The sequence below is a fragment of the Serratia sp. ASV30 genome (assembly GCF_016428815.1).
Lineage (GTDB): Bacteria > Pseudomonadota > Gammaproteobacteria > Enterobacterales > Enterobacteriaceae > Chania > Chania fonticola_C.
Map to the genome: position 1 here is coordinate 1 of NZ_JAELTL010000043.1, position 47,910 is coordinate 47,910.

A 47,910-nucleotide genomic window follows, 5' to 3' on the forward strand; every position below is an offset into this window, starting at 1 on the left:
GTTCGTTACCGGAATGTTTCTCGGTAACGCGGGAGGTGCATATTACGCTTTCCCGCTGAAGAGTCAACCTTTTTCTCTTACGAGACGCGGTGTTTTCACCGGGTTGCTTCTTCCTGGCTGGGCGACTTGTTCGTCGTTGTTCCCGGTCAGTGGAGGCGCATTATAGGGAGTTCTCAGAAGGGCGCAACCCCTAAATTCAAAAAACTTTTCAAGCGCGGCTTTTTTCGGCAAAACGCTGCACAAGGCAGCATTTCTATCACTTTTCGTACTGGATGCGGCTGAATTCCTGGGAAAAACGGTCCACCTGCTGCCAATCTGTATATTCCACTTCTTTACTGGTATCCGTCTCTCCGCCGGTCATTTTCATGATAAAGCGGATCATGACGCGATCGAACCAGCGATAACGCGGATAACGCAGCGCGCCAGCGAACACGGCGCACTGCTTTGGCTGCCAAGGTGATGACAATAAGAACTTGCGGGTGTAGGCGTTGGTTTGCGGCGAACGCTTTTCCGGTTTGCGTGCCGTCAGGTTAACCGCGAAAAACGCGCTAGGCATCTGATTCAGCTGATCAGCGTGGCGCTTCACAAATCGGTGTAATGCCGTATTGAAATGCCCGTAACGTATCGACGCCCCTATAAGTACCTGTTGGTACTGCTCAAGCTCGATATGCTCTGCCTGCTGCAGATCGATAACGTCGCAGTTCAGGGTATCCTGCAACTGGTTAGCTATATAAGCAGCAATAGAATGCGTTTGTCCGTCACGGCTCGAATAGAGAATCAGTGCCTTCATGGCGTTACTCCTCGTAGATACATTTACTCACGCCAGAAAGTCGGTGTGAAGAGAACCAGCAGCGTAAACACTTCCAAACGGCCAAACAGCATGGTCAACACCAGTACCCACTTTGCCGGTGGCGGCATGGTGGTAAAGTTATCGGCGACAACGCCGAGGCCAGGCCCCAGGTTATTCAGCGTAGCCGTTACCGCGGCAAAGGCCGAGAATTCGTCCACGCCGGTGGCGATAATGGCCAGCATGCTGACGATAAATACCAATGCATAGGCGGAGAAGAATCCCCACACCGCTTCAAGAATACGCTCCGGCAACGCGCGGTTGCCTAATTTGATGGTGTAAACCGCATTTGGGTGCACCAGTCGCTTCAACTCACGCGACCCTTGCAGATACAGCAGCAGGATGCGAATCACTTTCAAGCCACCACCCGTTGAACCCGCGCAGCCACCGATAAAGGCAGAGCAGAGCAGGAGCATTGGCAGGAACAGTGGCCATTTGGCGATGCTGTCGGTGGTAAACCCTGCGGTGGTGGCCATCGACACCACTTGGAAGAACGCCTGATTGAGCGTTTCCAGGCCGCTTTTATATATACCGTGCCACCACAGAACCACTGTACACACCGCCACCAGCGTGAACTGTACGGCGATAAACATGCGAAACTCCGGATCGCGCCAGTACACTTTCAAACTGCGTCCGCTGAGCAAGGCAAAGTGAAGGCCGTAGTTACAACCGGAGATCAGCAGGAACACCGCGATAATGGTGTTGATGGTCGGGCTGGCGAAGTAACCCACGCTGGCATCATGCGTTGAGAAACCTCCAATAGCGATAGTTGAGAAGCTATGGCCGATAGCGTCGAACACCGACATGCCGGCGCCCCATAACGCCAACGCACAGGCCACCGTCAGCAGCACATAGATCAGCCATAGGGTTTTAGCCGTTTCGGCAATACGCGGACGCATTTTGTTATCTTTCAACGGACCCGGCATTTCTGCCCGGTATAGCTGCATGCCCCCGACGCCGAGGATAGGCAGTATGGCGACAGCCAGCACGATGATCCCCATCCCCCCCATCCATTGCAGCATCTGGCGGTAGAATAAGATGGCTTTAGGCAAGGAGTCTAACCCTACCAGGGTGGTGGCACCGGTGGTGGTTAAACCCGAGAAGGATTCGAAAAAGGCGTCTGTCAGGGAAAGATTGGGCCGCTCGGAAAACAGGAAAGGTAATGCCCCCACGCTGCCCAGTACGGTCCAGAACAACACCACAATCAGGAAGCCTTCACGCGGCTTTAATTCGTGCTTTTGCTTACGGTTTGGCCACCACAGCATCAAGCCAATGGTCACGGCTACAAAGAAGGTCTGGCTGAATGCCCGCCCCGCTCCGTCGCGGTATATCAATGCCACCAGGCCAGGAATAAACATTGTCCCGGAAAACAGGATAACCAGCAGGCCCACAATACGGGTTATGGCGCGAAAATGCATTTCAGCACGATCCTTAACAATTCAGTTGGTGGGAATTATTGCGATATAGGGACTAATTGCAAACTTCCACGGCTGAGATCGCGTAATTTATTCCCGAATGCCTCAGTACCCGTGGCCGGTAGCGCCAGATGTAACACCACGGCAGCACCGTAATCCCCATGCACAATCCGCCCTTCACTAAGCTGTAGCAAATTTTCTACCATTGCCAGCTGAGCATAGTCGCACTGCAAAGTATATTCGAGCTGCGGGACTTTATAGCTGACAACCAGCTGCTTGAGCGCCTGTTGTACGCCGCTACCGTAAGCCCGCACCAGACCACCGGTACCCAGTTTGATCCCGCCATAGTAGCGAACTACCACTGCGGTTATTTCACCGATCCCACTGCCCATTAGCTGGCTCAGGATGGGCTTGCCCGCAGTGCCGGAGGGTTCACCGTCATCGGAGAACCCCAACTGCTGCGAATCATTCGGTGCACCAGCAACAAAAGCCCAGCAATGGTGCCGGGCCGTTGGATGCTCGTCACGAATCTGCTGGATAAAGGCTTTGGCCGCCTCGACCCCACAGGTGGGTGCCAGCAGGGTGATGAAACGGCTTTTCTTTATCTCTTCACTGACGCTGATGACAGCGCCAGGAATGGGGTAAGGCTGCATCAGGCCAGGTTCAGATCGCGCGTCATATTCTCAATACGCTTTTCGTGGATCACGATATTGTCCTCAATGCGGATACCGCCGTAAGGTTTCAACGCATCGATACGATCCCAGGCAAAGTGTTTACTGAACTCGCCACTACGCCAAGGAGCCAACAGGGACTCAATGAAATACAGGCCCGGCTCAATGGTCAGCACCATGCCTGGTTGCATGACACGGGTGCAGCGCAGGAAGGGATATTTTGCAGGTGCTGCCAGATGAGTACCATTTTCATCCTGCATAAACCCGGCGGCATCATGTACCTGCAAACCAAGCGGGTGGCCTAAGCCGTGCGGCAGGAACGGACAGGTGATGCCTTGTTCGACCATCGCCTCTTCGCTGATGCCCGTTACCAGCTTATGATTTTTCAACAGTTTGGCGATGCGTTGATGCATCTGTACATGGTAATCCGTGTAGCGCACCCCGGCTTTCATGGTATCTATCAGCGCAAGCTGTTCACTGTTGAGATCTTTCACCAGATGGGCGAATGCATTGTCGCTCTGAGCCGCATAGGTGCGAGTCAGGTCGGCAGCGTAGCCGTTATATTCTGCCCCCGCATCGATCAGGAAGCTGCGGGATTCGTCCGGAGGTTGATGATCCAGCTTGGTGTAATGCAGCACCGCCGCATGCTCATTCAGGGCCACGATATTATCGTAAGGCACGTCCGTATCACGATGGCCAGTGGCGGTCAGATAGGCCAGGTTGATATCGAACTCGCTCATACCGGACTGGAAGGCTTCATGAGCGGCACGGTGCCCCATCACGGCCGTTTTCTGCGCTTCGCGCATGCAGGCCAGCTCATAGCCGGTTTTGATCGAGCGGCGGAAATCGAGGAAATTCAACACCGCTTGCGGGTTGATGTGCTCGGCCGCAATGCCAAGAGAGAGGGCCCGCTGTTGTGCATAGCCAATATAGCCTACACGCTCACGCTGCTGTGGCAGTTGGCTGGCGATATCATCGGCATTGGTCAGCGGCAACAGTTCAATGGATTTGGTCCAGAAGCTGTTGGGTAGCGGTTCAACGCTATGCCAGTAATCCACCGGGGAATAGAACCACAGCTTTGGTTTGTTAACGCCGTCCACCCACAACCAGCAGTTCGGCACCGACGTTACCGGCACCCACGCCTTGAAGTTGGCGTTCACTTTAAACGGGTAGCTGTGGTCGTCCAGAAAGACCCGTTGCAGCTCGCCTGAATGGATTAGCAATGCATCCAGATTGTTGCGCTCTAATACTTCACGAGCTCGTTGTTGCAGTGTTGCCAGGTGGTCGTTATACAAAGAAGCCAGCGTTTCCATCACAGTACCCTTATGCCCTCAGAACGGAATGAGCCATCTTAACACACTGATCCCACGCTCCAACCCCATCTCCTCTTGCATGAGGTGTGCTTCGCAAACCGCTGCAAACAGATTACATCCCTGGGCGATATGGCCGCTACGCGCCAAAGTTTCGCGCCCAAGGGTGAAAAATAACTTGATTTGGTATCAATCAATTAGCCATTTCCCCTGTGATCCGGTTTGCAAATATGCAATCTATTATTTGCAATTTATTAACATAAAAACCACACTCCTCATCATCTGGTCATACCAGATCATCTGCGCTGATTCAGGAGATCGACATGCTCTACCAAGGCGAAACATTACAAGTACACTGGCTCGACAACGGCATCGCCGAGTTGGTGTTCAACGCACCAGGCCCGATCAACAAGCTGGATACCAGCACCGTTGCCAGCCTGGGTGCCGCACTCGAGGTGCTGGAACAGCAAACCGAGTTGAAAGGGCTGCTGCTGCGCTCTGCCAAATCCGCATTCATCGTGGGTGCCGACATCACCGAGTTCCTCTCGCTGTTTGCCGCACCGGCCGAAAAGCTGCATGAATGGCTGGTGTTTGCCAATACCATCTTTAACCGGCTGGAAGATTTACCGGTGCCAACCATTTCCGCCATTAACGGATACGCGTTAGGCGGCGGCTGCGAATGTATCCTGGCGACCGATTTCCGTATCGCCTCTCCAGACGCACGCATCGGCCTGCCGGAAACCAAACTGGGCATCATGCCAGGATTCGGGGGTTCAGTACGTCTGCCACGCCTGCTCGGTAACGACAGCGCGCTGGAAATCATTGCCGCCGGGAAAGATATCGGTGCAAAAGACGCACTGAAAGTCGGCCTGGTCGATGCCGTGGTCGCACCGGAGAAGCTGGTGGAAGCCGCGCTGAAAGTGCTGCAACAGGCGATCGACGGCCAACTCGACTGGCGTGGTTACCGTCAGCCAAAGCTGGAGCCGCTGAAGCTAAGCCCAATCGAAGCGGCAATGAGTTTCACCACGGCCAAAGGCATGGTGATGCAAACCGCAGGTATTCATTATCCTGCGCCGATGACCGCAGTAAAAACCATCGAAGCCGCCGCCAGGCTTGGCCGTGACGAAGCGTTGAAACTGGAAACCGCCAGCTTTGTGCCTTTGGCCCGCTCTAACGAAGCGCGCGCCCTGGTGGGCATTTTCCTCAACGATCAGTTTGTGAAAGGCCAGGCGAAAAAACTGGCCAGAAACGTTGAAGCTCCGAAACAGGCTGCCGTGCTGGGTGCAGGAATTATGGGGGGCGGTATCGCCTACCAATCCGCGCTGAAAGGTGTGCCGGTGATCATGAAGGACATCAGCGACAAATCCCTGGCTCTCGGCATGAATGAAGCGGCCAAGCTGCTGAATAAACAGCTGGAGCGCGGCAAGTTGGATGGCCTGAAGATGGCACAGGTGCTGTCAACCATCCAGCCAACGCTGGACTATGCCGGTATCGAACGCGCCCAACTGATTGTTGAGGCCGTAGTTGAAAATCCTAAGGTAAAAGCGGCGGTGTTGTCTGAAGTGGAAGCCCTGATCGGCGAAGATACCGTACTGGCCTCCAACACCTCAACCATCCCGATCAATCACCTGGCAAAATCGTTGAAGCGCCCGCAAAACTTCTGCGGTATGCATTTCTTCAACCCGGTGCACCGCATGCCGCTGGTTGAGATAATCCGCGGTGAACACACCAGCGACAGCACTATCGCCGCCGTGGTGGCCTACGCCACCCGCATGGGCAAAACGCCGATCGTGGTCAATGATTGCCCTGGGTTCTTCGTTAACCGAGTGCTGTTCCCGTATTTTGCCGGGTTTAGTCAGTTGCTGCGCGACGGCGCCGACTTCCGTCAGATCGACAAAGTGATGGAGAAACAGTTCGGCTGGCCGATGGGCCCGGCGTATCTGTTGGATGTGGTCGGTATTGATACCGCGCACCACGCCCAGGCGGTGATGGCCAACGGTTTCCCTGAACGCATGAGTAAAAATTACCGCGATGCGATCGACGTGATGTTCGATAACCAACGCTTCGGCCAGAAAAACCAGCTGGGCTTCTACCGCTACAGCCAGGATAGCAAAGGCAAGCCGCGTAAAGATAACGACGAGCAAACCGACACTCTGCTGGCAACCGTGAGCGCGTCGGCCCAGACCTTCAGCAGTGAAGAGATCATCGCTCGCATGATGATCCCGATGATCAACGAAGTGGTACGCTGCCTGGAAGAAGGCATTGTGGCCAGCCCGGCAGAAGCGGATATGGCATTGGTTTACGGCATCGGCTTCCCGCCGTTCCACGGTGGCGCATTCCGCTATCTGGATACGCTCGGCACCGCCAATTACGTCGAGATGGCCCAGCGTTACGCTAACCTGGGGGCACTGTATCAGGTGCCAGCCGGTCTGCGTGCCAAGGCGGAACGTAATGAAAGCTACTACCCGGTGGCGACAGCAGCGCTGTCTGATATCTCCACTGGCCAACCGGCATGAGGTTATAAAGATGGAAAACGTAGTTATTGTTGATGCCGTACGTACGCCAATGGGCCGCTCAAAAGGCGGCGCTTTCCGCCAGGTACGTGCGGAAGATCTTTCCGCACATCTGATGCGTGCCGTGTTGAGCCGTAACCCGGCGCTGAATGCCGCTGAGATTGATGACATTTACTGGGGCTGCGTGCAGCAGACGCTGGAACAAGGCTTCAACATCGCCCGTAACGCCGCACTGTTGGCTGAGATCCCACATAGCGTGCCAGCGGTAACGGTAAACCGCCTGTGTGGTTCTTCCATGCAGGCCTTGCACGACGCAGCCCGCGCAATCATGGTAGGTGACGCTCAGGTCAGCCTGATCGGCGGAGTGGAACATATGGGCCACGTCCCGATGAACCACGGCGTAGACTTCCATCCTGGCCTGAGCCGCACCGTGGCAAAAGCGGCCGGAATGATGGGCCTGACCGCAGAAATGCTGGCCAAAATGCATAATATCAGCCGCGAAATGCAGGATGAATTTGCAGCCCGCTCCCACCAACGAGCCCATGCCGCTACGTTGGCTGGCTATTTCAAAAACGAAATTATCCCCACCACTGGCCATGACGCCGACGGCGTACTGACGCGTTACGATTATGATGAAGTGATCCGCCCGGAAACCACCGTTGCCAGCCTGGCAGCATTGCGCCCGGCGTTTGACCCGGTCAACGGCACCGTCACCGCAGGCACCTCTTCCGCACTGTCTGACGGCGCTTCCGCCATGTTGATCATGAGCGAATCCCGCGCCAAGGCACTCGGCCTGAAGGCGCGTGCCCGCATCCGCTCAATGGCGGTGGTGGGATGCGATCCTTCGATCATGGGCTATGGTCCGGTGCCTGCCAGCATACTCGCGCTTAAACGCGCCGGTCTGAGCGTACAGGATATCGATCTGTTTGAATTGAATGAGGCTTTTGCCGCCCAGTCGCTGCCCTGCATTAAAGATCTGGGGCTGCTGGAAAGCATGGACGACAAGATCAACCTTAACGGCGGTGCGATTGCCCTGGGCCACCCATTAGGCTGCTCCGGCTCCCGCATCTCTACCACCCTGCTGAATAATATGGAACGCCGTGACGTGCAGTTTGGTCTGGCCACCATGTGTATCGGCCTGGGCCAGGGGATCGCCACGGTATTTGAACGCGTTTAGCTGTGTCTGATTGGATGTCCCAAAAGGGCATCCCAAAGGTTTTGTTGCCGTACTTCCCGCCTGTCAGGGGCGGGTTTTTTTATGCCTGGAATTCGGCACCAATAAAAACGGGGCGGCACCTGGCCACCCCGTCTTTACTGCTGCACGTACAATCAGATGAACGCGAAAGCATCGCCAAACATGTGCGCTTCCAGCGCGCCACGCTCGGCGCAGAAACGCTCACGGGCAATTTTCGCCATCTCGAAACGACCTGCGATATAGATATCATGCTCCGCCAGCGAGCCAAAATCCTGCAACACGGCGCTCAGCACCGTACCACTGCGGCCACGCCAGTCGTCTTCCGGCTGTTCAACAACCGGAATAACCTTCAGATTTGGGTATTGCAGTGAAATCGCTTCCAGTTCGTTGAGATCATACAGATGCTTCAGCTCACGCCCACCCCAGTAGATAGAGATATCGCGATTGGGTTGCTGTTCCAGCGCGGTCAGTAAAATCGAGCGCGCGTAAGAGAACCCGGTACCACCGGCAATCAACACCAGCGGGCGCTCGCCCTCTTCACGCAGCCAGGCTTCACCATGCGGAATATCCACGGTGATGGCCTGCTCTTTCAGCACCCGATCCATCACCGCCATGGCATACAGGTTCAGTTCAGAAGCACCAATATGCAGCTCGATATAATCTTGCTGTGCTGGCGTCGAGGCCACAGAGAACGGGCGTTTATCACGCTCATCCATCACTACCATCAGGTATTGACCTGCTTTGAACGAAAACGGTGCCTCTGGCACCAAACGTACCCGATAAACGGTATCGGTAATGGCCTCTACGGAGGTCACTTTACAGCTCAGGATTGTCATGCGTTCCTCTGTCGGGTCATCACTGGCGCTAAAGCGTCGGTTCTCGGTCACTGAATATGGCGAGCTCATCCCAGATGTCATCGATGCGCGCACGCACCTTCTCATCCATCTTGATCGGACGGCCCCACTCTCGTTGGGTTTCTCCCGGCCATTTATTGGTGGCATCCAGGCCCATTTTCGATCCCAACCCGGAAATCGGCGAGGCGAAGTCCAGATAATCAATCGGCGTATTCTCCACTAAAACGGTATCCCTTGCCGGATCCATTCGGGTGGTTATCGCCCAAATCACATCATTCCAGTCACGCGCATTCACGTCGTCATCGCAAACGATGACAAACTTGGTATACATAAATTGGCGCAGGAAAGACCAGACCCCCATCATTACGCGTTTGGCGTGTCCTGCGTACTGTTTTTTGATGGTCACCACCGCCAGGCGATAGGAACACCCTTCCGGCGGCAGGTAGAAATCGACGATTTCTGGAAACTGTTTTTGCAGGATCGGCACAAACACTTCGTTCAGCGCCACTCCCATCACCGCAGGTTCATCCGGCGGGCGGCCGGTATAGGTCGAGTGATAAATCGCGTTGCGACGCTGGGTAATATGGGTCACGGTAAAGACGGGGAAATGATCGATCTCGTTATAGTAACCGGTGTGATCGCCATACGGGCCTTCCGGCGCCAGTTCCCCTTGCTCGATATAGCCTTCCAGCACGATTTCCGCACTGGCAGGAACTTCGAGATCGCAGGACAGACATTTTACCACTTCAGTCTTGTTGCCGCGCAACAGCCCGGCAAAGGCATATTCAGACAAGTTATCCGGCACCGGTGTCACCGCGCCCAAAATGGTGGCAGGATCGGCCCCCAGCGCAACGGCGACCGGGAAACGTTCACCAGGATGTTCCTGACACCACTCCTGATAATCCAGCGCGCCGCCACGGTGCGAGAGCCAGCGCATAATCAGCTTGTTCTTGCCCAACACCTGCTGGCGATAGATCCCCAGATTCTGGCGCTCTTTGTGAGGACCACGGGTAACCGTCAGCCCCCAGGTGACCAGCGGGGCGGCATCTTCCGGCCAGCAGTGCATCACCGGGATACGGCCGAGATCGACATCTTCCCCTTGCCACACCTGTTCCTGGCACGGGGCAGAGCCCAGCACCTTGGTCGGCATATTCAGCACTTGTTTGAACTTGGGGACCTTGTCGAACAGATCGCGAAAGCCCTTCGGTGGCTCTGGCTCTTTGAGGAACGCCAACAGCTTGCCCACTTCGCGCAGCGCACTGACGTCTTCCTGCCCCATCCCCATCGCCACCCGCTTGGGCGTGCCGAACAGGTTACAGAGCACCGGCATATCGTAGCCTTTCGGGTTTTCGAACAGCAACGCCGGGCCGCCCGCTCGCAGCGTACGATCGGCAATTTCTGTCATTTCCAGATAGGGATCAATCGGCTGGCTGATGCGTTTTAGTTCCCCTCTCTTTTCCAGCAACGAGAGGAAATCGCGTAGGTCACGGTATTTCATGCAAGCCATTACACCATTGATTTATAGAAGATTTAAACGATGAACCCTGAAAATCTCAAGGTGGCTCGACGTTTAATTAACTGGCTGATTTTAAGGCGTTTCACAGCAAAGGGATAGATTAACAAATTCTAGCCAATCTGCCCACATTAGCGCTACTGGTTTGAGTTGTCATCACAATGCTGAATCTGTAGGGGCGCCGCATGCTGCGCCCCTTCGGTTTAACAATGGCAGATGAACGGCACCAGAGAGCGCAATACCAAAGTGTCCTGATACTCCTGTATCTCTACCCCGTGGCGGAACACCTTGAAGCCCTGCTCCCTGGCGCTGAAGTAGCGCAGATCGTTGCCGCAGACGTGCAGCAGGCTGCCTTCACGCAGTGCGACAACCGACTCGCTCGGATTAACTGCACAGAACTCTGCCAGGCGCTCATCACGGGTTTCACCCATGTGGCCGCTGATATGGGCATCAATATAGTGTGGGTTGATCTGTAGCGGGAACAGCCCCAGCGCAGGCAACACGACGCTGTTGCGCACCGGCATATCATTGGTGGTACGGATGCTCGGCGTCGCCACGTTGCAGCCAGCGCTCCACCCCACATAGGGTACTTCACGCTCACGCACCGCACGCTGGATTGGCACAATCAGGCCATTTTCATGCAGCATCTGGTTCAGCATCCAGGTATTGCCGCCGCTGACCAAAATACACTCGGCCTGCGCGATCGCTTCTGCCGGAGACTCGGCATGATGGATGCTGGTGACCTTGATACCCAACGTCTGCGACAGTTCACCCGCACGCTGGTCGTAATCACCGCGGATCATGGCATAAGGAATAAATACGGCTGACGTGATGTTACGGCGTTCAATCATGGCCAACAGCTGGCTCTTGGCATAACCGAGCAGTTCGGCCTCGCCGGAAAGCTTGCCGTTACTTAGCAAAAATAGCTCCATGTCTCTCCCTCAGTGCAAGAATAATAAAGACGTCACGTTGAGTGTCAGACGTACCCACCAATATTGTGACAGTCACAAATTTTGAATCTATGGTTATACCTGAACCAGGCAAAAAAATGTGTGACTTTATGCCGGCTACCGTGGATTGCCGCAAATCATGGCAACAAGATGAACGCTTGCGTCACTAGGTATCCGTAGTGGCTTTTGGTATGCTTAACGGCTGACAGAAAGGCATGTGAAACTATGGAATCTTGGTATTTACTTTATTGTAAGCGCGGCCAGCTCTTACGGGCCCAGGAACACCTGGTAAGGCAAGCCGTCAACTGCCTGAGCCCAATTATTACGTTGGAGAAAATCGTGCGTGGCAAACGTACCGCCGTTAGCGAACCGCTGTTTCCCAACTACCTGTTTGTTGAATTCGATCCGGAACGTATTCACACCACCACGATCAGCGCAACCCGTGGTGTCAGCCACTTTGTGCGATTTGGAGCCTTACCGACCCAGATACCTTTACAGGTTATCGAAGAACTCCAGACACATAGCGAAGAATACTATGTAGATCCAGAGACCCCGCAACCGGGCGATAAGGTGCTGATCACCGATGGCGTGTTTGAGGGCCTACATGCGATCTACACCGAACCCGACGGTGAAGCCCGCTCGATGCTGCTGCTGAATCTGATCAACAAGCAGATTAATCAGAGCATCGATAACCGGCAGTTCCAGAAACTTTAATGCAAACAGGCACCCATGGGTGCCTGTTTTGTCTGCTACCGATTAACGGCGCATCGCATCATCATGCAGCCACTGGGCAACACGCTTGGCGAAGTAGGTCAGCACACCATCAGCCCCGGCACGCTTAAAGCACAGCAAGGATTCCATCACCGCCGGTTGCTCCTGCAGCCAGCCGTTCTGGATCGCCGCCATATGCATCGCATATTCGCCCGATACCTGATAGGCGAAGGTCGGCACCCCGAAGGTATCTTTGACACGGCGCACCACGTCCAGATATGGCATCCCCGGTTTCACCATCACCATATCCGCGCCTTCCTGCAGATCCTGAGCAATCTCTTGCAGGGCTTCGTCGCCGTTGGCCGGATCCATCTGATAGGTTTTCTTGTTGCCGCCTTTCAGGTTACCGGTGGAGCCGAGCGCATCACGGAACGGGCCGTAATAGCATGAGGCATATTTGGCGGAATACGCCATGATCTGGGTATTAACCAGGCCTTGCAGCTCCAGTTGATCGCGGATCGCGCCAATGCGGCCATCCATCATATCGCTGGGAGCCACGATTTCGGCACCGGCTTCAGCATGAGATAGCGCCTGGCGAACCAGAATTTCTTTGCTGATATCGTTGATCACGTAGCCATGCTCGTCGATCACCCCGTCCTGCCCATGGGTCGTATACGGGTCGAGCGCCACATCGGTCAGGATCCCCAGCTCCGGCACGGCATCTTTCAGCGCACGCACGGTGCGCTGCACCAAACCATCCGGGTTGTAGGCTTCCTCAGCATGCAGCGACTTCAGGCCAGGCTCAATCACCGGGAACAGAGAGATCACCGGTACGCCGAGTTTGGCAATGGCTTCCGCCTCTTTGATCAGCAGATCGATGCTCATGCGCGATACGCCAGGCATCGAGGAAACGGCTTCCTGACGGTTGCTACCTTCCATGACAAACACCGGGTAGATCAGGTCATTGACCGTTACCTGATTCTCGGCGACCAAACGGCGGCTGAAGTCATGACGGCGCACACGGCGCATACGGCGACCAGGGAAGGTGCCCGGAAATGCATAGCTCATAATTTTCTCCTAACTCAGACCAGCCGGAATAACCGGCGAGCGTTCTCATCAGTTTTCTGGCCCAGCCACGCGGGATCTTCTTCGCGCCAGGTTGCAACCTGCCGAATGATATGGGGCAGAAAACAGGGTTCGTTGCGGCGAGATGCAGGTTTCGGGTGTAAATCCCGGGGCAACAAATAGGGGGCATCGGTTTCAAGCAGCAGACGATCGGCCGGGATTTGGGGTAACAAGGCACGCAGTTCCAGACCCCGGCGCTCATCACAAACCCAACCGGTGATACCGATCGACAACCCCAGCGCCAGACAGTCCTGTAACTCTTCGGCGCTGCCGGTGAAGCAATGCACAACTGCGGCGGGCAGTTTATCCAACCAGGGAGTCAGCAGTGCAACAAAACGTGCGTGTGCGTCCCGGCAATGCAGGAAGACCGGCATATTGAGCTCGGCGGCCAATGCCAGTTGAGCGTTGAAAGCCAGTTCCTGCTGTACCGGGGTGGAAAAATTACGGTTAAAATCCAGCCCACACTCGCCAATGGCGGCCACGAAGGGCTGCGATGCCAACTGGTGAATATGCTGCGCAACCTCATCGTTCCAACTACTGGCATCATGCGGATGCACGCCCGCCGTAGACCAGCAATAGCCTCTATGCGCACGGGCCAGTTCGCTGGCCGCCTCGCTTTGCTGTGCGTTGGTGCCGGTGATCAGCATCCCCGTCACGCCGGCGGTTTTGGCTCGCTCAACCACCTGTGTGGCATCTTTGGCAAATTGGGAGCTGGTAAGGTTGACGCCAATATCAAACATGGTTTTTTCCAAAGCAAAAGCCGCCCGATGGGCGGCTTAGGGACAGACGAGTATCAGGAGGCTGGTGGCTCTTCGCCTTCCTCTTCTTCCTCTACCGGCTTGCGCCGCTTCCCTACATAGAAGCGGGCGAAGAACACGCCAACCTCAAACAGCAGGTACATCGGGATCGCCAACAGGGTTTGCGAGAACACGTCCGGCGGCGTCAACAGCATACCGACCACGAAAGCACCGACCAACACATACGGGCGTTTCTTACGCAGGTCTTCTGGCGTAGTGACACCGCTCCAGCACAGCAGAATAATGGCAACCGGCACTTCAAAAGCCACGCCGAACGCCATAAACAGCGCCATGACAAAACTCAGGTAGTTGCTGATATCGGTCGCAATCGTGACGCCGATGGGTGCAGTTTTGGCAAAAAAGCCAAAGGCCAACGGGAACACAACAAAGTAGGCAAACGCCATCCCCAGATAGAACAACAGGCTGCTGGAAACCAGCAACGGCATCATCAGGCGGCGTTCATGCTGGTACAACGCAGGAGCGATAAAGGCCCAGACCTGATAGAGAATGAAAGGCGCGGCAACGATCACCGAAACCATCATCGTCAACTTGATCGGAGCAAAGAACGGTGAAGCCACGTCGGTGGCGATCATGCTCGCCCCGGCAGGCAACTGCTCGATCAGCGGTGCAGAAACGATCTGATAAATATCGTTAGCGAAAAACACCAACACGATAAAGATCGCCAGCACGCTGATGATCGAATTTAACAGCCGCTTACGCAGTTCAATCAGATGACTGATAAGCGGTTGGGTATCTTCAACGGCCATGTTTTAACGTTCGCCACTAGGTTGTTGAGACGCAGGGGATTTATCCGCCACAGGCTCTGGGATGGCCTGCTTTGCAGGGATTTGCTGATCCACGACCGTTGCCTGAGCCACGGAGGGCACCACCGGCTCGCTTTGCACGGCTGGTGCAGGTTCAGTGGGCTGCGGTGTGGCAACAGGTGCCGAAGCGGTAGTCGCCGCTTCCGCCGGAGTCACGCCGTCGTGGATGGCTTCAGGATCGGTGACCACTGGATTGTGGATGGTATGCGGTGGCTCGTCCTTATCGACGTGATAAGAACGTTTCAGCGACTCAGCCGCCTCTTTCAGCTCATCCATTGAAGCTTTGAGTTCCGGCGTTAAATTCTGCAAGCCCGCTTTCTCCGCCTTCTTCAGGCTTTCCTGCAGTTCTTGCAGCTTCAATTCCTGCGTCAGCTCATTCTGCACCGAAGCTGCCAGAGAGCGCAGCGCTCGGATCCAGCCCGCAACGGTTCTGACCGCCACTGGTAACCGTTCTGGCCCAAGTACCACCAGGCCAATCACCAGTACCAGCAGCAGTTCACCAAACCCAATGTCAAACACGGTTTATACCTGCTCTTTGTTCTTCGACTCTTCCGCTGCTTTCACTTCCGGCTGCTTATCGGTGATAGGCTTGGCCGCAAAGTCAGCATCGTGGTTGGTTTTTTCAGTGGTGTTGGTTGGTGCAGCACTGTTGTCGTCGCCAATGGCTTTTTTGAAGCCCTTGATTGATGCACCCAGATCGGAGCCCAGCGTACGCAGTTTGTTGGTACCAAACAGTAGCACCACGATCACCGCGATGATCAACAATTGCCAAATACTAATACCGCCCATTACAGTTACCTCTAGAGATTAAAAGGGTAATTTTCAAGTTGCCGCATTATATACCCTTCATCTTTGTGTTGGATATGCCCCGTTTTTGCAGGGCTACAGCGACAACGCTTAACCTGATGGTTAATTTATTCAGACGGTGCGTTTCCAACCGACGACCCAGGCCACTACGCCTGCGGCCATCATCCAGGCAGGAAACACCTCCACGCCTCCCAGCAGTAAAATCGTACCACTGACTAACAGTGTAGCGCCAACCCCAAACAAATACCGTGATTGACCTTGCCGAACGCGTTGCGCCTGCATCTGACCGGTCAATTTATCGACGCTTTGTTGCAACAGTTTGTGCTGTTGCAGGCTGTCATAAAACAGTTCCGGTAACTCAGGCAGTTTCTCGGCCCAGAACGGCGCTTTTTCTTTCAGCGCGCGGATCACCGCCGGAATGCCTACCTGATCCCGCAGCCAGCTTTCCAGGAACGGCTTTGCCGTGGTCCACAGATCCAGTTGCGGATAGAGCTGACGGCCAAGGCCCTCAACGTACAGCAGCGTCTTTTGCAGTAATACCAGTTGCGGCTGCACTTCCATATTGAAACGGCGTGCGGTATTGAACAGGTTCAAGAGTACGTTGCCGAACGAAATTTCCGCCAGCGGTTTTTCAAAGATCGGCTCACAGACGGTACGGATGGCAAACTCGAAATCTTCCACGTTGGTATCACGCGGTACCCAGCCAGAATCAACGTGCAGCTCCGCCACCTTACGGTAGTCGCGGTTGAAGAAGGCGATAAAGTTTTCCGCCAGATAGCGCTTGTCGTCTTTGTTCAGGGAACCCACGATACCGCAGTCGATGCCGATATAACACGGATCTTCCGGGTGCTCATAGCTGACGAAAATATTGCCTGGGTGCATGTCGGCATGGAAGAAGCTGTCGCGGAACACCTGGGTAAAGAATACCTGGACGCCACGCTCGGCCAGCAGTTTCATATTGGTGTTCTGCTGTTCCAGAGCCGCAATATCCGATACCGGGATGCCGTAAATCCGCTCCATCACCAGCACGCTCTCACGGCAGTAATCGGAGTAAACCTCTGGCACGTAGAGCATCGGGCTACCGTCAAAATTACGGCGCAGCTGGATGGCGTTGGCCGCTTCACGCAGCAGGTTCAGCTCATCGAGCAGGGTTTTCTCATATTCACGCACCACTTCGCGCGGACGCAGACGGCGACCGTCCGGCATCAGCTTGGGCACCCAGCCTGCCAGGCGATACATCAGGCGCACATCGGCTTTGATAATCGGCCCTATGTCCGGGCGGATCACCTTCAGCACCACCTCTTGGCCAGTCGTTTTCAGCCGGGCGGTATGCACCTGGGCAATCGAAGCCGACGCCAGCGCCTGCTGGTCAAAGTCATCGAACCAGGTTTCCAGCGGGCCGCCCATCGCCAACTCGATATGCTTACGTGCCAGCGCACCATCGAACGGCGCCACTCGGTCCTGCAACAGCGTCAGTTGGTCGGCAATATGGGGTGGGAACAGATCGCGGCGGGTCGACATCATCTGGCCGAACTTGATCCACACCGGGCCCAGCTCTTGCAGCGCCAGGCGCAGGCGTTCGCCCAACGGCTGGTTTTTATGGCGGTTAGGCATCCAGAACAGCAGGCGGCGGCCAATGCGCAGCGGCAGCGTCAAGCGCATCTTGGGGATCAGTTCATCCAGTCCATAGCTCAGGAAAACGCGCACGATCAAATACAGGCGGCAAATTTCGCCAGGGGTCATCGCTTACCCTCCAACTTGTCCAGACGAGCAATCAGTGCGTCCACACTGCGAACGGTGGCATCAACCTCTTCGTTAAACCACACCACTTCAAGCGGGCCGGGAGCCATACGCCACTCTTCGGTCAGCGTTTCGGCCACGTAGCGTTGCTGGCTCTGCAAACCGGATTTTAGCAGGCCTAAACCTTTACCTACGATCTGACTAACCCCTTGCGCAGCGATGTCACCCACATAAGGTGCCAACCATTCCGCCGGATCCCATTCTGCCAGATCGAGCAAACCGACCAGCTGTTGCACCACCTGAATATCGCCTTCGACAATCAGCTCACCGCTACGCATCAGCGGGGAAAGTTGCTGGCGATCGCGTAATTTCAGCAGCACCGGCACGCGGGTTTGCACCGTACAGTCGGCGCTATCTTCTGATTGGCCAAACACATCCACGCGCTGTTCGCTGAACAGCAGTACCAACGGCGAAGAGAGTTCCTGTAGCTCGATACGTAACACTTTACCCGCCAGCCGTTGGCGGGCGGCTTTCATGCTACGATCGCGAAACAGCAGGCTATTAAGCGAGGTTTCCAGCACGCCGGTCAGTAACGGGGTTAGCAGCATCGGCATTTCCATATCAGAACTTGAAGCCCCGGTGCAGCGCCACGATGCCGCCGGTCAGGTTGAAGTAGTTGACGTTCTCGAAGCCGGCCGCAGCCATCATCCCCTTCAGGGTTTCCTGATCGGGGTGCATGCGGATCGACTCTGCCAGATAGCGGTAGCTGTCCGGATCTTTCACCACCAGCTCACCAATTTTTGGCAGCACGTGGAAGGAATAGGCGTCGTAAGCCTTGCTCAGCGGCTCCAGCAGCGGCTTGGAAAACTCCAGCACCAGCAGGCGGCCACCCGGTTTCAGCACGCGGAACATCGAGCGCAGTGCTTTGTCTTTGTCGGTGACGTTGCGCAGGCCAAAGGAGATGGTGATGCAGTCAAAATAGTTATCCGGGAACGGCAGCGCTTCGGCGTTGGCCTGCACGTAGCTGATATTGCCAACGATACCGTGGTCACGCAGCTTTTCGCGCCCCATCTTGAGCATGGAATCGTTGATATCCGCCAGCACCACCTGCCCCTGCTCGCCCACCATGCGGGAGAACTTGGCGGCCAGATCGCCAGTACCACCGGCCAGATCCAGCACACGCTGGCCGCGGCGTACGCCGCTGCAATCGATGGTAAAACGCTTCCAGATACGATGGATACCAAACGACATCAGGTCGTTCATCACGTCATATTTTGCCGCTACCGAGTGAAAAACGTTGGCCACCATGGCCTGCTTCTCGTCTCTTGCTACGGTACGAAAGCCAAAATCGGTGGTTTCCTGCGCTTGATCTGCCATTGTCCTGCCTGCCATTCAGTCAATTTAGTGTCGTGGAGTGTACCAGAAAGCCGCGTAATACCCCACCTTGCAACGGTATCATCCGTGCGATGCGCGATGCGGTTCTTCGTTACTACCGTCGTTCTCTTCCCCAGGCAGCGAGGCGATATCCTCGTCTGGCTCAGAGAGCAACTCATCATCCTGTTGTTCCGATGCCTGCTGCGCCAAAAGCGGGTTGATGGGACGTTTAATCTCAACCCCAAGCGCGCGGAAGCCCTCGATGCGGCCGATAAGATTACCACGGCCTTCGCTCAGTTTATTCATCGCCTGGTGATAACTGCCCTGCGCCCTATCCAGGCTCTGCCCCAGGGCCGACATATCGTCAACAAACAGGCGCATCTTGTCATACAGGCGGGCGGCGCGATCGGCGATCCGCTGGGCGTTCTGACTCTGGTGCTCATAGCGCCACAGGTTGGTAATGGTACGCAGCGCCACCAGCAAAGTGGTTGGGCTGACCAGCATGATATTATGTTGCAATGCCTCGCTAATCAGCTCCGGCTCACGATCGATGGCCAACAGGAAGGCCGGTTCCACCGGGATAAACATCAGCACATAATCCAGCGAACGCAGGCCAGGCAGCTGTTGATAATCCTTACGGCCCAACACGCGAATGTGCCCACGCAGCGAAGTGATATGCTCGGTCAACGCCGCTTCCCGTTCGAAGTCATCTTCACTGTTGAAATAACGCTCATAGGCCACCAGCGACATTTTGGCGTCGATCACCACGTCTTTACCCTGTGGCAAACGCACGATCACGTCTGGCTGCATACGGCTTTGGCTATCCAGCCGCACATTAACCTGCGTCTCATACTCATGTCCTTCACGCAGGCCAGAGGCTTCCAACACGCGGCTCAGCACCACCTCGCCCCAGTTACCCTGGGTTTTGTTATCGCCTTTTAGCGCCTTGGTGAGATTGAGCGCCTCGCGAGCCATTTGCGCATTCAACTGTTGCAGATTACGGATTTCGTGCGTCAATGTATGGCGTTCGCGTGCTTCCTGGCCAAAGCTGTCCTGCACCTGGCGGCGGAAACCGTCCAACTGCTCGCGTAACGGCAGCAACAGGCGATCCAGGCTTTGCTTATTTTGCTCATCCACCTTGCGGCCGCTGTTTTCGAAAATGCGGTTGGCCAGGTTCTCAAACTGGGTGGTCAAACGTTGTTCACTGCTGATCAACAGCCGCTGTTTCTCTTCTGCGGCCATCCGGGTCTCTTCCAGGCGGATCGTCACCTCACGCAGTTCGGCTTCCTGAGCGCTGTTGACTTCACGCTGCGCCCGTAGCTCCTGATTCAGCAATTCACATTCATTGCGCCAATGGTTGAGCTGTTGCAGCCTCTCCTGCCCGGCGGCCAGTTGGCTGTGCAGGGTGCGCAGTTCCAGATCGTTTTGCCGTAGCAGCTGTTCGTGGCGTTGCAGCGTCTCTTGGCGGGAGGCAGTTTCAAGCTGTGCCTGCTGTAAAGACTGTTCCAGCAGACGCAGGTCGGTTTCATGTTGCGCACCGTGCTGCTGCGCACGCAGGCTGGCGATCAGCCACCCCAGCAGTAAACCTATCGCTACGCCACCAATACCGTAAACCAAACTGGTATCCACCCTGCCTCCTGTCATACATGCACTTGCGGCGCGTTTTACGCCTGATGCCTGCCACGTTAAAGGGAGCCTGTATGGATGTCCAGTCTGTTTTTATGTGGAAGTGAGCGCGGTAACCACGGCGGTACCGCGCTAATAAGGCAGGTTAAAACAGCTTGAAGCGATATTCGGCAATAAACTCGCCGGACAGCGAGTGGGAGGTCTGCGAATGCCCATCCGCCAGTATCGGCGTTTTATTGCTGTTCTTATAAGACCAACCCGGCCCAGCCATGGCGAATACCGTCAGGTTTTTCAGCTTGGGATGGGAGGGAGCCCAGCGGCCAAAGACGTTGATCTCACCGGTACGCACCGCGGCACCTTGGTAGCTAAACTGGCCCACGTTGCCCGCCAGCCCGGCGGTAAACTCAGGCGTGATGCGGTATTCGGCCATGGTGGCCAGCATGGTTTCGCCATCGCGCATATAGTCTTCACCCGCATAGGCCATGGAGGTAAAGGTACCGCGTGAATTTTTGGACATATGGCGCGGGTAGAAACCAAGCTGGCCTTCGCCCTTCGGTGCTCGCGTATGGGCGATGCCGACCTTGACGCTCCATAGCGGTTCCTGCCATTTGGCATCCAGCGCATAGTGGTTGGCGTTATGATCGAAGTTGCGCTTGCTCAGCGCCATCTGTTTATAGTCATCCAGCGCCTGAGTGGTGTAAATCTGGCTGCCCAGGCTGAGTTTCTCATTGGCTTTGTACCCCACCCGCAAGATCTGGCGGCGTAAATAGTCCTGAGATTCCCCATAGGCCAGTTGCCCATTAAATTGTTTATTCTCATAGCCCAACTCAGCGCTGGCGAGATGGTTGATATAGCGGCCATCGTTGGTCTGCAAACGCAGGCTGTCAGGGGAGTTACGATCCATAGAACGTTCAACATACGCGCCGCGCAAAGAGAGCCCGGCACCGGATACGCCACCGGACCAACCCAGGTAAGTCGTAGGCGACAGGCGAGTGGAGGTGGAAATCACGCCGTAGTTACGCAACACCTGCCAGCCAGCCTGCGCATTCAGCGCCGCGCCACCTACGTCGCCTTTCAGCTTGATATAGCGTTGGCCCACCTTGCTATAACCAGCAGCATTCTCTTTGCTGTTGCCGGGACCGTTGTTATATAGCACCCCACGAGTATTGAAGTAATCGCTGGCACCCAGCTTTACCGCGCTGTAGTAATCGAGATTAACGCCGATAAAGTCCGCCAGATAGCCAGACTGATAACCCAGCGCCAGCCCTTGCCCCCAGGCGTTGTGCACCTCTTTTGGGTTGGCGGCATCTTCCTTGAGGTACTTCCAGTAGTTTTTCAGCGACAGTTCAGCGTGGCTGTCGCTGAAAAAGGACGAATCCAGGACGTCATCAACGCTGGCCTGGGCCGCGGTGGAGAATAGCGAAATAGCGATCAGACAGCTTAAAGCAGAACGTTTCATTATTGTTATCCCCGAAAAAGGTATAGAAAATCCCTGCCGAGGCGATATGCTATCGCCTCAGATAATATCCCTGAGCCAAAAGGGTGCGTTATTTTTATTGGGTAATAATCAAGGTGCTTTATTTAGTAACGCTTTCCCTTTAGCGACATAAGTCATATCGCCAATATCGGTTACGGTATATTTCCCGTCTTTATAAGTCATCTTGACGACTGCCGCATTAGTCAGTGGCTTATTTTTGTTCGGGTTATCGGTCATATCGGAAATCATCATCTGCATCGAGAGCCCGGAAGAGACCGCCAGGATGTTTTTATCCCCATTCTTTACGGCATTCTGCACCATGGTATGCAAGGCTCGTTGCATACGGGTTTTGACCTGCAGCGCACTTTCCGCCTCTTGCTTATCATCGCTTTGCGTGATGGCATCCACCATCGGGATCAGGCTGATCTTGCCTTCGCCCATTTGCTTGAACATCTCGGCACCAGAGGCCAGGCCCAGCTTCTTGGCAGCAGCGTCGGCCATTTCTGCGTTAGCGCGCCCTTCAAAACCGCCGAAGAACATTTCGCGCAGGTCGGTCAGTTCCGTGACCTTGGCATCCGACTTGCCCATTTCCTTGAGGATCACCTGCATCGTTTCACGCTGGCGGCCAGCGTCGCTGGTGTAGAAGCTATCGAAAGGGATCCCCTTCAACCCGGCACCCAGATAGCGCGCGGTTTCGATCCCAGCCGGTGTCAGTGGTGAGTCAGCCCAGCCCTGCACGCGATCGTAGGTATTGAGCAGCGTTTTACCGTGGCGAGCAAAATAGATATCGACGCTATCGCTTTGCGCGGCAGTTACGTTGAAAGCCGCAGCAGAGGAAACGGCAACTACGGAGGCCAGTAGCCAGGTTTTAATTTTCATTACTTTTTCCTTAGTGAACAAAATAACGTCTATAGGTTAATTTTTTTAATCATCGGCAGATCATTTGCCAAAATAAGGGCGAAAAAAAACCCAAACCCATGACATTGGTTCGTCAACGGGTTTGGGTTTTGCCTGTTTATTCACAGTAACAATCCACTTATTGGGAAAATAACACTGTTAAAAAAATAAGGGAATTAAAAAGCACCGGATAAGGATAAATTCGTGATCGAATTCTCACTGTGACGCTGAATAATTAAAATATGAGGCTAATTGGCACGGCACCGGTTCATGCCATCCACTGGGTAAACCATTTGATACCAAAGGCGCCAGGTGCCAGGATGCCGAAAGCCCAGACCATTGCCGAGGCCACATTGGCAATCTGGAACGCGGTTTGCGGCATGGCACAGATGCCCCCCACCAGCGGCACCACGGCGCGCAACGGCCCGAAGAAGCGCCCAAAGAAAATGCCCAGTACGCCCCATCGCTCAAAAAACGCATGGCCACGCACCAACAGCTGTGGATTGCGTGACAGCGGCCACATATGAGCGACGCGCCCCTGATAGTGATAGCCGACCCAATAGGAGAGCCAGTCCCCAAAGAAGGCACCGGCGGCGGCCGCAGCCCAGAGCGGCCAAAAGGCAATGCCGCTCTCGCCAATCAACGCCCCCAACCCCAGCAGAATAACCGTGGCAGGCAACAACAACGAGAGGAAGGCCAACGACTCGCCAAACGCCAGGAAGAAGACAATCGGGATCGCCCAGGCTTCATGCTGGCGTACCACTTCACTTACCCAGTGAATGACGTCATTGAGGCTCATAGCCTGCTCCTTTTGAGAACGGATCCGACCTCAAGAATACGCAGTCCCCTCCCTCACTGGTTAAACCCCGGTTAAACATGGTGCCGTTATTCCAGATAGAGTGCCTGCAACGTCTCGAGCTGGCGTTGCCCCAGCCCATATTCGGCCTCCAACCAACGGCTGGTGGAGCCATATTGCTCATGAATGCAACCCAACGCGGTCGCCAGGAACTCTTCACGTGCGCTGAGCACATAGGCAAACTGCGCCACCGAGGCGTCGTTCAGGCGGATAGACATCTGCTCCAACATATATTCACGGTAGCTCGCCAGCGTGGTTTCCGTCAGCAGATAATCTTCCATTACCGTAGCTTCATCCGCCCCCAGAGCCAGCAACACCATCGCCGAACCGACTCCGGTACGGTCTTTGCCTACCGCACAGTGCTGCACAATCGCACCGCCTTCAGGCTGAGCCAGCAACTGCGCCAGTTGGCGATAGGCGGCGTTATTGAACGGCAGGCGGCGGTACAGCTCCAGCATAAAAGCCCGGGCATCAAACTTGGCCAGCGTTTCGTCGGTGAGTTTTTCAAGGTTGGCATTCACTTCGCTGCTGAGCGGATTGGCCGGCACGTGGTAATAGTCGGCTCCCGACCATAGCACGTCAGGTTTGGCCTGCACTTCGTCGAAGTCGCGGTAATCCAGCACCGAACGCATTGGCATCTGAGCCAGGTAGCGACAGTCGTTTTCACTCAAGCGATCCAGAGCACCGGAACGAAACAGCAGCCCGCGTTTGATACGGCGGCCATCGGCCACGCTGTTGCCGCCTAAATCGCGGAAGTTGATACCACCGTCAAGCGGCGCAAGTGAAGGATGGAGCAGGATCTGAGCGGTCATAGACGTCCTTACATTGATTGTCTCGGGATATGCCGCCACATCAGCCAGCAATCGGTAAACACCAACAACAGAAGGCCAGCAGCATGACGCAGAGGGGGATAACCGTAACAGAAGGGGAAACGGGCCGTCAAACGGCCCGCTTTTAACGAGGATTTGGATTACAGCAGACGGCGAGCAGCCTCAACGACGATTTGCACCGCCTGGCTTTCAGTCTTCTTCATGGTTTCCGCATTCGGGATCTCTTGCTGGGTGCGGTTAACGATCACACCGGCAACCATCCCCGCACGCAGGCCCTGGCTGGCGCACATGGTCAGCAGGGTGGCGGATTCCATTTCATAGTTCATCACGCCCATCGACTGCCACTCTTCCATCGAGCCCTTAAAGCGGCTGACCACACGGCCGGAATAGGTGTCGTAACGTTCCTGGCCTGGATAGAAGGTATCGGAAGAGGCGGTCACGCCGATATGCGTGGTAGCACCGCTGGCCTTGGCGGCTTCAACCAGCGCAGTGGTACAGGCAAAGTCCGCCACTGCCGGGAATTCCATTGGGGCAAAGTGCAAGCTGGCACCGTCGAGGCGCACAGCTGCAGTTGTCACCAGCACGTCGCCCACGTTGATATTGGCCTGAATGGCACCGGTCGTGCCGATACGCAGGAAGGTACGGATGCCCAGCTGTGCCAACTCTTCAACGGCAATAGAGGTAGACGGGCCACCGATACCGGTTGAGCACACGATCACTGCCTTGCCATCCAGTTCTGCACGCCAAGAGGTAAATTCGCGGTGGGAAGCCAGGTGAACCGGGTTTTCCATCAGCTTGGCAATTTTCTCAACACGCTGCGGATCGCCAGGGACGATGGCCAATGTAGCGCCTTGCAGATCGTTTTTAGTGAGACCGAGGTGGAAAACGTCAGACTGAGACATGGGGGACTCCTCATGGATACGGTTTTTGGGAGGAACAAACAGAGATTCTACTGACAATCGCTGTTAAATTTCGTGATGATCATCACCTTGAATAAAGAAGCAGAAATTCATCTACATTATTTTTGTGATTTAAATCACATAAAAAACCCTAGCACGCTTAATCTCCACTCAGTTTATACCAAGTTGCTGCCTGAGCAGTCATTGCTATCCTGAGCGAAAATTCGCCATGCTGTGCTAATAAGCGCTAATCTGCCTATAGTTAACTGCCGCGCTTTTTCTCTAACGCATGGAGCCTGCAATCAATGAAAACAGAACAACAAATAACGTTAAAACAGGCCAAAGGGGGATTTACCCCGGCCGTCGCACCGTTGGCCACCTCAACCATTCTGACCGATGTGCAGGATATACACGTGGGGGAAACCACCATCCCTTCGCAGGGGGACGATCTGCCAGCCTATATCGCCAAACCGGCCCATCATCAAGGGCCGTTCCCAATTGTGCTGGTCGTGCAGGAAATTTTTGGCGTGCATGAACACATTCAGGATCTGTGTCGCCGCTTGGCTAAGCAGGGCTATCTGGCCATCGCTCCAGAACTCTATTTCCGCCAGGGCGATGCCAGAGAGTACAGCGAAATCAGCGAGCTGATGCAAAAGCTGGTCAGCAAGGTGCCAGACAGCCAGGTATTGGCCGATCTGGATCACGCTGCGCACTGGGCAACGCGCCACGGCGGCGATGCCAGCAGGTTGGCGATCACCGGTTTCTGCTGGGGCGGCCGCATCACCTGGCTGTATGCCGCGCATAATCCGCAGCTGAAGGCGGCAGTGGCCTGGTACGGCAAGCTGGTGGGGGAGAAAACCTTGAATTCGCCGAAGCATCCGGTTGATATCGCGACCGATCTTTCGGCGCCGGTGCTTGGGCTATACGGTGGACAAGACGGCGGCATTCCGCTGGATACGGTGGAAACCATGCGCCAGGCGATCCGTGCGGCCAATGCCGATGCGGAAATCGTGGTGTATCCAGAAGCGGGGCATGCTTTCCACGCCGATTACCGGCCAAGCTATAACGCGGAGGCTTCCACCGACGGATGGCAGCGCATGTTGGCCTGGTTCAGCCAGCATGGTGTGAAATAGAGGGGCGCATCCCTACATGCCAAGTTGGGTGAGGAATATCAGCAGTTTCAGGGGCAGCAAGTGCCCCTGATGCTTGTCACCAATATCCCCTCACCCCACCCCTCTCCCGATGTAAAGATCAGGGGGCTACATGAACACGGAGGCGGGGAGAGGGAGCCAGTCCGGAGCCGAGTTCAGGTGCTGGTGGTAATCTGTGGCAGGATTGATGCCGAGGACGAAAAACATAATCAAACTGTGGCACTTTCGGTCCCCTTCCGATGTAAAGACCGAGGCTTCTTGAACACGGGGTCGGGGAGAGGGAGCCAGTCCGGAGCCGAGTTCAGGTACTGGTGGTAATCTGTAGCAGGATTGATGCCGAGGACGAAAACCATAATCAAACTGTGGTGGCACTTTCGGTCCCCTTCCGATGTAAAGACCGGGGCTACATGAACACGGAGGCGGGGAGAGGGAGCCAGTCCGGAGCCGAGTTCAGGTGCTGGTGGTAATCTGTGGCAGGATTGATGCCGAGGACGAAAACCATAATCAAACTGTGGCACTTTCGGTCCCCTCTCCCTGTGGGAGAGGGCTAGGGTGAGGGGCATCTTCTCTTAGTTCAGTGACAAAGTGCCAAACGCACTGTGCCAATCGTGCTCGAACTTCTCAACCGCCGCCTGCACCGCCGGTGCGCTGATAAACTGCTCTGCGACATCTACCGGCAAGGTAATAGCTTCACAACCTGCCAACAGGCACTCCAGCGCCTGACGCGGAGTCTTGAAGCTGGCGGCCAGCACCTTGGCCTGCGGAGCGTGCAGTTCTAACAAGTGCTGCAACTCCTGCACGGTAGCAATACCATTGCCGCCCTGGGCATCCACGCGGTTGACGTAAGGAGCCACGTACTCCGCCCCTGCCAAGACAGAAAGCAGCCCCTGCGCCGCCCCATACACCGCCGTCCCCAACGTTGGAACAGCCATGCCGCTCAGGATTTTGATCGCTGCCAGCCCTTCCCCCGTCACCGGCACTTTCACCACCAGGCCAGGAACACGCCGGTGAAGCATCACCGCCTCTTCAACCATCTGCTCGGCCGTGGCCGCCATCACCTGGGCAAACAATTTTCCTTCGCCACCGATGATATCGCGTAAAGCAGGCAGCACTTCCCATAGCGACGTGCGTGACGCAGCCACAATGCTCGGGTTAGTTGTCACCCCTTGCAACGGCAACACACGTGCCAGGCGTTTCACCGCATTGATGTCGGCAGTATCCAGATAGAGTTCCATAGTTGCTCCTCAAGGCTAAAAATGAAGGGCGCCGCAGCGCCCAAAAATGGATTACAGTTCAAGCTCTTGTTTCAGCAACGCTTCTACCTGTTGGGCAGACACTGCGTTCACCAGTGCGTCACGGAAACCCTCATGCATGATGCGCCGCGCCAGCTTGGAGAAAATCCGCATATGCTGGTCCCCGGCGGCATGTTTATTAAGGGTCAGCATGATCACGAACTGCGCCTCTTCATCCCCCCAGACGACCGGCTGCGCCAGCTTGGCCACGCTGATGGTGGACTGTTCAATATGTTCAGATTTGGTATGTGGAATGGCAAAACCGAAACCCAGCCCGGTGGAGAATACCGCCTCACGCGCCCACAAATCGGCGGCAAGATTACGTGGGTAACGGCAGCGGCCGGCCAGCAGCAGGTTATCCGCCATCCCTTTGATCACCTCTTCTTTGCTACGCCAATCGGCCCCCAGGGCAATGCAGTCCGGCGTGATCAGCGGCGCATCGCTTTGCTCCATGCGGAACTGGGCCAGCAGGTGCTCAACTTCCAGCGACGTACGGCAGGCCATGGCCCGGTTGAGCAGTAAACGACATTCGCGGCTATCCAACTTGGCCAGGCGGGTTTTGGTGGCGGCAATGGAAGGCGCGCTCATGCTGATCTCATCCAGCCCCATCCCCACTAGCAGTGGCAACACAGAACCTTTCGCTCCCAGCTCGCCACACAGGCCGATCCATTTACCGTGGCGGTGCACTTCACGCACGGCATGATCCAACCCACGCAGGAACGCTGGGTTCAGGCTGTTGTAGTGCTTGATGACCTTGGCATTATCACGGTCCACCGCCAGCAGGTACTGCGTCAGGTCGTTGCTGCCGATACTGAAGAAGTCGATCTCCTCACAGCACTGGTCGATGATAAACAGCACCGAAGGCACTTCCAGCATGATGCCGAGCGGGATTTTTTCGTCGAACGGGATCTGCCCGGCACGCAGCGATTGCTTCACTTCGGCCAGTTGATCTTTCACCCACAAGATCTCTTCCATCGAGGAGATCATCGGGATCATGATCTTCAGCGGACCGTGTGCCGAAGCGCGCAGGATCGAGCGCAACTGGGTACGAAATAGCGGCAGAAACTCCTGATAGATACGCACCGCCCGGTAACCAAGGAACGGGTTATTTTCGGCCGGGATGTTCAGATAATCCACCGGCTTGTCGCCACCGATATCCATGGTGCGCACGATGATCGTCTTGCCTGCGGCGGCTTCCACTGCCTGACAGTAAATGTTGTAAAGCTCATCTTCGGAAGGCGCAGTCAGGCGATCCATATACAGCATTTCGGTACGGAACAGGCCTACTGCCTCTGCACCGTTGCTGAAGGCCGCCTCTGCTTCTACTGCATGGGCGATATTGGCGGCAACTTCCATCCGCACACCGTCGGCCGTGCGCCCCGGTTGATCGAGATAGGCACTTTGCTGGCTGCGGATCTGCTCGCTCAGCCACTGCTCCTGCTGATAGTAACGACGAACCGGTTCGCTGAGATCGCAAGCCACCAGCCCAAGATCGCCGTCGATCTGCACCGATTGATTCAAATATGGCAGCATTGCGGCGGCATCGACGCCAACCAGAGTTGGAATGTTAAAGGAGCGAGCCAGGATCACCGTATGCGAGGTGCTACCGCCGCTGCCCAGCAGCAGGCCTTTCAAATAACGCTTGTCCAGCTCCAGGAATTGGCTCGGGGTCAGCTCATCGGTGATGCAAATGCTGTCAACATTCAGTGCCTGCTGCGCCGGGAAGCGCTGCTCGCCATAAATTTGCTGTAACAGCTGGAAGCTGACATCACGAATATCCAGTTCACGCTCGCGCAGATAGGCACTGGCAGACTGTGCCAGTTGCTGGCTGAAGTGGGCTGCAGTGGCCACAATGGCGGCGGCACAGCTTTCCCCTGCCAGCACACCATCAAGCAGGTGCTGGCGGAATGCGCCGTCACGCAGCAAGGAGCGATGTGCTTCCAGCACCGCCGTGGTGGTGCCGTTACCGCCCATCAGTTGCAGATCCAGCGCCTTGCCAAAGCGCGTCAACCCTTCGGCCAGTTGCTGCTGCTCCTGCTCAACAGATTGCGTAGGCGGCAACGTCAGGGCGTTTAAATCCACCCTCGCCAGATGCACCAGTTTGCCATTAGCGGTGCCTTGGTTGACGGAGCGAGCGCGCACCAGCGTTGGGTTCAGGTTAGCCAGAGACTGCGGGATAGGTTCCTGCTCCGCCTGGTCATCCACTTGCGGCAGTGCTTCGTCGCAGTGCGGGAATTCATGTTGGATAAACTGGCTCAGGCGCTCAAACGCCGCCTGTTCATCTTCCCCTTCGATGGTGATGCGGCATTCATCGCCCAGCAAAGTATCGGTACCGATCAGTGACAACACGCTTTTACCGTCGCCACGCAGGCCGCTACGTGAGTTGTGCCATTCAACGCGGGAACGGAAACCGTTGCACAGGGTTTCGATATGGCTGGCTGGGCGGGCATGTACCCCGTTGGGCAGCACGCAGGTAAACGTCACTATTTTCGCCATCACTCTTTCCTCATACCAAAGCAGCGGTGAACAACACCGGTTTGCCACAAGGATAAAAGCGCAGCGCGGCCCAGGGCTATCGGATAAAAATGTCAAACACTGGACAAATGTATCCTGACGGCATAAATGCGATACCGCTCACAAAGCCCGTCTCCACAAGCCCGGTTTATTCTGTCGCACACTTTGAGTTAGATCGCACTTTTCTCCTGACAATACAAAAATCCAGTAAATGGCAATTTTATCCACTGTTGATAGTACCGCCAGATGCCTATTGTGATAGCCAACAACCTTTATCCATCAGGGGTCATTCCCCGGTGGTTTTATCTCAGAAGCACGCTGGTCGCGGCCAGGGAGTGAACGATGAAAGAGCTACTCAATATTCTAAGAAACACGCGCCAGCACTTGATGACCGGCGTCTCCCATATGATCCCGTTTGTGGTCGCCGGCGGCATTTTGCTGGCCATCTCCGTGATGCTGTATGGCAAAGGGGCAGTCCCCGATGCGGCGACGGACCCTAACCTGAAAAAACTGTTCGATATCGGCGTGGCCGGATTGACGTTGATGGTGCCTTTCCTGGCGGCCTATATCGGCTACTCCATCTCGGATCGCTCCGCGCTGGCTCCCTCGGCGATTGGGGCCTGGGTGGGCGCGTCCTTCGGGGCTGGCTTCTTCGGGGCGATCATCGCTGGCCTGCTGGGCGGCATTATTGTGTTCTACCTCAAGAAGATCCCGGTGCCGAAGATCCTGCGCTCGGTGATGCCGATCTTCGTGATCCCCATCATCGGCACCCTGCTTACCGCAGGCATCATGATGTGGGGCCTGGGCGAACCGGTTGGGGCGCTGACCAACGGCCTGACCCACTGGCTGCAAGGTATGCAGCAGGGCAGCATCGTAGTGCTGGCCATCATCATGGGCCTGATGTTGGCGTTTGACATGGGTGGACCGGTTAACAAGGTGGCCTACGCCTTTATGCTGATCTGCGTTGCTCAGGGCGTGTACTCGGTGGTCGCCATCGCGGCCGTTGCCATCGCCACCCCGCCGCTCGGCCTGGGATTCGCCACGCTGATTGGCCGCAAATACTACACCCCGGAAGAGCGTGAAGCGGGTAAAGCCGCGCTGCTGATGGGCTGCGTCGGCGTTACTGAAGGGGCTATCCCGTTCGCCGCCGCCGATCCGCTGCGCGTGATCCCTTCCATCATGATCGGTTCTGCCTGTGCCGCCGTGACCGCCGCGTTGGTGGGTGCACAGTGCTACGCCGGTTGGGGTGGTCTGATTGTGCTGCCGGTAGTTGAAGGCAAGCTGGGTTACGTAGCCGCGCTGCTGGTGGGCATGGTGGTCACCGCCCTGCTGGTTAACCTGCTGAAAAGCTTTGCCGCCAAGAAACAGGCCAACAAGGCCACACAGGAAAACGATCTGGATCTGGATTTCGAAATTAACTGAATAAATACGCTCTCAGGCTACGTCTTGAGAGACGACGGATAACGTTGAGGAATTGAATATGACCATGATTATCGCTGTAACCGCTTGCCCATCTGGCGTTGCCCATACCTACATGGCTGCCGAGGCCATCGAGCGCTCCGCCAAAGCTCAAGGCTGGCAGTGCAAGGTGGAAACCCAAGGCTCCATCGGCCTGGAAAACGAACTGACGGCCGAAGACGTGGCCGCCGCCGACGTGGTGATCCTGACCAAGGATATCGGTATCAAGTTTGAAGAACGCTTTAAAGGGAAAACCGTGGTGCGCGTGGCCATCAGCGATGCGGTAAAACGTGCCGATGCCATCATGGAGAAGATTGCCGCCCATTTAGCGCAAAAGGCCTAACCAAAGAGCCAGCCCGGCACGACGTGCCGGGTTTTCCCGCCCTCATTACCGCACAAAAGGAAAATGTGATGCTCTCCCGGATCGAACGTCTAAAAGCCGCCTTGTTCTCCGCCCCGCGCGAAATTTCACTTGAGCGCGCACTGCTCTATACCGCCAGCCACCGGCAGACCGAGGGAGAACCCACCATCATCCGCCGTGCCAAGGCAACCGCCTATATTCTCGACCACGTAGCGATCACCCTGCGGGAAGATGAGCTGATTGCCGGTAACCGTACGGTGAAGCCGCGTGCCGGGATCGTGTCGCCAGAGATGGACCCTTACTGGCTGCTGAAAGAGCTGGATGCTTTCCCAACGCGTCCGCAGGATCGCTTTGCCATTTCCGAAGCGGACAAACAGGTGTATCGCGAGCAGCTTTACCCTTATTGGGAAAAGCGTTCGATGAAGGATTTCATCAACGGCCAGATGTCAGAGGAGGTTAAAACCGCCACCCAGACCCAGATTTTCAGCGTCAACCAGACGGACAAGGGCCAGGGGCATATCATCATCGATTACCCGCGCCTGCTGAATAACGGCCTGGATAGCCTGCTAGCCGAACTGCAAAGCCATGCGGAGCAGCAGCCAGACAACGCGTTCTATGCCGCAGCATTGTTGCTGTTACAAGCCTCACAGCGCCATATCCTGCGCTATGCCAGCCTGGCACGCCAAATGGCGGAGCAATGCAGCGATGAGACTCGCCGCGCCGAGCTGCTGCGCATCGCCGAGATCTCCAGCCACAACGCCCACCACAAGCCGCAGGATTTCTACCAGGCGTGCCAGCTGTTCTGGTATATGAACATCATTTTGCAGTATGAATCCAACGCCAGCTCACTGTCGCTGGGCCGCTTCGATCAGTACATGCTGCCGTTTTATCAAGCCTCCCTCAATCAGGGGCAGGATCCGGCCTTCCTGAAGGAGTTGCTGGAAAGCCTGTGGGTGAAATGCAACGACATCGTACTACTGCGCTCCACCTCCAGCGCACGTTATTTCGCGGGTTTCCCTACCGGCTACACCATCTTGCTGGGCGGCTTGACGGAAACCGGCCGCAGCGCGGTAAACGTGTTGTCGTTCCTGTGCCTGGATGCGTACCAGAATATCCGCCTGCCACAGCCGAACCTGGGCGTGCGGGTCAATGAGTTTATCGATCGGCCATTCCTGCTGAAAACCGCCGAAACCATCCGCCTCGGCACCGGTATTCCGCAAATCTTTAACGATGAAGTGGTGGTGCCAGCATTCCTGAACCGTGGTGTCTCACTGGAAGATGCGCGCGATTATGCGGTGGTGGGCTGTGTTGAGCTGTCGATCCCAGGGCGTACCTACGGCCTGCACGACATTGCCATGTTCAACCTGCTGAAAGTGATGGAGCTGACGCTGCTGGATAACGAAGGCAACGCTAGCCTCACCTATCCGCAATTGCTGGATCAAATTCGCGAAAAAATTCGCCATTACGTCCGGCTGATGGCCGAAGGCAGCAACATCTGCGATATCGGCCACCGCGACTGGGCACCGGTGCCGCTGCTGTCTTCCTTTATCGATGACTGCCTGCAACACGGCAAAGACATCACCGAAGGCGGCGCACGCTACAACTTCTCCGGGGTACAAGGCATCGGCATCGCCAACCTGAGCGATTCGCTGTTTGCCCTGAAAGGCCTGGTGTTCGATCAACAGCGCCTGAGCTTTGATGAACTGCTGGCCACGCTGAAGGCCAACTTCGCCACGCCGGAAGGGGAAAAGATCCGCGCACGGCTGATTAACCGCTTTGACAAATACGGCAATGATATCGACGAAGTTGACCTGATCAGCGCCGATCTGCTGCGATTTTACTGCAAAGAGGTGGAACAGTACCGTAACCCGCGTGGCGGCCAATTTACCCCCGGCTCTTATACCGTTTCTGCCCACGTGCCATTGGGTGCGGTGGTGGGTGCTACGCCAGACGGGCGCTATGCGGGGGAACAACTGGCGGATGGTGGGCTATCACCCATGCTCGGCCAGGATGGCCAGGGGCCGACGGCGGTACTCAAATCGGTGAGCAAGCTGGATAACTACCTGCTCTCCAACGGTACGCTGCTGAACGTAAAATTCACCCCAAGCACGCTGGAAGGTCAGCAAGGGCTGAACAAGTTGGCAGACTTCCTCGGAGCCTTTACCAAGCTCAAGCTACAGCACGTGCAGTTCAACGTGGTGAATGCCGAAACGCTGAAGGAAGCGCAGGCCAGGCCACAGGACTTCGCCGGGCTGGTGGTGCGTGTTGCCGGCTATAGCGCATTCTTCGTGGAGCTGTCGAAGGAGATCCAAGATGATATCATCCGCCGTACAGCGCATCAACTGTAACCTGATCACGCCCGGGTTTTCCCGGGCAACACCCGCAGAGCCGCAGGCCCGGATCTTCAATATTCAGCGTTATTCGCTGAACGACGGCCACGGCATCCGCACCGTGGTATTTTTCAAAGGCTGCCCACATAGCTGCCCTTGGTGTGCCAACCCGGAGTCGATGTCGGGCAAGATCCACCGCGTACGCCGCGAGGCCAAATGCCTGCGCTGCCAGCCCTGCCTGAACGATGCACAAGAGTGCCCAAGTGGGGCGATGGAACTGATCGGGCAAAACATCACGCTGGAGGCGCTGTTACAGCACATCCTCAAGGATGAGGTGTTTTATCGCACTTCCGGCGGCGGGGTGACGCTTTCCGGTGGAGAAGTGCTGATGCAGGCCGAGTTTGCCACCCAGCTGTTGCAGCGCTTGCAGGCGTTGGGCATCAATACCGCCGTCGAAACCGCCGGAGATGCCTCGCAGGCCCAAGTGCTGGCCCTGGCAGAATACTGCGATCAAATCCTGTTCGACCTGAAAATCATGGATGCCGAGGCCGCCAAACATCAGTTGAACATCAATCTGCCACGGGTACTGGCAAACTTTACTGCGCTGGTGCAGCGCGGAGTTAACCTGATCCCACGCCTGCCGTTAATACCCGGCTACACTTTGAGCACGGAGAATATGGCGCAGGTGCTGGCATTTCTGGCGCCTTTTGGGCTACAAGAGATCCACCTGTTGCCTTTTCATCAGTATGGCGAGGCGAAATATACCCTGCTGGGGCGCGAATATGCCATGCGCGGCGTAGCAGCCCCGACAGAGCAACAGATCGCTCCCTTGCAGGCGATGGCGCAACAGGCAGGTTACCGAGTGATCATTGGCGGTTGAACAGAAGCAAAGGGGCTGACATGACGATAAAACTCGTAGCGGTAACGGCCTGTATCAGCGGGGTCGCCCATACCTACATGGCTGCCGAGCGGCTGGAAAAACTGTGCGCGCAGGAGAAATGGCCGGTCAAAGTAGAAACCCAGGGCGCATTGGGGATTGAAAATTCGCTGACGGCGAACGATCTGGCGCAGGCCGACGTGGTGCTGTTGATCAGCGACATTCTGCTGGCGGAAAGTGAGCGTTTTGAACATCACCGCTGCGTGCAGATCGGCATCAATACCTTTCTACGCACGCCAGAAAAGGCGCTCAGTGCGGTACGCAAGGCCGCCGCTTCACCCCAGGAAACGCATATCCGCGTGGTTTAACTGCTGTGTTAGCCCCCTCACCCTAACCCTCTCCCCAAGGAGAGGGAACCGATCGAGTATCTCTGAAATTATAGTGATTCACCTTGGATGCGGGGACCGATCGAGTATCTCTGAAATTATAGTGATTCACCTTGGATGCGGGGACCGATCGAGCATCTCTGAAATTATAGTGATGCACCTTGGATGCGGGGACCCATCGAGTATCTCTGAAATTATAGTGACTCACCTTGGATGCGGGGACCGATCGAATATCTCTGAAATTATAGTGATTCACCTTGGATGCGGGGACCGATCGAGTATCTCTGAAATTATAGTGATTCACCTTGGATGCGGGGACCGATCGAATATCTCTGAAATTATAGTGGCTCACCTTGGATGAGGGGACGATTGCGTTTGCTGAGATGGCCTCTTTACCTGCAAAAGAACAGGGGCTATCAGCTCCCTCTCCCTGTGGGAGAGGGTTGGGGTGAGGGGCACAGCTCGCTGTGATACTGGCCGCGATACTCCGACGGGGAACGTTCGGTGTTCTTGCGAAACAGGCGGCAGAAATAGTTGCTGTCGACAAACCCGCAGGCGTGCGCCACTTCTTTCACCTTCATGTCATAGCGTTTAAGCAGGTGCTTCGCCTGCTCCAGCCGCACGTGATTGAGATATTCGTTAAACCCGATGCCACCAGCCTTCTGGAACAGATGAGAAAGGTAATTCGGTGAGATATAAAATGCCTGGGCCACCGACTCACGGGTGAGCGGCTCGCGATAATGCTCCTCCAGGTGACCCCGCACAGCATCAAACAGCGCCTGACTACGTGAGGCGGTTCTCACCGAGGTGCCAAACAGATCGAGCGCATGGCTAAGCAAGCCCTTCACCAGGAAACGCGCAGTGGGCTGATCGCTCTGGTGCCAGGAGAGTTCGTTAAGTGCCTGCAACATAAACGACCCCACGCGCGGGCCACGGCGCGCCACGTTATCCTTGCCCAACGGCAGAGTATTTTCCCCATCCCAGCCCAACAGGCTATAGCCCAGTTGCTGCTTGCCAAACAACAGGCTGAGCGTAGTCGTCGGTTGCTGCCAGCGCGGGCTGTTCCAGCCATGCGCCGGGACAAACAGCACATCCCCCGGCAGCAATGTCTGCTGTTGCCGCACTCCCTGGCTGCCCTCCCACTCCATTTCCTGCTCCCCGTCCACCACCAGCTCAAGGCGCGGAAAGCCTACCTGATAGGCCAGCTCCGGGGCCGGATGTTGATTACCGGCAAAATAAACCTGCCGGATCCCCTGCCCATCATCGAGCAGCGGAGCCAACACGGCCACCAGCGGGTGTTTCATCGGGAATAATCCTTCAAACCAAGTGGACAACGAGACTTGATAATAACCAATAGCGGCGAGGAAAACGCGGGAGTAGAACAAGAAAAGGGCGCCGAAGCGCCCTTGAGTAAAAACATCGTGGTGGATCAGACTACCTGGTCACGCAGGCGCTGAGCCGCTAACACCATGTTAGCCAGCGACTGGCGGGTTTCTGGCCAGCCACGGGTTTTCAGGCCGCAGTCTGGGTTGACCCACAAGCGTTCCGCCGGGATGTTCTGCGCCGCTTTACGCAGCAGCGCTTCGATCCATTCTACGCTTGGCACGTTCGGCGAGTGGATGTCGTAAACGCCCGGCCCGATTTCGTTCGGATAGTCGAACTCTTTGAACGCTTCCAGCAGATCCATATCGGAACGAGAGGTTTCGATGGTGATCACGTCGGCATCCAGCGCCGCGATAGAATCCATGATGTCGTTGAACTCGCAATAACACATGTGGGTGTGGATCTGGGTATCGTCCTGCGCCACGGCGGCGTTCAGTTTGAAGGCATCCACCGCCCAGTCGAGGTATGCGGCCCAATCGGACTGGCGCAACGGCAGGCCTTCGCGCAGTGCAGGCTCGTCGATCTGGATAATACCGATACCGGCCTTCTCCAAGTCTTCCACTTCGTCACGCAGTGCCAGCGCAATCTGCTTGGCGATCACTTCACGGGTCACATCTTCACGCGGGAAGGACCAGCAAAGAATGGTCACCGGGCCGGTCAACATGCCTTTTACCGGCTTGTCGGTCAGCGATTGAGCAAATTTGGCCCACTCTACGGTGATGGCTTCCGGGCGGCTGATATCGCCAATAATCACCGGTGGTTTCACGCAGCGGGAACCGTAGCTCTGTACCCAACCATTTTGGGTAAACACGAAGCCGTCCAGGTTCTCGCCGAAGTATTCCACCATGTCGTTACGCTCGGCTTCGCCGTGCACCAGCACGTCCAGCCCCAGGCGTTCCTGCTCGGCGATAGCCTGCTTGATATGTTCGCCGATGCTGGTGCGGTAGTTGCTACCATCCAGACGGCCCTGCTTGAAGTCCAGGCGCAGGCCGCGGATTTCGGTGGTCTGCGGGAAGGAGCCGATGGTGGTGGTTGGCCAGGCAGGCAGATTAAAGCGATCGCGCTGAGCCTGGGCACGTTGTTCATAAGGGCGCTGACGTTCACTGTCTTTGGCAGTGATAGCCGCCAAGCGTTTTTCAACCTGTGCATTATGCACACGGCTGGATTGGCGGCGGGCGCGGATTGGTGCGCTATAGGCATCCAGTTTGGCTTGTTTGTCTGCCCCTGGTGCATTCAGAGCTGAGCTCAACAACGCCAGCTCGGCACATTTTTGCAGTGCAAAGGCGAACCAGCTTTTCACTTCTTCGTCCAGGCGGCTTTCCACGCTCAGATCGATCGGGCTGTGCAGCAGTGAGCACGAGGTGCCAATCCACAACGGCCGGCTACCGACCAGCGGCTGAAGGCGTTCAAACCAGCTGCTCACATCGGCACGCCAGACGTTACGGCCATTGATCACCCCAAGCGACAGCACCCACTCTTTCGGCAACGCGTTGTTCAGGGCAGCGGCATCATCTTTGCCTGCGACCAGATCCACATGCAGCCCCTGCACCGGCAGTTCGCGGATGGTGTCTAGGTTATGGCCAATGCTGTCGAAATAGGTAGTCAGCAGCAGTTTGACCTGGCCTTGCAGCGCGGCGTAAGCCGGTTTAAAGGCCTCCAACCAGGCGTTAGGCAGTTCCAGCACCAGCGCAGGCTCGTCGATCTGTACCCACTCAATGCCGCGTTTGGCCAGTTCAGCCAGCACTTGCTGGTAGACCGGCAGGATATCGTTCAGCAGCGACAGGCGGTCGAACTGCTCACCCTTCACCTTGCCCAGCCACAGATAGGTTACCGGGCCCAACAGCACCGGCTTGATTTTGTGACCCAGCGCCAATGCTTCGTCAACTTCATCCAGCAGTTGAGTCCAGCCCAGTTTGAACTGCTGGCCTTGAGTAAACTCAGGCACCATGTAGTGGTAGTTGGTGTTAAACCATTTGGTCATTTCCGCCGCCGCAGCAGGTTCACCGGTGGGTGCGCGGCCACGGCCAATACGGAACAGGGTATCGAGGTCGATCGAGCCATCCTGGTTTTGATGACGCGCCGGGACGTTGCCCAGCAGCAGGCTGGTGGTCAGCACGTGATCGTACCAGGCGAAATCGCCAACCGGCACCAAATCCACCCCGGCCTGCTGTTGTTGTTGCCAGTGACGAGCGCGCAGCTCGCGGCCAACCGCCAACAGCTCTTCCTGTGTTGAATTACCTGCCCAGTAACTTTCCTGCGCTTTTTTCAGTTCACGACGCAGACCAACGCGTGGAAAACCCAGTGTGTGATTTAGAATTGTCATCGTCATATTTCCCATTTAGCCGTCCAGATGTTTACACATCCATAATCCGCAGGTACTGTATGATCCACAAGCGCAATATTTTCACTGTCACTGTGAAGGACTCTCATGATCGAACTGAAACACTTACGGACCCTACAGGCTCTGCGTAATACCGGCTCCCTGGCCGCCGCCGCCGCACAGCTTCATCAGACACAGTCAGCCCTTTCGCATCAGTTCAGCGATCTGGAGCAGCGTCTGGGCTTTAAGCTGTTTGTTCGTAAAAGCCAGCCGCTGCGCTTTACCGCTCAGGGGGAGATCCTGCTACAGCTGGCAGAACAGGTATTGCCGCAGATCCAACAGGCGTTGCAAGCCTGCCACGAGCCACATCAAACCACGCTGCGCATCGCCATCGAATGCCACAGCTGTATTCAGTGGCTGACTCCGGCGTTGGACAACTTCCGCTCTTATTTCCCGCAGGTGGTGATGGATTTCAAATCCGGCGTGACGTTCGATCCGCAACCTGCCTTGCAGCAAGGGGAACTGGATCTGGTGTTGACCTCGGATATCTTGCCGCGCAGCGGGCTGCACTATTCGCCGATGTTCGACTTTGAAGTCCGGCTGATCCTGGCCCCCGATCACCCGCTGGCCAATAAGCCGCACATTGAACCGGCAGACCTGAGTGATGAAGTGCTGATGATCTATCCGGTGCAGCGCCAACGGCTGGATATCTGGCGCCATTTCCTGCAACCGGCAGGCGTCAGCCCGGCGCTGAAAAACGTCGATAACACGCTGTTATTGATTCAAATGGTGTCAGCCCGGATGGGGATCGCCGCGTTACCGCACTGGGTGGTGGAGAGTTTTGAGCGCCAGGGGCTGGTGGTCACCAAGACGCTCGGGGATGGCCTGTGGAGCCGGTTATATGCTGCCACCCGTGACGGCGAGCAGCGCCAGACGGTCACCGAAGCCTTTATCCGCTCGGCGCGTCAGCACGCCTGCGATCATCTGCCGTTCGTGCGTGATGCCGCCAGGCCGATGGGCAGCCTGCCAGACACTCAATCCTTAGCCTCTTTGAGCTAGAGGCTAGCCGCTTTCGGCGCAACCCAGCGGCGATGGACCCATAGCGAAGCGACAATCACCGAGCCACCGATAATAAAGCTGGCCCAGTGCGGTTGCTGATGCCAAACAGCAAAATTAACCAGCAGGCCTGCGGGCACATGCATATTGTTCATGATGCCCAGCGTACCGGCATCCACCTGTGTCGCCCCGTAATTCCACATAAAGTAGCCCAGCCCGGAAGCCACCACGCCCAGCCAGACCAAAATGCCCCATTGCAGGTTGGTGGTTGGCAGTTGGTTCGGATTACCCCACAGGAACCAGGCGACCACCGCTACTGCCGCCGCGCCCAGATAGAACCAGGAAAATGCGGTATGCTGCGGCAGCGGGTGCACTTCCATCAGGCGTTTGTAACCCACCATGCCGATGGCGAAACTGATATTCGCCGCCTGCACCAGCAGCAACCCCCACCAGAAGTGATCGCTCAATTGGTGGTAGCGGATAATCGCCGCCCCCAACACGGCCAGCAACGCGCTGAACAGATAGCCCCAACGCAGACGGCGGCCGCTGATCAGATCGTAAATCAGCGTGATATACAGCGGCGTAAGCACCGTAAACAGCAGGAATTCCGACACGGTCAGATAGATAAAGGCACGGAAGCTGATCAGATACATGATGCCAAGCTGGAAGGCGCCCACCAGCATATACAGCAGGATCACTTTCAGCTTGATATTGCGCCAGCGCAGGAACGGCAGAAACACCAGCGCCGCCAGCCCAACGCGCATCAGCACCGAGAACCAGCTGTCGACATTGCCTGCCAGGTATTCGCCGATCAGGCTAAAAGAAAATGCCCATAAAATGGTGGTAATAACCAGAAGCAGCACGACAAGTTCACCCTAAAAGATCCGAAAGGGCGATTGTAGCGGAAGGTGGCAAATGATGTTGTAGAAATAGGGTTGACTAGTGATTAAAAAAAGACCAAAATGCTTTGGCGCTTGCAGAAAGAAACTACGCTCTCCAAGGAGAGCGTTAACGATAAGAGGGTAGTTTATTTGGCCAAGGGGTTGCGGCGGATTTTACTAAATATCAAGTATTACTCTTATTCAGACAGCTTACCCACTATTTTTGATAGGTAGCGGGTGTATTGCCTGACATTTTTATACCCCATCTTGGTTATCGCACTATATCGCCTTGAGTAGAATGTTTTATATTTACTGTCAATCCTGCCACAGCTCAATGATAATCGATGCTCACCAATTTCCGAAAGAAAACCTTGTAACTCATTATAGGATAACTTTGGGGGAGTATAATTCTCCAATAACTTGCTGACTTTCGCACTCAACACCACATGATTATCATATTTTAAAGCATAAAGTACATGTTTCATCGCTAAAATAGATTCGCTCTTAAACACGATACCACCAGAGATAAAATCCGCCATCGATGAGATGAAAAACCGATCTTCAACGGCAGTATAGATGAGTACTTTTAATGTATTATTCTGGTCAGATGGGAAATACAAGCTCATGGCATTAAAGAATAACAATGGCGAATTTTTATCTCCAGAAAACTCGACGATAACCAGAGATGAATGCTGCGGATCATTCACGTAAAAAATAAATCTCAATGTTTTAATCATGCAGTCAAAGCAAAACACATTGCTTTCCGGATAGATTTTTTTTACAGCATCAACAATAGCGTTCCTTGAAAATAAATTCTTTTCATAAACAATAATATTTTTTGGAGACCATTTTTTAAAAAAAGAAGAGTCCATTTCAATATTCACTAAAATCTCCTGTCATCAAAATTCATCTGTAACAAAATTTACACGCTAAAGTTCAATTAGATGGTTAGGTTTATGGGACGTTATATACGACGAGAGTCTTTGATTACAACGATTAACGATACGTCATGGTAAAGGTTAACGGTGACCGAACTATCCCTGTAGCCACCGGTTCTGATGATGTTCGATACATTGCCGCCTGGAATGGAATGGTCACGGACTGGCTACCCGGCACGAATGAAGATACATTAGTTACGTTGTTGAAACTCACAGGAACCCCGTTGTGATCCAAAATTTGTACCCCAATACCTTTTGCTGCGCCCTTCATGGTATTAATCCCCATAACGGCCTGGTTGGCATCAATAATGTTGTTAAGGGGAGTTAAAGTATAAGCAATGGTTGATAATCCACTGGCTGAACATTCACTTAACTCGATGGAAAAACGTTTTTTTTCTGACGTACTGCCCGGCATTGTAAAATCTTTTTTACCGTATTTGCCGAGATTCACAACCGACTGAGTCGTGGTTGCACTGCAACTACTGGCACTGATAGTAAAAGGGGCAACCCGAAGATTAAGCACCGTCAATCTATCTAAAATGAATACCGCCATTAAACTACCATCATACATGCCACTGGTTATCGGCCCGGTGGGGACAATTTCTACGCCCCAATAAACATTCCCATTCAACCCCCACCCCCAATAGGTGGCGTTACTTGTTCCGCCCACACCCTGGTTGCCAAAGCGATAGCTTTTCCCGGTGTTATCGCGCAAATAAAAACGCATTCCCACGCCCGGAATATTGGTTGGAAATACGTTGCTTAATCCCCCGACCGTTGTACCCTGCGCTCCACTGACATAATAAGAATAGGCATTATTACCTAAACAAACAGCATAATTTCTAGTCACGGTATTGGACTCTTCACCAAACGCAATTGCCGTGCCCAGATTAAACTTATCACGTGCCAACAGGATATTACCGTTTATCACATCAGGTGAACTTAATTTTATGGTGTAACTTTGTAATCCCTGGCCAGATGAAAAAGCACAGTTAGCCAAGGCCGAGTGCTGCAGAATGAGCACAGCCATAATCAACGTTATTGAATAAATTATTTTCTTATAGGAGACATTTCTGTTCATAAAGACTATTCCAACATGTAAATTCAAGTAGTTTCCTAGCGCCCAAGCATTTCACGCCTTTGATGTATCTCGCCATAGTCATCAATCCATTGATACTCAATGCTGGCTTCGTCAGAAAGAAAGGCCGACAGCCCAGGAAATATAAAATCCCTACTTCCCTTCGGCACTATCAATTCACCTTCAGAGCTGTAACGCTTTCCAGCATCCGTCAGAACAATACGATTAAGAGATACATAGTATGGGCTATTATTAATCGCCTTTAGCCTAAATTCTTTATTGCTTTTTGTCATTTTCCATACAACTGAATCTCCCGCATCAGTTGCACTGCTGGCGAGGCCAGACGGTCGATAAAACAGTTTAATCCTTGTCCGGTAGGCTAATTCAAGATAACCATCAGTTGGCATATTACGTATTGGCGGGATATCTAATACATTAAACCAGAAGAGAGACTCCCTATCTTTTGGTAGCTTTATCTGATGCGTAAACACCAACCGGAATCTATGTGTTCTCAGCCCTTTAATACGAGTTAACGGGGGCATAATCAAAAAAGGAACCTCTGCATTATCAGGAGAGACATCGGGATCTCCGGCATCAACCCAGGCCTGGGCCAACTTTTCTGTTAGCTCAGGATTAGTGATCTGTACCGTCATTTCCTTAGCCGTTTCCTGATATATCAACCTGGTGCCACCTACAATTAGGCTAGCCTGAGCCAACATCACACCAGGGAACAGCCCACCACAGGTCAACAGTAAAAAAATGCCAACGAACCTCATTAACCCCATATTTTTATCCTATTCTCCTGCAGGTCGCCACCAATTGCACAATATCAGTTTTTTTCTCATTTATATGGACCGGTAAACTATAGTTAGCCTGGCATTGCCTATCGCGGCCCTGCCCCCAATGGATCTTAATATACCCATGAGGCTCGGTTGCACGCATAAACACCCGGCTTCCCTGACCAACAAATGTCACGCTGTTACCCTGATGATCGAAAACCTCAGCCCCTAAAGGCAGAAAGTGGCCAGCCTCGTCACGCAATACCAGCAACACTGGGTTACCTGAAATCGTCGGGTAATCCAGCATGACGATGGCACCATATCGCGGTGCAATTCTTTGTTCGGTCACTTTGAGCTCAATGTTGTCCGGAATTTCTTTCGGCTCCAGCATGACCGTATTCTCTCTATATGGCGTCAAACCAGCGGTAACGGCATAACCACGGCTGCCAATGCGCACTCCTTTACTATTGAGTAACGACGCACCATGAGCACCTGATGCTGAAACCACGGCTTTGGTTTCCCCCTGAGCTTGGCTCAGTGTGATCCCTCCAGGATGAATAACAACACTTCCAAGGGCACCAATGCCATACTGTGAATATCCGCTACCTTGGCTAGTGCTCGCCGTCAATATGGCATTATTCGCCCGATACTGAGCATTTCCCCCATAGCTATTGGTATTGTTCTTGTAACTGCGGCTGGCATAAGAGCCGTAGCTGAGTAGGTCCTCTTCGCCCAGAGAACCTGAAATTCCGGTCTGCGCATTCCAGCCCCCCAATGCGCTATGCGCCAACGAGGTCGTCAAGAAAGGAGAACCCACACTACGCCCCAGTGGCACCGAGAAGTTCAGCATGTATTGGGTCTCGTTCCCCCCATAAGCAGTGCGGCTCCTGCCTGCTGACAGATTAAAGCTTCCCCAGGCGAACGCATTCGAGTAACCCAGCTGATAAGTCATATCTCTGCCTTTATCAACGGTCCAATAGTTCTGTATCGAGCCACTCAAATAGAGGCTCCCGAATCCCGCAGGCAGACTTTGACTAATATTGGCCTGCACGCGGCTACGCTGGCGAGCGGGGATCACCACATCACTGTCTGTACTGCCAGCCAATTGCGCATAATCGGTAAAGCTGTAATACCCTTTACTCGAGAAGCGATAGCTGGCGACCGTAAAGTTTGTTTGTATCGGTTCCAGTAATTTACTGTAGGTAAAACGATAACTTTGCCCTTTTGCTCGCTGCTGGTTGCCAGCAAAAGGAATGGTCGCGTCCGACTGAGTGACATCAACAGCAAACGCCCCCAATCCGGTACTCAGTGCCAATCCCATCTGTGCAGCCATATAATGTTGCGACAACGTGCCGCCCGTATATCCCGTCCACAGGTTAGAGAATCCACGCTGATAGGTACCTTGTAAAAATTCTGGCGTATCACTTAATCGATCATTACGGTATTTCCCGAATACCAGGTTGTACCGTGCAACCGCTGGCCGCAATAATTGTGGGACAGTGGCAAAAGGAACGGTAAACGTGGATTGGCGACCGTCAGCTTCTGTCACGGTCACAGCCATATCTCCGGCATAACCACCGCCATACAATTTATCAATCACGAAAGGACCTGGCGCCACGCTGGTTTTATATAGAATATTGTCGCCCTGTCGTACTGTGATCTGCGCGTTAGTCTCTGCCGTTCCGTGTATAGTTGGAGCGAACCCCCTCTGGGAATCTGGCAGCATACGATCATCAGAGGCCAATTGAATGCCGCTGTAAGCGATGCTATCAAACAAATCTGGGGCAGTATAATATTGACCTAACGTTAATTGAGCTTTCAAGGCAGCGACGTCACGCTGTAAATAACTACTGATAGAAGTATATTTCCTCTGCGCCCCCATTGAGCCTAAATTCTGGTTAAAAAATCCATTATGGCGTAACCGCCAGTGTGATAAGTTTAGCCCCGTATTAACCCCTGCATAATATTGCGTCTGCATGTGACCTTTTGATGATGCTCGCCAGGCATTGGTATTGTAGTCAATAAACGCAGCCATCACGCCTGCATCCGCCCTATCGGGTGAAACATAATGCTGGTCAAACTGTCGTAGATAAGCTTGAGGAATACTGACCTGAAGCCTTAGGTTTGACTGCTCAAACTCAACCTTGCTATATGGCACCCATTTCTGGATGTCAATACAGTGGTCACCTGCTTGTTCCTCAAGAGGTCTATCAATACCCAAGCTGGCGATACTTTCTGGCTTGAAGCAAAAGTACGGTTCGTCATTCTCATTCTTACCAAGGATAACTTCTTGTATACCAACTGACCTTTGGTTGATATATATATCCAACCTGTAACGTCCAGGAGTTAACGTATTACCTCGTTCAAAGCGTGACAAGTCCAATGCTATACCATTCTTGTCAATTAGAAAATCCGTATTAAAACGGGTTGGAACTTCAGTATCTGCAACAGCCGGAAAAAATGCCAAACCATAGATTATCCATGGTAAGACAATTGTCGCCCAAGCAATAAGGGAGAAAGTTCTCGTGGACAAGGGGTTACCATCACCAACCGAGTTTTTTCTTATCGCATCGCACATCTGAAAGATCCTTTTTCAATAACACCTCAGCGAAGTGACAACGTCTGTTCTGCCCCAACACCATAGTCAGTCATAGGTTGATAAGTAAGCTGAAACTGTCCGGAATGGTTATGCATTCCTTTAATATTAAAATCCTCACTTGAGAAAGGAGCAATCATCCCCGACCCAAGATTGTAATTTTTATTCCCCATTTGCAAAACAAGCTGGCGGTAGGTGATATAGTAAGACGTTGGGTTATTTCCACGTAACACATACCCTCCTTTAGCCAAGGGAGTAACCCCCCAGTTAACTTGGTTTGATGCATCCGCCGCTTCTCCAACCAAATTTTTCGGGCGATAAAACAGTTTCAAACGAGAGCGTACGGCGATCTGTAACGAACTTCGATCCTGTTCTGCACTAACTGGGGGTATTTCTAGTGCGTTAAACCAAAAAAGCGACTCACGATCTTGAGGCAATGCTTCTCCTGTAAAAATCAGGCGCACACTCTGCCCATTTCTCGGATCAATACGAACAATTGGCGGTGTTATTAAAAAAGGAGCATCACTGTCCTGGAACGATACTGTCGAGTCACCACGATCCACCCACAGTTGCATTAACGATGGGGCGTCTCCCTTATTTACCATTTTTATGGTTATTTCATTTGCTTTTGCAGGATAAATGAAGCGAATTCCCTCGATCGCCACTGCTGAATTCGCGGCATTTGAGGTTAGCAAAAAAGAAAAAATACCTAGCAGCACCATGCCGCAAAGAGATAATGAAGCCTTCATAATTAACCTTTGAGAAGAACCCCGGGAATAACCCCGGGGGTTAAAAACTACAGATATTGCATGCTGTACTGAATACTGGTTCTCAACACACCAGCAGTAGGTTTAGCACTTTTACTAAAATAGTTGGCATAAAAATCAATATCGACGCTCTTACCCGTGATTTTTCCTATATTACTCGCAGACTCACCAAAGTTAGCCAGGTTGATTGGTGTGGTGCCATCTGCCTTATAAATACGAACTTGCGCATCCGTACCACCAGAAACATTATTTTTCAGGTTTCCATTGGTACTATCAACACTGCCGCCAGTGGCAAATAGTACTGAAGCACTCACCGCACCAACGTCACACCCTGCAGCATTCAGGCTAAATTTAACTGCCGGAATGTTGGCCGCCGCATTAGCAGCGGTAAAATTAGCAGACGTAACAGATGGCAGGGGAACGACCATATTTAGGCCTGTCTCTTATACACATCTAAAAGGGGGGGGGGGGGGGGGGGGGGGGGGGGGGGGGGGGGGGGGGGGGGGGGGGGG

Annotated in this window: 42 protein-coding genes; 10 read left to right on the forward strand and 32 right to left on the reverse strand. The window is 54.5% G+C overall.

The genetic code is table 11. From position 1 onward, the window contains the following. Positions 1-256 precede the first annotated feature (256 nt). Genes hemG through pepQ form a run of 4 tightly spaced genes read right to left on the reverse strand, consistent with a single transcriptional unit; the run spans position 257 to position 4,246 of the window. The gene (gene hemG / locus JHD74_RS17920; RefSeq protein ID WP_199063205.1) at positions 257-790 is read right to left on the reverse strand and encodes a menaquinone-dependent protoporphyrinogen IX dehydrogenase; all 534 of its coding nucleotides are present in this window, start codon (positions 788-790) and stop codon (positions 257-259) included. A gap of 23 nt (positions 791-813) precedes the next feature. Continuing rightward, positions 814-2,265, reverse strand: a complete 1,452-nt coding sequence (gene trkH, locus JHD74_RS17925; protein ID WP_024531097.1) for a Trk system potassium transporter TrkH — start codon at positions 2,263-2,265, stop codon at positions 814-816. Positions 2,266-2,300: 35 nt separating this feature from the next. Then, positions 2,301-2,915 carry an IMPACT family protein gene (locus JHD74_RS17930; RefSeq protein WP_024531098.1) on the reverse strand — a complete coding sequence of 205 codons (615 nt, stop codon included), beginning with the start codon at positions 2,913-2,915 and terminating at the stop codon, positions 2,301-2,303. Further along, positions 2,915-4,246, reverse strand: coding sequence for a Xaa-Pro dipeptidase (gene pepQ / locus JHD74_RS17935; RefSeq protein ID WP_199063206.1), 1,332 nt, complete (start codon positions 4,244-4,246; stop codon positions 2,915-2,917). The genes JHD74_RS17930 and pepQ overlap by 1 nt, the downstream gene beginning before the upstream one ends. A 320-nt stretch (positions 4,247-4,566) precedes the next feature. Here pepQ and fadB point away from each other — a divergent pair, with 320 nt between their 5' ends. Together fadB and fadA are read left to right on the forward strand one after the other, a co-directional pair. Beyond that, complete coding sequence (gene fadB, locus JHD74_RS17940; protein ID WP_074032122.1) at positions 4,567-6,759, forward strand: fatty acid oxidation complex subunit alpha FadB; 2,193 nt, start codon at positions 4,567-4,569, stop codon at positions 6,757-6,759. Positions 6,760-6,769: 10 nt separating this feature from the next. Then, positions 6,770-7,933 carry an acetyl-CoA C-acyltransferase FadA gene (fadA, locus tag JHD74_RS17945; protein ID WP_199063207.1) on the forward strand — a complete coding sequence of 388 codons (1,164 nt, stop codon included), beginning with the start codon at positions 6,770-6,772 and terminating at the stop codon, positions 7,931-7,933. A gap of 152 nt (positions 7,934-8,085) precedes the next feature. On the opposite strand, the gene fre is transcribed toward fadA, so the two are convergent. The 3 genes from fre to pepE form a co-directional block, all read right to left on the reverse strand. After that, on the reverse strand, positions 8,086-8,787 hold the full coding sequence (gene fre / locus JHD74_RS17950; protein WP_024531102.1) for an NAD(P)H-flavin reductase: 702 nt from the start codon (positions 8,785-8,787) through the stop codon (positions 8,086-8,088). Positions 8,788-8,815: 28 nt separating this feature from the next. Continuing rightward, complete coding sequence (gene ubiD / locus JHD74_RS17955; RefSeq protein WP_024531103.1) at positions 8,816-10,312, reverse strand: 4-hydroxy-3-polyprenylbenzoate decarboxylase; 1,497 nt, start codon at positions 10,310-10,312, stop codon at positions 8,816-8,818. A gap of 209 nt (positions 10,313-10,521) precedes the next feature. Next, positions 10,522-11,250: a dipeptidase PepE gene (pepE, locus tag JHD74_RS17960; RefSeq protein ID WP_199063208.1), complete on the reverse strand. Its 729-nt coding sequence runs from the start codon at positions 11,248-11,250 to the stop codon at positions 10,522-10,524. Positions 11,251-11,493: 243 nt separating this feature from the next. On the opposite strand from pepE, the gene rfaH reads away from it, so the two are divergent. Further along, positions 11,494-11,982, forward strand: a complete 489-nt coding sequence (gene rfaH / locus JHD74_RS17965; RefSeq protein ID WP_074032120.1) for a transcription/translation regulatory transformer protein RfaH — start codon at positions 11,494-11,496, stop codon at positions 11,980-11,982. 42 nt (positions 11,983-12,024) lie between these two features. On the opposite strand, the gene hemB is transcribed toward rfaH, so the two are convergent. The 14 genes from hemB to udp form a co-directional block, all read right to left on the reverse strand. After that, positions 12,025-13,047 (reverse strand): porphobilinogen synthase, encoded by a 1,023-nt coding sequence (gene hemB / locus JHD74_RS17970; protein ID WP_021181463.1) that lies wholly within the window; start codon positions 13,045-13,047, stop codon positions 12,025-12,027. A gap of 14 nt (positions 13,048-13,061) precedes the next feature. Then, positions 13,062-13,844 carry a 3'-5' ssDNA/RNA exonuclease TatD gene (tatD, locus tag JHD74_RS17975; RefSeq protein ID WP_074032119.1) on the reverse strand — a complete coding sequence of 261 codons (783 nt, stop codon included), beginning with the start codon at positions 13,842-13,844 and terminating at the stop codon, positions 13,062-13,064. A 53-nt stretch (positions 13,845-13,897) separates the two neighbouring features. Next, the gene (gene tatC / locus JHD74_RS17980; RefSeq protein ID WP_024531107.1) at positions 13,898-14,668 is read right to left on the reverse strand and encodes a Sec-independent protein translocase subunit TatC; all 771 of its coding nucleotides are present in this window, start codon (positions 14,666-14,668) and stop codon (positions 13,898-13,900) included. Between the two features lie 3 nt (positions 14,669-14,671). After that, positions 14,672-15,244: a Sec-independent protein translocase protein TatB gene (gene tatB, locus JHD74_RS17985; RefSeq protein ID WP_074032118.1), complete on the reverse strand. Its 573-nt coding sequence runs from the start codon at positions 15,242-15,244 to the stop codon at positions 14,672-14,674. A 3-nt stretch (positions 15,245-15,247) separates the two neighbouring features. Continuing rightward, complete coding sequence (gene tatA / locus JHD74_RS17990) at positions 15,248-15,514, reverse strand: Sec-independent protein translocase subunit TatA (RefSeq protein WP_024485464.1); 267 nt, start codon at positions 15,512-15,514, stop codon at positions 15,248-15,250. A 129-nt stretch (positions 15,515-15,643) separates the two neighbouring features. Further along, positions 15,644-17,275: a ubiquinone biosynthesis regulatory protein kinase UbiB gene (gene ubiB / locus JHD74_RS17995; RefSeq protein ID WP_024485463.1), complete on the reverse strand. Its 1,632-nt coding sequence runs from the start codon at positions 17,273-17,275 to the stop codon at positions 15,644-15,646. After that, complete coding sequence (locus JHD74_RS18000) at positions 17,272-17,880, reverse strand: SCP2 domain-containing protein (RefSeq protein ID WP_199063209.1); 609 nt, start codon at positions 17,878-17,880, stop codon at positions 17,272-17,274. The genes ubiB and JHD74_RS18000 overlap by 4 nt, the downstream gene beginning before the upstream one ends. A 13-nt stretch (positions 17,881-17,893) precedes the next feature. Then, positions 17,894-18,649 carry a bifunctional demethylmenaquinone methyltransferase/2-methoxy-6-polyprenyl-1,4-benzoquinol methylase UbiE gene (gene ubiE, locus JHD74_RS18005; RefSeq protein WP_021181470.1) on the reverse strand — a complete coding sequence of 252 codons (756 nt, stop codon included), beginning with the start codon at positions 18,647-18,649 and terminating at the stop codon, positions 17,894-17,896. A gap of 78 nt (positions 18,650-18,727) precedes the next feature. Further along, on the reverse strand, positions 18,728-20,275 hold the full coding sequence (gene rmuC / locus JHD74_RS18010) for a DNA recombination protein RmuC (protein WP_199063210.1): 1,548 nt from the start codon (positions 20,273-20,275) through the stop codon (positions 18,728-18,730). A gap of 142 nt (positions 20,276-20,417) precedes the next feature. After that, positions 20,418-21,731, reverse strand: coding sequence for an OprD family outer membrane porin (locus tag JHD74_RS18015; protein ID WP_199063211.1), 1,314 nt, complete (start codon positions 21,729-21,731; stop codon positions 20,418-20,420). Positions 21,732-21,839: 108 nt separating this feature from the next. Beyond that, positions 21,840-22,622, reverse strand: coding sequence for a histidine phosphatase family protein (locus JHD74_RS18020; RefSeq protein WP_248006653.1), 783 nt, complete (start codon positions 22,620-22,622; stop codon positions 21,840-21,842). Positions 22,623-22,914: 292 nt separating this feature from the next. Then, complete coding sequence (locus JHD74_RS18025) at positions 22,915-23,445, reverse strand: DedA family protein (protein ID WP_199063212.1); 531 nt, start codon at positions 23,443-23,445, stop codon at positions 22,915-22,917. Positions 23,446-23,531: 86 nt separating this feature from the next. Next, on the reverse strand, positions 23,532-24,314 hold the full coding sequence (locus JHD74_RS18030; protein WP_024531114.1) for a tyrosine-protein phosphatase: 783 nt from the start codon (positions 24,312-24,314) through the stop codon (positions 23,532-23,534). Between the two features lie 158 nt (positions 24,315-24,472). Beyond that, entirely contained in the window at positions 24,473-25,234 is a 762-nt protein-coding gene (gene udp / locus JHD74_RS18035; protein WP_024531115.1) for a uridine phosphorylase, read from the reverse strand. A 302-nt stretch (positions 25,235-25,536) separates the two neighbouring features. On the opposite strand from udp, the gene JHD74_RS18040 reads away from it, so the two are divergent. Then, a complete protein-coding gene (locus JHD74_RS18040) occupies positions 25,537-26,364 on the forward strand; it encodes a dienelactone hydrolase family protein (RefSeq protein ID WP_024531116.1) in 828 nt (275 codons plus the stop codon). A 587-nt stretch (positions 26,365-26,951) separates the two neighbouring features. On the opposite strand, the gene fsa is transcribed toward JHD74_RS18040, so the two are convergent. Then, positions 26,952-27,617 carry a fructose-6-phosphate aldolase gene (gene fsa / locus JHD74_RS18045; RefSeq protein ID WP_024531118.1) on the reverse strand — a complete coding sequence of 222 codons (666 nt, stop codon included), beginning with the start codon at positions 27,615-27,617 and terminating at the stop codon, positions 26,952-26,954. Between the two features lie 51 nt (positions 27,618-27,668). Continuing rightward, entirely contained in the window at positions 27,669-30,170 is a 2,502-nt protein-coding gene (gene ptsP, locus JHD74_RS18050; RefSeq protein ID WP_199063213.1) for a phosphoenolpyruvate--protein phosphotransferase, read from the reverse strand. A 360-nt stretch (positions 30,171-30,530) separates the two neighbouring features. Between ptsP and JHD74_RS18055 the strand changes: the two genes are divergently transcribed. The 5 genes from JHD74_RS18055 (at position 30,531) to JHD74_RS18075 (ending at position 35,582) form a co-directional block, all read left to right on the forward strand. Next, positions 30,531-31,610, forward strand: coding sequence for a PTS fructose transporter subunit EIIC (locus JHD74_RS18055; protein WP_024531120.1), 1,080 nt, complete (start codon positions 30,531-30,533; stop codon positions 31,608-31,610). Positions 31,611-31,668: 58 nt separating this feature from the next. Then, positions 31,669-31,989: a PTS fructose-like transporter subunit IIB gene (locus tag JHD74_RS18060; protein WP_021181481.1), complete on the forward strand. Its 321-nt coding sequence runs from the start codon at positions 31,669-31,671 to the stop codon at positions 31,987-31,989. A 68-nt stretch (positions 31,990-32,057) separates the two neighbouring features. Beyond that, entirely contained in the window at positions 32,058-34,355 is a 2,298-nt protein-coding gene (locus JHD74_RS18065) for a formate C-acetyltransferase (protein WP_199063214.1), read from the forward strand. Further along, a complete protein-coding gene (locus JHD74_RS18070) occupies positions 34,321-35,217 on the forward strand; it encodes a [formate-C-acetyltransferase]-activating enzyme (protein WP_199063215.1) in 897 nt (298 codons plus the stop codon). Before JHD74_RS18065 ends, JHD74_RS18070 begins: the two co-directional genes overlap by 35 nt. A gap of 20 nt (positions 35,218-35,237) precedes the next feature. Then, the gene (locus tag JHD74_RS18075) at positions 35,238-35,582 is read left to right on the forward strand and encodes a PTS fructose-like transporter subunit IIB (RefSeq protein WP_024531123.1); all 345 of its coding nucleotides are present in this window, start codon (positions 35,238-35,240) and stop codon (positions 35,580-35,582) included. Between the two features lie 434 nt (positions 35,583-36,016). Here the strand turns inward: JHD74_RS18075 and JHD74_RS18080 are convergent, their stop codons facing one another. Continuing rightward, positions 36,017-36,904 (reverse strand): AraC family transcriptional regulator, encoded by an 888-nt coding sequence (locus JHD74_RS18080; protein WP_024531201.1) that lies wholly within the window; start codon positions 36,902-36,904, stop codon positions 36,017-36,019. 125 nt (positions 36,905-37,029) lie between these two features. Next, positions 37,030-39,306, reverse strand: a complete 2,277-nt coding sequence (gene metE, locus JHD74_RS18085) for a 5-methyltetrahydropteroyltriglutamate--homocysteine S-methyltransferase (RefSeq protein ID WP_199063216.1) — start codon at positions 39,304-39,306, stop codon at positions 37,030-37,032. Between the two features lie 105 nt (positions 39,307-39,411). On the opposite strand from metE, the gene metR reads away from it, so the two are divergent. Further along, complete coding sequence (gene metR, locus JHD74_RS18090; protein WP_024531203.1) at positions 39,412-40,362, forward strand: HTH-type transcriptional regulator MetR; 951 nt, start codon at positions 39,412-39,414, stop codon at positions 40,360-40,362. Here metR and JHD74_RS18095 read toward each other — a convergent pair. The 7 genes from JHD74_RS18095 to JHD74_RS18125 form a co-directional block, all read right to left on the reverse strand. After that, entirely contained in the window at positions 40,359-41,222 is an 864-nt protein-coding gene (locus JHD74_RS18095) for a carboxylate/amino acid/amine transporter (RefSeq protein WP_024531204.1), read from the reverse strand. The two genes, metR and JHD74_RS18095, sit on opposite strands and share 4 nt — an antisense overlap. 215 nt (positions 41,223-41,437) lie before the next feature. Next, entirely contained in the window at positions 41,438-42,124 is a 687-nt protein-coding gene (locus JHD74_RS18100; RefSeq protein ID WP_024531205.1) for a hypothetical protein, read from the reverse strand. 112 nt (positions 42,125-42,236) lie between these two features. Then, on the reverse strand, positions 42,237-43,259 hold the full coding sequence (locus tag JHD74_RS18105; protein WP_024531206.1) for a fimbrial protein: 1,023 nt from the start codon (positions 43,257-43,259) through the stop codon (positions 42,237-42,239). Positions 43,260-43,294: 35 nt separating this feature from the next. Beyond that, positions 43,295-44,041 (reverse strand): fimbria/pilus periplasmic chaperone, encoded by a 747-nt coding sequence (locus tag JHD74_RS18110; RefSeq protein WP_024531207.1) that lies wholly within the window; start codon positions 44,039-44,041, stop codon positions 43,295-43,297. A gap of 4 nt (positions 44,042-44,045) precedes the next feature. Next, the gene (locus tag JHD74_RS18115) at positions 44,046-46,613 is read right to left on the reverse strand and encodes a fimbria/pilus outer membrane usher protein (RefSeq protein WP_199063217.1); all 2,568 of its coding nucleotides are present in this window, start codon (positions 46,611-46,613) and stop codon (positions 44,046-44,048) included. Positions 46,614-46,639: 26 nt separating this feature from the next. Further along, positions 46,640-47,380, reverse strand: coding sequence for a molecular chaperone (locus JHD74_RS18120; RefSeq protein ID WP_024531209.1), 741 nt, complete (start codon positions 47,378-47,380; stop codon positions 46,640-46,642). Between the two features lie 47 nt (positions 47,381-47,427). Continuing rightward, complete coding sequence (locus JHD74_RS18125; protein ID WP_304621708.1) at positions 47,428-47,826, reverse strand: fimbrial protein; 399 nt, start codon at positions 47,824-47,826, stop codon at positions 47,428-47,430. Between the last annotated feature and the right edge of the window lie 84 nt (positions 47,827-47,910).

Coding starts and splice junctions, on each gene's coding strand:
- metE (WP_199063216.1), bottom strand. CDS start 39,306: ATGACAATTCTAAATCACACACTGGGTTTTCCACGCGTTGGTCTGCGT.
- JHD74_RS18030 (WP_024531114.1), bottom strand. CDS start 24,314: ATGACCGCTCAGATCCTGCTCCATCCTTCACTTGCGCCGCTTGACGGT.
- metR (WP_024531203.1), top strand. CDS start 39,412: ATGATCGAACTGAAACACTTACGGACCCTACAGGCTCTGCGTAATACC.
- JHD74_RS18040 (WP_024531116.1), top strand. CDS start 25,537: ATGAAAACAGAACAACAAATAACGTTAAAACAGGCCAAAGGGGGATTT.
- JHD74_RS18070 (WP_199063215.1), top strand. CDS start 34,321: ATGATATCATCCGCCGTACAGCGCATCAACTGTAACCTGATCACGCCC.
- JHD74_RS18060 (WP_021181481.1), top strand. CDS start 31,669: ATGACCATGATTATCGCTGTAACCGCTTGCCCATCTGGCGTTGCCCAT.
- JHD74_RS18080 (WP_024531201.1), bottom strand. CDS start 36,904: ATGAAACACCCGCTGGTGGCCGTGTTGGCTCCGCTGCTCGATGATGGG.
- JHD74_RS18115 (WP_199063217.1), bottom strand. CDS start 46,613: ATGTGCGATGCGATAAGAAAAAACTCGGTTGGTGATGGTAACCCCTTG.
- JHD74_RS18025 (WP_199063212.1), bottom strand. CDS start 23,445: ATGAGCCTCAATGACGTCATTCACTGGGTAAGTGAAGTGGTACGCCAG.
- ptsP (WP_199063213.1), bottom strand. CDS start 30,170: ATGGCGAAAATAGTGACGTTTACCTGCGTGCTGCCCAACGGGGTACAT.
- JHD74_RS18105 (WP_024531206.1), bottom strand. CDS start 43,259: ATGAACAGAAATGTCTCCTATAAGAAAATAATTTATTCAATAACGTTG.
- JHD74_RS18065 (WP_199063214.1), top strand. CDS start 32,058: ATGCTCTCCCGGATCGAACGTCTAAAAGCCGCCTTGTTCTCCGCCCCG.
- JHD74_RS18055 (WP_024531120.1), top strand. CDS start 30,531: ATGAAAGAGCTACTCAATATTCTAAGAAACACGCGCCAGCACTTGATG.
- fsa (WP_024531118.1), bottom strand. CDS start 27,617: ATGGAACTCTATCTGGATACTGCCGACATCAATGCGGTGAAACGCCTG.
- pepE (WP_199063208.1), bottom strand. CDS start 11,250: ATGGAGCTATTTTTGCTAAGTAACGGCAAGCTTTCCGGCGAGGCCGAA.
- ubiD (WP_024531103.1), bottom strand. CDS start 10,312: ATGGCTTGCATGAAATACCGTGACCTACGCGATTTCCTCTCGTTGCTG.
- ubiE (WP_021181470.1), bottom strand. CDS start 18,649: ATGGCAGATCAAGCGCAGGAAACCACCGATTTTGGCTTTCGTACCGTA.
- JHD74_RS18110 (WP_024531207.1), bottom strand. CDS start 44,041: ATGGGGTTAATGAGGTTCGTTGGCATTTTTTTACTGTTGACCTGTGGT.
- JHD74_RS18015 (WP_199063211.1), bottom strand. CDS start 21,731: ATGAAACGTTCTGCTTTAAGCTGTCTGATCGCTATTTCGCTATTCTCC.
- hemG (WP_199063205.1), bottom strand. CDS start 790: ATGAAGGCACTGATTCTCTATTCGAGCCGTGACGGACAAACGCATTCT.
- hemB (WP_021181463.1), bottom strand. CDS start 13,047: ATGAGCTATGCATTTCCGGGCACCTTCCCTGGTCGCCGTATGCGCCGT.
- JHD74_RS18075 (WP_024531123.1), top strand. CDS start 35,238: ATGACGATAAAACTCGTAGCGGTAACGGCCTGTATCAGCGGGGTCGCC.
- JHD74_RS17930 (WP_024531098.1), bottom strand. CDS start 2,915: ATGCAGCCTTACCCCATTCCTGGCGCTGTCATCAGCGTCAGTGAAGAG.
- rfaH (WP_074032120.1), top strand. CDS start 11,494: ATGGAATCTTGGTATTTACTTTATTGTAAGCGCGGCCAGCTCTTACGG.
- fadB (WP_074032122.1), top strand. CDS start 4,567: ATGCTCTACCAAGGCGAAACATTACAAGTACACTGGCTCGACAACGGC.
- JHD74_RS18125 (WP_304621708.1), bottom strand. CDS start 47,826: ATGGTCGTTCCCCTGCCATCTGTTACGTCTGCTAATTTTACCGCTGCT.
- trkH (WP_024531097.1), bottom strand. CDS start 2,265: ATGCATTTTCGCGCCATAACCCGTATTGTGGGCCTGCTGGTTATCCTG.
- tatA (WP_024485464.1), bottom strand. CDS start 15,514: ATGGGCGGTATTAGTATTTGGCAATTGTTGATCATCGCGGTGATCGTG.
- tatD (WP_074032119.1), bottom strand. CDS start 13,844: ATGTTTGATATTGGCGTCAACCTTACCAGCTCCCAATTTGCCAAAGAT.
- JHD74_RS18120 (WP_024531209.1), bottom strand. CDS start 47,380: ATGAAGGCTTCATTATCTCTTTGCGGCATGGTGCTGCTAGGTATTTTT.
- fadA (WP_199063207.1), top strand. CDS start 6,770: ATGGAAAACGTAGTTATTGTTGATGCCGTACGTACGCCAATGGGCCGC.
- tatC (WP_024531107.1), bottom strand. CDS start 14,668: ATGGCCGTTGAAGATACCCAACCGCTTATCAGTCATCTGATTGAACTG.
- fre (WP_024531102.1), bottom strand. CDS start 8,787: ATGACAATCCTGAGCTGTAAAGTGACCTCCGTAGAGGCCATTACCGAT.
- ubiB (WP_024485463.1), bottom strand. CDS start 17,275: ATGACCCCTGGCGAAATTTGCCGCCTGTATTTGATCGTGCGCGTTTTC.
- JHD74_RS18000 (WP_199063209.1), bottom strand. CDS start 17,880: ATGCTGCTAACCCCGTTACTGACCGGCGTGCTGGAAACCTCGCTTAAT.
- pepQ (WP_199063206.1), bottom strand. CDS start 4,246: ATGGAAACGCTGGCTTCTTTGTATAACGACCACCTGGCAACACTGCAA.
- udp (WP_024531115.1), bottom strand. CDS start 25,234: ATGTCTCAGTCTGACGTTTTCCACCTCGGTCTCACTAAAAACGATCTG.